This window comes from Thiocystis violacea, from assembly GCF_016583565.1.
Taxonomy (GTDB): domain Bacteria; phylum Pseudomonadota; class Gammaproteobacteria; order Chromatiales; family Chromatiaceae; genus Thiorhodococcus; species Thiorhodococcus violaceus_A.
This window is the reverse complement of sequence record NZ_NRRF01000002.1, coordinates 115343-173013: the sequence shown is the minus strand read 5'-3', so window position 1 is coordinate 173013 and position 57671 is coordinate 115343. Positions and strand designations below refer to the sequence as shown.

54 protein-coding genes and 1 other RNA gene (1 of these 55 cut by a window edge) are annotated in these 57671 nt (G+C 64.4%); 17 read left to right on the top strand and 38 right to left on the bottom strand.

What is annotated here, in order from left to right; all coding sequences use genetic code 11:
* The 3 genes from ppc to egtB form a co-directional block, all read right to left on the bottom strand.
* Positions 1–1512, bottom strand: the 5' portion of a protein-coding gene (gene ppc / locus CKO23_RS01600) for a phosphoenolpyruvate carboxylase (protein ID WP_200327988.1). The gene continues 1281 nt to the left of window position 1, outside the view; only the first 1512 of its 2793 coding nucleotides appear in the window; it begins with the start codon at positions 1510–1512; its stop codon lies beyond the left edge, outside the window.
* Between the two features lie 210 nt (positions 1513–1722).
* Complete coding sequence (egtD, locus tag CKO23_RS01595) at positions 1723–2748, bottom strand: L-histidine N(alpha)-methyltransferase (protein ID WP_200327987.1); 1026 nt, start codon at positions 2746–2748, stop codon at positions 1723–1725.
* Positions 2745–4046 carry an ergothioneine biosynthesis protein EgtB gene (egtB, locus tag CKO23_RS01590; RefSeq protein WP_200327986.1) on the bottom strand — a complete coding sequence of 434 codons (1302 nt, stop codon included), beginning with the start codon at positions 4044–4046 and terminating at the stop codon, positions 2745–2747. The genes egtD and egtB overlap by 4 nt, the downstream gene beginning before the upstream one ends.
* Positions 4047–4453: 407 nt before the next feature.
* Here egtB and CKO23_RS01585 point away from each other — a divergent pair, with 407 nt between their 5' ends.
* Positions 4454–5116, top strand: coding sequence for an LON peptidase substrate-binding domain-containing protein (locus tag CKO23_RS01585; protein WP_200328006.1), 663 nt, complete (start codon positions 4454–4456; stop codon positions 5114–5116).
* A gap of 46 nt (positions 5117–5162) precedes the next feature.
* On the opposite strand, the gene CKO23_RS01580 is transcribed toward CKO23_RS01585, so the two are convergent.
* Entirely contained in the window at positions 5163–7832 is a 2670-nt protein-coding gene (locus CKO23_RS01580) for a PAS domain-containing hybrid sensor histidine kinase/response regulator (protein WP_200327985.1), read from the bottom strand.
* A gap of 135 nt (positions 7833–7967) precedes the next feature.
* Between CKO23_RS01580 and CKO23_RS01575 the strand changes: the two genes are divergently transcribed.
* Complete coding sequence (locus CKO23_RS01575; RefSeq protein WP_200327984.1) at positions 7968–8294, top strand: HesB/IscA family protein; 327 nt, start codon at positions 7968–7970, stop codon at positions 8292–8294.
* 47 nt (positions 8295–8341) lie between these two features.
* Positions 8342–8761, top strand: a complete 420-nt coding sequence (locus CKO23_RS01570; protein WP_200328005.1) for a SufE family protein — start codon at positions 8342–8344, stop codon at positions 8759–8761.
* 139 nt (positions 8762–8900) lie between these two features.
* Here CKO23_RS01570 and CKO23_RS01565 read toward each other — a convergent pair whose 3' ends face one another.
* The gene (locus CKO23_RS01565; protein WP_200327983.1) at positions 8901–11075 is read right to left on the bottom strand and encodes a xanthine dehydrogenase family protein molybdopterin-binding subunit; all 2175 of its coding nucleotides are present in this window, start codon (positions 11073–11075) and stop codon (positions 8901–8903) included.
* Positions 11068–11532, bottom strand: coding sequence for a (2Fe-2S)-binding protein (locus CKO23_RS01560; RefSeq protein ID WP_200327982.1), 465 nt, complete (start codon positions 11530–11532; stop codon positions 11068–11070). Before CKO23_RS01560 ends, CKO23_RS01565 begins: the two co-directional genes overlap by 8 nt.
* 341 nt (positions 11533–11873) lie before the next feature.
* Between CKO23_RS01560 and CKO23_RS01555 the strand changes: the two genes are divergently transcribed.
* The 3 genes from CKO23_RS01555 to CKO23_RS01545 are packed head-to-tail and all read left to right on the top strand — an operon-like array spanning position 11874 to position 16522.
* Positions 11874–12992 (top strand): efflux RND transporter periplasmic adaptor subunit, encoded by a 1119-nt coding sequence (locus tag CKO23_RS01555; RefSeq protein WP_200327981.1) that lies wholly within the window; start codon positions 11874–11876, stop codon positions 12990–12992.
* Positions 12989–16102 (top strand): efflux RND transporter permease subunit, encoded by a 3114-nt coding sequence (locus CKO23_RS01550; protein ID WP_200327980.1) that lies wholly within the window; start codon positions 12989–12991, stop codon positions 16100–16102. Before CKO23_RS01555 ends, CKO23_RS01550 begins: the two co-directional genes overlap by 4 nt.
* A gap of 48 nt (positions 16103–16150) precedes the next feature.
* Positions 16151–16522, top strand: a complete 372-nt coding sequence (locus tag CKO23_RS01545; protein ID WP_200327979.1) for a PF20097 family protein — start codon at positions 16151–16153, stop codon at positions 16520–16522.
* Between the two features lie 216 nt (positions 16523–16738).
* Here CKO23_RS01545 and CKO23_RS01540 read toward each other — a convergent pair whose 3' ends face one another.
* The 16 genes from CKO23_RS01540 to rpsB form a co-directional block, all read right to left on the bottom strand.
* On the bottom strand, positions 16739–17119 hold the full coding sequence (locus tag CKO23_RS01540) for a c-type cytochrome domain-containing protein (RefSeq protein ID WP_200327978.1): 381 nt from the start codon (positions 17117–17119) through the stop codon (positions 16739–16741).
* A gap of 214 nt (positions 17120–17333) precedes the next feature.
* Complete coding sequence (rnhB, locus tag CKO23_RS01535) at positions 17334–17909, bottom strand: ribonuclease HII (protein WP_200327977.1); 576 nt, start codon at positions 17907–17909, stop codon at positions 17334–17336.
* Positions 17903–19090, bottom strand: coding sequence for a lipid-A-disaccharide synthase (lpxB, locus tag CKO23_RS01530; RefSeq protein ID WP_200327976.1), 1188 nt, complete (start codon positions 19088–19090; stop codon positions 17903–17905). The genes rnhB and lpxB overlap by 7 nt, the downstream gene beginning before the upstream one ends.
* A 114-nt stretch (positions 19091–19204) precedes the next feature.
* Positions 19205–19975, bottom strand: coding sequence for an acyl-ACP--UDP-N-acetylglucosamine O-acyltransferase (gene lpxA, locus CKO23_RS01525; protein WP_200327975.1), 771 nt, complete (start codon positions 19973–19975; stop codon positions 19205–19207).
* Positions 19972–20484, bottom strand: coding sequence for a 3-hydroxyacyl-ACP dehydratase FabZ (gene fabZ / locus CKO23_RS01520; protein WP_200327974.1), 513 nt, complete (start codon positions 20482–20484; stop codon positions 19972–19974). Before fabZ ends, lpxA begins: the two co-directional genes overlap by 4 nt.
* Entirely contained in the window at positions 20484–21530 is a 1047-nt protein-coding gene (gene lpxD, locus CKO23_RS01515) for a UDP-3-O-(3-hydroxymyristoyl)glucosamine N-acyltransferase (RefSeq protein WP_200327973.1), read from the bottom strand. The genes fabZ and lpxD overlap by 1 nt, the downstream gene beginning before the upstream one ends.
* A gap of 112 nt (positions 21531–21642) precedes the next feature.
* Positions 21643–22125, bottom strand: a complete 483-nt coding sequence (locus tag CKO23_RS01510; protein WP_200328004.1) for an OmpH family outer membrane protein — start codon at positions 22123–22125, stop codon at positions 21643–21645.
* A 47-nt stretch (positions 22126–22172) separates the two neighbouring features.
* On the bottom strand, positions 22173–24503 hold the full coding sequence (gene bamA, locus CKO23_RS01505; protein ID WP_200327972.1) for an outer membrane protein assembly factor BamA: 2331 nt from the start codon (positions 24501–24503) through the stop codon (positions 22173–22175).
* Positions 24504–24674: 171 nt separating this feature from the next.
* Complete coding sequence (gene rseP, locus CKO23_RS01500; protein WP_200327971.1) at positions 24675–26039, bottom strand: RIP metalloprotease RseP; 1365 nt, start codon at positions 26037–26039, stop codon at positions 24675–24677.
* 5 nt (positions 26040–26044) lie between these two features.
* Complete coding sequence (gene ispC / locus CKO23_RS01495; RefSeq protein WP_200327970.1) at positions 26045–27232, bottom strand: 1-deoxy-D-xylulose-5-phosphate reductoisomerase; 1188 nt, start codon at positions 27230–27232, stop codon at positions 26045–26047.
* A 13-nt stretch (positions 27233–27245) separates the two neighbouring features.
* Positions 27246–28088 carry a phosphatidate cytidylyltransferase gene (locus CKO23_RS01490; protein ID WP_200327969.1) on the bottom strand — a complete coding sequence of 281 codons (843 nt, stop codon included), beginning with the start codon at positions 28086–28088 and terminating at the stop codon, positions 27246–27248.
* On the bottom strand, positions 28075–28839 hold the full coding sequence (locus tag CKO23_RS01485) for an isoprenyl transferase (RefSeq protein ID WP_200327968.1): 765 nt from the start codon (positions 28837–28839) through the stop codon (positions 28075–28077). Before CKO23_RS01485 ends, CKO23_RS01490 begins: the two co-directional genes overlap by 14 nt.
* 56 nt (positions 28840–28895) lie before the next feature.
* Entirely contained in the window at positions 28896–29453 is a 558-nt protein-coding gene (gene frr / locus CKO23_RS01480) for a ribosome recycling factor (protein WP_200327967.1), read from the bottom strand.
* A 1-nt stretch (position 29454) separates the two neighbouring features.
* Positions 29455–30177, bottom strand: coding sequence for a UMP kinase (gene pyrH / locus CKO23_RS01475; protein ID WP_200327966.1), 723 nt, complete (start codon positions 30175–30177; stop codon positions 29455–29457).
* 54 nt (positions 30178–30231) lie between these two features.
* Positions 30232–31119 carry a translation elongation factor Ts gene (tsf, locus tag CKO23_RS01470; protein WP_200327965.1) on the bottom strand — a complete coding sequence of 296 codons (888 nt, stop codon included), beginning with the start codon at positions 31117–31119 and terminating at the stop codon, positions 30232–30234.
* A 132-nt stretch (positions 31120–31251) separates the two neighbouring features.
* Positions 31252–31986 (bottom strand): 30S ribosomal protein S2, encoded by a 735-nt coding sequence (rpsB, locus tag CKO23_RS01465; protein ID WP_200328003.1) that lies wholly within the window; start codon positions 31984–31986, stop codon positions 31252–31254.
* 448 nt (positions 31987–32434) lie between these two features.
* On the opposite strand from rpsB, the gene map reads away from it, so the two are divergent.
* The 3 genes from map (at position 32435) to CKO23_RS01450 (ending at position 36424) form a co-directional block, all read left to right on the top strand.
* The gene (map, locus tag CKO23_RS01460) at positions 32435–33217 is read left to right on the top strand and encodes a type I methionyl aminopeptidase (RefSeq protein WP_200327964.1); all 783 of its coding nucleotides are present in this window, start codon (positions 32435–32437) and stop codon (positions 33215–33217) included.
* Entirely contained in the window at positions 33214–35898 is a 2685-nt protein-coding gene (gene glnD / locus CKO23_RS01455) for a [protein-PII] uridylyltransferase (RefSeq protein ID WP_200327963.1), read from the top strand. Before map ends, glnD begins: the two co-directional genes overlap by 4 nt.
* Before the next feature lie 139 nt (positions 35899–36037).
* Positions 36038–36424 (top strand): hypothetical protein, encoded by a 387-nt coding sequence (locus tag CKO23_RS01450; protein WP_200327962.1) that lies wholly within the window; start codon positions 36038–36040, stop codon positions 36422–36424.
* 43 nt (positions 36425–36467) lie between these two features.
* Here the strand turns inward: CKO23_RS01450 and CKO23_RS01445 are convergent, their stop codons facing one another.
* Complete coding sequence (locus tag CKO23_RS01445; RefSeq protein WP_200327961.1) at positions 36468–36842, bottom strand: VOC family protein; 375 nt, start codon at positions 36840–36842, stop codon at positions 36468–36470.
* Between the two features lie 111 nt (positions 36843–36953).
* Between CKO23_RS01445 and dapC the strand changes: the two genes are divergently transcribed.
* The 4 genes from dapC to dapE all read left to right on the top strand — a co-directional run bounded on the left by dapC (position 36954) and on the right by dapE (position 40640).
* Positions 36954–38165, top strand: coding sequence for a succinyldiaminopimelate transaminase (gene dapC / locus CKO23_RS01440; RefSeq protein ID WP_200327960.1), 1212 nt, complete (start codon positions 36954–36956; stop codon positions 38163–38165).
* 179 nt (positions 38166–38344) lie between these two features.
* On the top strand, positions 38345–39166 hold the full coding sequence (gene dapD, locus CKO23_RS01435) for a 2,3,4,5-tetrahydropyridine-2,6-dicarboxylate N-succinyltransferase (protein ID WP_200327959.1): 822 nt from the start codon (positions 38345–38347) through the stop codon (positions 39164–39166).
* On the top strand, positions 39166–39510 hold the full coding sequence (locus tag CKO23_RS01430; RefSeq protein ID WP_200327958.1) for an ArsC family reductase: 345 nt from the start codon (positions 39166–39168) through the stop codon (positions 39508–39510). Before dapD ends, CKO23_RS01430 begins: the two co-directional genes overlap by 1 nt.
* Positions 39510–40640, top strand: a complete 1131-nt coding sequence (gene dapE, locus CKO23_RS01425; RefSeq protein ID WP_200328002.1) for a succinyl-diaminopimelate desuccinylase — start codon at positions 39510–39512, stop codon at positions 40638–40640. Before CKO23_RS01430 ends, dapE begins: the two co-directional genes overlap by 1 nt.
* A gap of 123 nt (positions 40641–40763) precedes the next feature.
* On the opposite strand, the gene minE is transcribed toward dapE, so the two are convergent.
* The 8 genes from minE to ffs form a co-directional block, all read right to left on the bottom strand.
* On the bottom strand, positions 40764–41033 hold the full coding sequence (gene minE, locus CKO23_RS01420) for a cell division topological specificity factor MinE (RefSeq protein WP_200327957.1): 270 nt from the start codon (positions 41031–41033) through the stop codon (positions 40764–40766).
* A 3-nt stretch (positions 41034–41036) separates the two neighbouring features.
* Complete coding sequence (gene minD / locus CKO23_RS01415; protein WP_200327956.1) at positions 41037–41846, bottom strand: septum site-determining protein MinD; 810 nt, start codon at positions 41844–41846, stop codon at positions 41037–41039.
* Between the two features lie 51 nt (positions 41847–41897).
* A complete protein-coding gene (gene minC, locus CKO23_RS01410; RefSeq protein ID WP_200327955.1) occupies positions 41898–42698 on the bottom strand; it encodes a septum site-determining protein MinC in 801 nt (266 codons plus the stop codon).
* 184 nt (positions 42699–42882) lie between these two features.
* Positions 42883–43227, bottom strand: coding sequence for a histidine triad nucleotide-binding protein (locus CKO23_RS01405; protein WP_200327954.1), 345 nt, complete (start codon positions 43225–43227; stop codon positions 42883–42885).
* A gap of 117 nt (positions 43228–43344) precedes the next feature.
* Positions 43345–43941, bottom strand: coding sequence for a recombination mediator RecR (gene recR, locus CKO23_RS01400; RefSeq protein WP_200327953.1), 597 nt, complete (start codon positions 43939–43941; stop codon positions 43345–43347).
* Between the two features lie 19 nt (positions 43942–43960).
* Entirely contained in the window at positions 43961–44284 is a 324-nt protein-coding gene (locus CKO23_RS01395; RefSeq protein ID WP_200327952.1) for a YbaB/EbfC family nucleoid-associated protein, read from the bottom strand.
* Between the two features lie 251 nt (positions 44285–44535).
* Positions 44536–46233, bottom strand: a complete 1698-nt coding sequence (gene dnaX / locus CKO23_RS01390) for a DNA polymerase III subunit gamma/tau (RefSeq protein WP_200327951.1) — start codon at positions 46231–46233, stop codon at positions 44536–44538.
* 211 nt (positions 46234–46444) lie between these two features.
* Positions 46445–46541, bottom strand: an RNA gene (ffs, locus tag CKO23_RS01385) — signal recognition particle sRNA small type.
* A gap of 226 nt (positions 46542–46767) precedes the next feature.
* Here ffs and CKO23_RS01380 point away from each other — a divergent pair.
* The gene (locus CKO23_RS01380) at positions 46768–48033 is read left to right on the top strand and encodes a hypothetical protein (protein ID WP_200327950.1); all 1266 of its coding nucleotides are present in this window, start codon (positions 46768–46770) and stop codon (positions 48031–48033) included.
* A 71-nt stretch (positions 48034–48104) separates the two neighbouring features.
* Here the strand turns inward: CKO23_RS01380 and CKO23_RS01375 are convergent, their stop codons facing one another.
* Positions 48105–48650 carry a hypothetical protein gene (locus tag CKO23_RS01375; RefSeq protein ID WP_200327949.1) on the bottom strand — a complete coding sequence of 182 codons (546 nt, stop codon included), beginning with the start codon at positions 48648–48650 and terminating at the stop codon, positions 48105–48107.
* A 206-nt stretch (positions 48651–48856) separates the two neighbouring features.
* Here CKO23_RS01375 and CKO23_RS01370 point away from each other — a divergent pair, with 206 nt between their 5' ends.
* A complete protein-coding gene (locus CKO23_RS01370; RefSeq protein WP_200327948.1) occupies positions 48857–49255 on the top strand; it encodes a hypothetical protein in 399 nt (132 codons plus the stop codon).
* 88 nt (positions 49256–49343) lie between these two features.
* On the opposite strand, the gene CKO23_RS01365 is transcribed toward CKO23_RS01370, so the two are convergent.
* From CKO23_RS01365 to CKO23_RS01355, 3 genes are read right to left on the bottom strand one after another with little or no spacing between them, the layout of a single operon-like run.
* Positions 49344–50840 carry a nickel-dependent hydrogenase large subunit gene (locus CKO23_RS01365; RefSeq protein ID WP_346014540.1) on the bottom strand — a complete coding sequence of 499 codons (1497 nt, stop codon included), beginning with the start codon at positions 50838–50840 and terminating at the stop codon, positions 49344–49346.
* Positions 50841–50861: 21 nt separating this feature from the next.
* Positions 50862–51869, bottom strand: coding sequence for a HupU protein (locus CKO23_RS01360; RefSeq protein ID WP_200327947.1), 1008 nt, complete (start codon positions 51867–51869; stop codon positions 50862–50864).
* Positions 51866–53245, bottom strand: coding sequence for a sensor histidine kinase (locus tag CKO23_RS01355; RefSeq protein WP_200327946.1), 1380 nt, complete (start codon positions 53243–53245; stop codon positions 51866–51868). The genes CKO23_RS01360 and CKO23_RS01355 overlap by 4 nt, the downstream gene beginning before the upstream one ends.
* Before the next feature lie 247 nt (positions 53246–53492).
* On the opposite strand from CKO23_RS01355, the gene CKO23_RS01350 reads away from it, so the two are divergent.
* Positions 53493–53666 carry a hypothetical protein gene (locus CKO23_RS01350; protein WP_200327945.1) on the top strand — a complete coding sequence of 58 codons (174 nt, stop codon included), beginning with the start codon at positions 53493–53495 and terminating at the stop codon, positions 53664–53666.
* A 107-nt stretch (positions 53667–53773) separates the two neighbouring features.
* On the top strand, positions 53774–54196 hold the full coding sequence (gene nikR, locus CKO23_RS01345; protein WP_200327944.1) for a nickel-responsive transcriptional regulator NikR: 423 nt from the start codon (positions 53774–53776) through the stop codon (positions 54194–54196).
* A gap of 117 nt (positions 54197–54313) precedes the next feature.
* Here the strand turns inward: nikR and CKO23_RS01340 are convergent, their stop codons facing one another.
* Genes CKO23_RS01340 through CKO23_RS01330 form a run of 3 tightly spaced genes read right to left on the bottom strand, consistent with a single transcriptional unit; the run spans position 54314 to position 57638 of the window.
* Positions 54314–55207 (bottom strand): transglutaminase domain-containing protein, encoded by an 894-nt coding sequence (locus tag CKO23_RS01340; protein ID WP_200327943.1) that lies wholly within the window; start codon positions 55205–55207, stop codon positions 54314–54316.
* Positions 55204–56166, bottom strand: coding sequence for an alpha-E domain-containing protein (locus CKO23_RS01335; RefSeq protein ID WP_200327942.1), 963 nt, complete (start codon positions 56164–56166; stop codon positions 55204–55206). Before CKO23_RS01335 ends, CKO23_RS01340 begins: the two co-directional genes overlap by 4 nt.
* The gene (locus CKO23_RS01330; RefSeq protein WP_200327941.1) at positions 56166–57638 is read right to left on the bottom strand and encodes a circularly permuted type 2 ATP-grasp protein; all 1473 of its coding nucleotides are present in this window, start codon (positions 57636–57638) and stop codon (positions 56166–56168) included. The genes CKO23_RS01335 and CKO23_RS01330 overlap by 1 nt, the downstream gene beginning before the upstream one ends.
* Positions 57639–57671 lie beyond the last annotated feature (33 nt).

Below are 57671 nucleotides of genomic sequence, written 5' to 3'. Positions count from 1 at the left end.
GACGTACTGGCCAAAGACCTTGTCGCCGATCTCCGCGCGCATGCGCGCAATCACCTCGAAGACCTCGAGCGTCTCGCGGGTCTCGGGCGTGAGGGTCGCCTTGTCGATGACGAAGGGATGCGGATGGGCGATGGCCTCGGCCAGCGCCATCAGCCGCTGCTCCTCGGTGAAGGCCTGATAGTAGGGCGCGCCGGCCTGGCGGGCGAAGAGTTCGGTGACCGCCTGGGTATGGCGCGTGGACTCCTGGCGGATGTCCAGATACACGAGGTGGAAGCCAAAGGTCTCGGCGAGCCGGATCAGGTCCTGCAGCGGACCGGCCGCCGCGCTGGCATCCCCATGGTGCATCAGCGAATCGCGGATCAGATAGAGGTCACTGAGGAAATCGCGCGCATCCGCATAGCCCTCGGGCATCCCATCGTAATCACGACCCTCGATGCGCGTGCGCACGCGCTCGAGGTTCGCTTGCAGCCGATGCCCCATCACGGCGAGCTTGCGTCGGTAGGGCTCGTAGAGGAAGCGACGCTGGCGCTGGCCCATGGTGCCGACCCAGTACACCTCGTCCGTATCCAGGCTGTCGAGCAGCTCAGGCGACGGCTGACAGAGGGCGCTCGAATGGCTGAGCATCCGCCTCAGGCCTTCGATGCGCTCGACATAGAGTTCCAAGACCAGCTCGGCATGCATCCGCACCGCCATCTCCGTGGTCTCGGGCTTGACGAAGGGATTGCCATCGCGGTCGCCCCCGACCCAGGAGCCGAAGCGGATGAAGCTGGGCACCCGAATGCCGCTGGCGGCCCCATAGTTGCGCCGCACCGCCTTTTCGAGGAAGCGGTAGACCAGAGGGACGGCCTCGAAGAGCGACTCGCGGAAGAAGTAGAGTCCGCGGCGCACCTCGTCGGTCACCTGAGGTTTGTGCACACGCACCTCGTCCGTCTTCCAGAGGATCTGGATGTGAGTCAGGATCTCCTGCAGCTTCTCCTCCAGCTCCTCCTCGTTGAGCTTGCGTCGGTGCAGATCCTGGCCGACGAGAAAGATGCGGCGGAAGGTCTCCGAGATCGTGCGGCGCCTGGCCTCGGTGGGATGGGCCGTGAACACCGGCAGGTACAGCAGGTGCTCCAGCAGGCTCTGAAAGTTCTCGGGGGCCACGCCGTCCTCGGCGAAACCGCGCACCGTGTCGTCGAAGGAACCGAGCCAGAGGCGCTCGCCGGCCGAGATGAGGTCCATGCGCGCGAGGTGCGCATTGAGCTCCTCGGCCACGTTGACCAAGCCGAAATAGATGGTGAAGGCGCGAATGACCTCCGAAAGGGTCTGAGGGTCCAGGGTCTCGATGCGCTTCATCAGCTTGTCGCGCAGCTCCGCGTCTTCCTCCTGGCGCAGCTGCATGAAGCCGTCGCGCAGACGCTCCACGACCACCAGCACGCGCTTGCGGCTGTGCTCGCGCAGGACCTCGCCGAGGAGCGCGGTGAAGAGCTGGACGTCGCGCTCCAGCGTCTGATCTTGAGACAAATCGTTCATGGGGACAGTACTCGATACCAAAGGCCCGCGGGACTGGGGCGAAGATGGCCCGGATACTACCCTGCGCGGACGCCGCGAACAAAAATCATCGCGTCCGCAGCTCAATCGCGTCCGCACCTGAAGGGAATGATCAGGGAGACCAGGAGTGGACTGGGCGCGGGCAGCGCGCTGCCCCCCAAGCCCAAGTCCCAGCGACGGTCCGGGGCGAGGTCAGGCGTTCACCCGCAGACAGTGCACGCTGAAGAGTTCTCCGGGGTCGGTCCAGACCTGCTCTGAGGTGTAACCCGCGTCCCGCGCCAGCCCCTGGAAGTCCGCAATCGCGTATTTGTAGGAACTCTCGGTGTGGATGGTCTCGCCGCGTCCAAACCGAATGGTCTGCCCGGCGACCCGCACGACCTGATCCGCCAGGCTGACGAGGTGCATCTCGATCCGGCCCTTGCGATCGTCGAAGAAGGCCTTGTGCGCATAGGCGTCCAGGTCGAAATCCGCGCCGAGCTCGCGATTGATGCGGGTCAGGAGGTTCAGATTGAAGTCCGCGGTCACCCCCTGGGCATCGTTGTAGGCCGCGTTCAGGATCTGCGTATCCTTGCGCAAGTCCACACCGATGAGGAGCTTGCCGCCCGGCCCGAGCACAGCGGCCACGCGCTCCAGCAGCCTTCTGGCATCGGGCGGATCGAAGTTGCCGATGCTCGACCCCGGGAAGAAGGCCGCCAGACGGCTCCAGCCCGGCTCCAGCGGCAGCCTGAACGGCCCGGAGTAATCCGCGCAGGCCGCGCGGATCGAGAGCTTGGGAAAGCGGGCGGCCAGCGCATGGGCGGACTCCAGAAGGTGCTCCTTGGAGATATCCACGGGGACATAGACCGCCGGCTCGAGCACGGCGAGCAAGGTCTGGATCTTGAGGCTGCTCCCGCTACCCAGCTCGATGAGCACGTTCTCGCGCCCGAGACGGTCGGCCATCTCCGGCCCATGCTCACGCAGGATCGCGATCTCGGTGCGCGTGGGGTAGTACTCCGGCAGCTCGGTGATGGCGTCGAACAGCCGAGAGCCGTGCTGGTCGTAGAAGAGCTTGGGCGGAAGCCGCTTGGGACACTGCTCGAGCCCTTGCAGAACCTCCTCGCGGACGTCGGCCTGAGTCGGGTGATAGTCGAAGAAGCGGACGCGGCGCGCGGCATCGTCCTCGAGCGCCACTGGTGGCTCCTGAAACGCGGAGCGACGTGCGACCGAAGACTGGCTCATGACAGCGTCTCCGCCAGCCGGAAGCCCTTGACCTGCCAGCGCTCCAGCGGATAGAAGAAGTTGCGGTAGGTCGCGCGGACGTGGTCCCGAGAGGTCGCGCAAGACCCGCCACGCAGCACCATCTGGTTGCACATGAACTTCCCGTTGTATTCGCCCAGCGCCCCGGCGGGTGCGCGATAGCCCGGATAGGGTAGATAGGCCGAGCCGGTCCACTCCCAGACATCCCCGAACAGCTGCTTGAGACCGGGTTCGTCGCCAGCCGGACGCGGATGCAGCCAGCCGTCATCGACGAAATTGCCGGCGACCGTCACCTCGGCCGCCGCATGCTCCCATTCCGCCTCCGTCGGCAGTCGCTTGCCGGCCCAGGTCGCGAAGGCCTCGGCCTCGTAGTAGCTGACATGGCACACGGGCTCGGCCGGATTCAGGGGCCGCATCCCGGCCAGGGTCATGAGCTGCCATGCGTCGTCCACCTGCTCCCAGTAGAGCGGGCAGCGCCAGCCGCGCTGCCGCACCTCCGCCCAGCCATCGGAGAGCCAGAGGGCCGTGTTCTCATAGCCGCCATCCTGGATGAAGGCGAGGAATTCCCCATTGGTGACGGGACGATCGGCGAGCGCGAAGGGCTCAAGGAAGACGCGATGACGCGGACGCTCGTTGTCGTAGCCAAAGCCAGCCGCGACACCCGCGTCCAGACCGAGCGGGCTTACGCCACCCTCGAACGTCTGCCAGGCCAAGGGCCGTGGCTCGGCGAGGCGCGCTTGCGGCAGATCCGCGCGATAGACCGGCCGCAGGGGGTTGTGCGCGAAGTGTCGCTTGATGTCCGTGATCAGCAACTCCTGATGCTGCTGCTCGTGGTTGAGCCCGATCTGCAGCCGCAGCTCCACCTGTGGCCAGTCGTCCGCTGCGCAGCCATCGATCAGCCTGAGCATGGCGGCGTCCACGTGATGACGGTAGTCGTAGATCTCGGCCACCGTCGGGCGCGACAGCAGGCCACGTTCGGGGCGCGGCCAGAAACCGCTCCCGGTCTGCTCGTAGTAGCTGTTGAAGAGGTACTCGAAGCGCGGATGGAAGACCTGATACCCGGCCAGGAAAGGTCTGAGCAGGAAGGTCTCATAGAACCATGAGACGTGCGCCAAGTGCCATTTCGGCGGGCTCGCCTCGACCACGGTCTGCAAGCCGTAGTCTTCGATCGCGAGCGGCTCGCAGAGCTGCTCGGAGAAGTGCCGGATACGGCTGAAGTGCTCGGACAGGGCGGAGCGCGGCGCGTCCGTTCGGTCCCTTACGGAATGTAGTTCCTGCATGACGTCCCCTCGGTCATCTATGACGCTGCGCGCCCGATCAAGGCTGTTGCGGGTCGACCGCTCGACGAGGCCCGGCCGACTCGCGTGAAAGATAGCGATCGCGTATTGCGAATTCATGGCTTCATACGCGAATCGGATCGACAGGGACACTATAGGGCGTCCCACGATCCCGACCGCGCTCGGTTGGTGACTGTGCGGCCAGGTTCGGCGATTTCCAGCCACGCCCGAAGGCTGTCACAGGTATGTGAGCGGTCGGCGCAAAGCCGTCATCGAAAATCACGCACCACCGGGAGAGCGGACTGTAGAACGGCGATTCCTACCCCATCTAAGGCTGGGATCGGCGCCAAGCTCGAGTCAGCGCACCTCGGCGAAGCCGGATCGCCTCATTGGAGCCCCTGGAGCACATGATGACCCGCAATCCCTTCTTTCCCAAGTTTTCCGATCTTCCACGCGAGATCCCGATCTTTCCACTCGCCGGAGCCGTCGTCATGCCTGGCGTACAGCTGCCGCTCAACATCTTCGAGCCGCGCTATATCAACATGGTCTTCGATGCCTGCGCGTCGACTCACCTGCTCGGGATGATCCAACCGACCAGCGAGACCATGACGCAGGATCGCCCGGAGATCCATCGCGTTGGCTGCGCGGGACGCATCACGTCCTATAGCGAGACGAACGACGGACGCATCATCCTGGTTCTGACCGGGGTCTGCCGATTCCAGGTGTCGCGCGAGCTGGAGGAACGCAAGGGCTACCGTTGCGCCAGTATCGACTGGGAGCGGTTCGCGGCGGATTACCACATGGAAGGCGAAGGGATGGCCGACCGAGAGGGCTTTCTCGGCTCGCTCAAGACCTACTGCAACCTGCGCGGCGTCGAGATTCCCTGGGATGACATCGAGAAGATGGGCGACAACGAGCTGACCAACCTGCTCTGCGCCCACTTGCCGCTCAGCCCAGAGGACAAGCAGGCGCTGATCGAGACACTCCAGACCGTCGAGCGGGCCGCACTCATGCGTGGTCTATTGGACATGGCATCCGCCTCCAGCATGCGTGTCGCCGAGCATCGGCACTAGCCGACCAGGCCGGAGCACCGCGACTCAGGCGCCGCCAGGCGCGCGTTCAGGACAACCGCCTCAAGAGCGACAGCAGGGTCTTCTGCTCCAGCGGCTTGACCAAGTGCTCGTCGAATCCGGCGGCGAGCGACTGCTCGCGCGCCTGCTCGTGACCGAGCCCCGTCAGGGCGACGAGCATCAGCGACTCCGAATCCGGATGTCGCTGCCGCAGACGGCGCGCCAGCTCCAGCCCATCCATGCCCGGAATGCCAATATCCAGGAAGGCGACGCGCGGCTGGAAGTGCCGGACACGTTCGATGGCCTCGGGGCCGGAGGATGCCGTCTCGACCTGATAGCCGTGAATCTCGAGCAGCATCGCAAGCGCGCCAGCCACATCCGGATTGTCATCCACGATGAGAATTCGCAGGGGCTCAAGGGAATCGACCGCGAGACTCTCCGCGTCAGGCTTGAGCGCGACGGATTGCGGCGCCTGGACAAGCAAGGGCAGCCGCAGCCGAAGCTCGGCCCCTCGCCCGACCCCCTCGCTCGCAGCCTCCAGGATCCCACCGTGCAGCTCGGCCAGACGCCGGGCGATGGTCAAGCCAAGCCCCAGTCCCGCGTTCGGTGCGACGCCTTGGGACAGGATGTCTTGGCTCGCCCTGCCTTGCGGGCGGAGCCCTAAGATCGATTCGATCTGCGCGGCGGACATCCCCTGACCATTGTCGCGCACCCGGATGAGAACCTCGCCCGCACCGACCTCGGAGTCGACGCGAATTTCACCGTGATCCGGGGTGTATTTGGCGGCGTTCACCAGGAGGTTGAGCAGGATCTGGGACAGGCGCACGGGGTCGCCCTGCACTCTCACCTCAGGCGACGGCAGCTCGAAGACGAAGTGGTGGTGACGCTCGCGCATCATGGCGAAGACGCCGTCCACCGACTGCCGCACCACGTCACGCAGCTCAACCTCGTGCGAGTCGAGCTCGATGCGGTCACGCACGATGCGTGAGACATCGAGCAAGTCGTCCAGCAAACGCCCCATGTGAGCCGTCTGTCGATCCAGCACATCGACCGCCCAGGCGATGCGCCGATCCTCGCCGATGCCGATGGAGCGGATGATCTCGACCGCATTGCGGATCGGCGCCATGGGATTGCGCAGCTCATGACCGAGCATGGCCAGGAATTCGTCCTTGCGACGATCGGCCTCCAGCAGCGCCTCCTCGGCGGCCTTTTCCTTGCGGATGTCGCGGGTCACGGTGGCGTATTGCAATGGACGGCCAGTCTCCGGGTCGTCGATGCGCAGGGCATCGTAGAAGACGTCGATCGGCTCCTGCGTCTGGAAGTGGCGAAAGCGGAATTCTCCAGTCCAGCGCCCGCTTCGGTCGAGCGCGGGCATGATGGTCTCGGCGAGGAAGGGACGGTCCTCGGGCAAGAAGAAGTCCTCGATCCTGATACCGGGCAACGCATCATCGGGGGCGAGCCCAACCAGCTTCCTGCCGGCCCTGTTGAGATAGAGGCATCGACGATCCAGGCCGGCGATTCCGATGAAATCAGAGGAGCACTCGACCACGGTCGCCAGCTCGCGCGCGCGCGCCTCCGCCCTGCGCCTACCCGTGATGTCGATGATGGCGGCCAAGGCACGCAAAGGCTGCCCCTCTGGATCGCGGATGAAGGTCGCGTTGACCAGGGTCCAGACCACCTGACCGTCCTTGCGCAGGTAACGCTTCTCGACGAAGTAGTCGGCATCCTCCTGCCGCACCGCCCGTTGGTAGCGAATACCGTCGTAGTCGCGGTCATCCGGATGAGTCAGCTCGTTGAAGTCCATCTGCAGCAGCTCGGCCTCGTCATAGCCCAGGATGCGACAGAGGCTCTCGTTGACCCGCAACGGTCGACGGCTCGCCGGCTCGATGACCACCATGCCGACGGTGGCGAGTTCGAACATGAGCCGAAACTGGTTCTCGCTCTCACGCAGCGCCTGCTCGATCTGCATCGTCTCCGTGACATCGCGATTCGCGGAGCGGCGGCCAGCGAAGACGCCGTCAGGCCAGTAGAGCGCCTTGCAGACGTGCTCGATCCAACGGACTTCCCCGCTCGGACGCAGCAGGCGCACCCTCATCTGCGTCGCCGGCGACGTGCAGGGGGCGCCGTGCAGATGCGCCGAGAAGCGCTCGCGATCGTCCGGATGAATCACCGACTCGAGCAGCCGAGGATCCGCCAAGAAGGCCGCGACGCTGTAGCCGGAGACCTGCTGACAGGCGGGCGACATCCAGCGCAGCTGTCCGTCCGGCCCGATCCAGTATTCCCAGTCGAGGCTATAATCCGCCAGCATCTGACAGGTCTCGGCCGCATCGGCCAGCGCCGCGACGGCCCGCTCATGCTGGCTGAGATCCAGGGCACAGAGCATGATGCCGGTCAGATGCCCATCGGAATCACGAACGGGCGCCAGCGTAAGATCGAGCTCACGCCCACCATCCGGTCCCGGCAGGACGAACATGCCCTCGTAGCTCGAACCGGATGCGCGCACCTGCTCGGCGAGCCGCCGCAGCTCGCGGCTTTGCGTCAAAGCCTCGCGCCAATCATCGCCGGGCACCTCGGCACACCCCACCTGTGAAGGCCGCGGAGGCCGGATCCATTGGGGGCAGAGCTGAGGGTCGAGGAAACAGAGACTGACGTCGAGCCGCGCCACCAGCTCGGGAGCGCTGTGCTCGTGGTGAAGGGGAGAGGGCGAATGGGTGGGCAAGGGCGAGTCGGCATGGCGTCAGCGGATTCTACGGATGACGATACTCGCCGGTTTTGGTGCGTTCAAGCTTGAAATCAGGGGCTTTCAGTTCTAATTCCTGACAGACATCACGTTTTCAACCAAGAGGTAAGAGAGATGGCAGTCACACTGACAGAGGCCGCCGCGCGGCACGTCGCGCGCATGCTCGAGAAGCGGGGACAGGGCCTCGGCCTCAGGGTCGGCACCAAGAAGAGCGGCTGCAGCGGATTCGCCTATGAGGTGGATTACGCCGATGCGCTCGACGGCGGAGACCAGGTCTTCGAGAGCCATGGCGTCAAAGTGGTCGTCGACGCGCAGAGCATGGAGCGCATCGACGGCATGGAGATCGACTTCGTGACATCGAACCTCCTGAACCAGGGCTTCGAGTTCAACAACCCGCGCGCCAAGGACCAATGCGGCTGCGGCGAATCCTTCAGCGTCTGACCCACCCGGAACCCGAGCGACGAGCGCGCCCTATGTTAGACGACGAGATGCTAGACGACGAGATCGGCGAAATCATCGAGAACTTCGAGCTGCTGGGGGACTGGGACCAGCGTTACCAATACCTGGTCGAGATCGGCGAGCGACTGCCGGCCATGCCCGCCGAGCAGAAGACGGATGCGAATCGCGTCATGGAGTGCATGAGCCTGGTCCATGTCGCCGCGGAGCCGGACCCCGAGCGAGATGGGCGGCTGCGCTTTCGTGGCGACTGCGACACGGCCATCATCAAGGGCGTGGTCGGCTTACTCGTCGGGCTCTTCTCCGGGAAGACCCCGGCGGACATCGAGGCGCTCGACGTCGATGCACTCTTCAGCGGCCTGCAACTGGAGGAGCATCTGAGCCCCAATCGGCATGTCGGCGTCTATGCCATCGTGAACAAGATGAAGCGGCTGGCCGAAGCCGCGGCCTGATGGGTGATTCAGGGAGCCGATCACGTCAAGCTGCGCGGGTCCACGCGGCGGACGCAACGGCGACGGAGAGGTTGGGCAGGATCGCGCTGCAGCGGACCCGAGCGGCGTCGCCGGCGCTGAGGCCCGGAGACGACGCCGCTCATGAGGCAAGCCGGATCGGCAACGAACGCACGCGCTCCCCGGTGAGGGCGAAGACGGCGTTGGCGACGGCTGGAGCGATCGGCGGGACACCCAGGCCGCTGACGCCGCCCGGATCCGCATCGCTCGGCAGGATATCGATCACCACCTCTGGCATCTCGCCGAAACGCAGGAGCGGATACTGCTCGAAATCGAGCTGATCGACCTGCCCGTCCGTGAAGCTGATCTCACCCTTGAGCGCCGCCGTCAGCCCGTAGGCGACGCCGCCCTGGATCTGCCCGCGCACCAGATCCGGATTGACGACACGCCCGCAATCCACGACGCAGAAGACGCGATGGACACGCACACGCCCGCCCTCCAGGGCGACCTCCGCGACCATGGCAATCAGACTCTCGAAGGCCGCGACCAGCGCGAGACCACGCCCCAGCCCCTGCGTGGCGGCCGCGCCCCAGCCAGCACGCTCGCCGATGCGATCGAGCAGACGCAGATGGCGCGGACTGCCGGCCAACAAGTGGCGGCGCATCATGAGCGGATCTTGACCGGCGGCAGCCGCAAGCTCGTCGAGGAAGCACTCGGCGGCAAAACTCGTGTGGGCATAACCGCCGCCGCGCCAAAGACCGACAGCGGCCGGCGTATCGGCGCGCCGGTACTCGATGCGCAGATCGGGGATCTCGTAGGCAATGTCTGCGGCACCCTCGACCATGAAGGGATCGATGCCATCGCGGATACTGTCCGGCCGCAGCCTGGCGAGGACGGAGGGACCCACGACGCGATGGAACCAGGCGGTCACCCGGCCCTCGGCATCCAGTCCCCCGCGTAAACGATGTAGGGTCATGGGCCGGAAGAAATCGTGCCGGAAGTCGTCTTCCCGCGTCCAGACCACTTGAACGGGTCGGTGGACACGCAGCGAGAGCTCGAGCGCATCCACGACGAAGTCCTGCTCCAACCGCCGGCCGTCGCCTCCGCCGAGCAAGCTGGTGTGGACCGAGATCCGTCCCGGCGCCAAGCCCGTGATCGCACTCGCGATCGCCCTCGCCCCTTCCTGGGCCTGAGTGGGGACATAGAGGGCGCAGCGGTCGGGTTGCACGTCGGCGGTGCAGTTCATCGGCTCCATGCAGGCGTGCGGTTGGAAGCCGACCTCATAGACCGCCTCGATCTCATGCGCGGCGGCCGCCAGTGCAAGACTCACGTCACCCGACTTGCGCGCGACGGCCGAGCGCCCCTTGAGCCCGATGCGCAGCCGCGACCGGATGCGCTGGGAATCCAGATTGGCATTGACCGTGGGCCTGCAGCTCACATCCAGTCGCGCGCGCCCCTGGAGGGCGGCCCAGGTCGACTCAGCAACCACGCCGATGCCGTTGCGCACCGCCAGGACGTCGACCACGCCCGCAACCTTCAGGGTCTCCGCCGCTCGCCAGCTCAGCACCCGACTGCCAGGCACGGGGCAGCGGTAGAGCGTCGCAAAGAGGAGACCCGGCAAGCGAATGTCCAGTCCGAAGTGGGCGCCGCCAGAGACCTTCTCCGGCGTATCCAGGCGCTGCTGCGAGGTACCGATCAAGGTCCAGGCAGCGGGGGACTTGAGCGCCACCCGATCCGGAGGCGCCAGCCCCGAGGCGGTCGCGACCAGCTCGCCATAGGACAGACTGCGCACGCCGTCGCTGTGGTGAACCCGGCCGCGACGCGCCTGACAGTCAGACGGCAGGGCCTCCCAGACGGATGCCGCCGCCGCGATCATCAGCGCGCGCGCCGCGGCACCGGCCTCGCGCAAGGGCGTCCAGGCATCGCGCACCGAGGTGCTCTCCCCAGTCGCCTGAACACCGAGCAGACGATTCGCGTAGACCCGTGCGACGGGCGCGATCACCAGCTGCACCTGATCGAGCCCGACCTCCAGCTCTTCGGCCAGCAGCATCGGCAGGGCCGTCATCACGCCCTGGCCCATCTCGGAGCGCGCCAGCACCAGCTCGATTCGCCCGTCACCATGGATCCGAACCCAGGCGTTGGGAGCGAGTTCGACGGGGGCTTCCGGCGCCGTCTTGGCGTCGGCAGAGCGAGGCTCGGGGTCAAGCTCGGCACGGACCGGAAGATGAATGCCAAGCGCGAGGCCACCGCCAGCGAGGGCACCGATCTTGAGCAGGGAACGTCTGGACAGTCGCCGCCCGACCCCGGCATCAGCCATTCTGGACCTCTGGGCTCGCCGCGCGATGCACCGCGCGACGGATGCGTTCGTAGGTGCCGCAGCGGCACAGCACGCGAGACATCGCCTCTTCGATCTGGGCGTCGGTGGGACGCGGATGCTTGTTTAGGAGCGCCGCCGCCATCATGATCTGACCGGGCTGGCAGTAGCCGCACTGCGGCACCTGCTCGATGATCCAAGCCAATTGCAGCGGATGCCGTCCGTCCGACGACAATCCCTCGATCGTCGTCACCGATCGGCCTTCGACCTGAGAGAGGGGCGTCATGCAGGCATTAACCGGCTCACCGTCCAAATGAACGATGCAGGCGCCACACTCCGCCTTGCCGCAGCCGTATTTGGTGCCCATCAGCCCCAGGTGGTCGCGGAGCACCCAGAGCAACGGCATTTCCGGATCCAGATCGAGCGCGCGGGGCTCGCCATTCAACGTCAAGGAGATCATCGCATCTCGAGTCAGGGTCAAGCAGACGGCAGGCCCGCTAGCATTGCAGATTTTAGGCAATGGTGAAAGTGAGCCCGTTAAAAGATCAATAACTCCTGGCCGGAACCGCGAAGCATCGAGGCCCGCCGCGACCCCAACGGTGGCCGCTGGCCCGGCGGAAACCGGCGGCAAAGACACCGCCTTCGACGCTCGCGCGGGCACGAGAGTCCGCGCCCCGCAGTCGCCGACCGCATCCAAGGCCCCATGCCGTTCGCGAATTCTAAGCCCCTTCCGGAACAAAGTGGCACCCTCGCCCCTCCATGTCAAAAGTCAGCCGCAGCCCCCAACGAGTCCTGGAACAGATGCCGCACATCAGCTTGCCCGACCTGCCCTGTCCGCGCCGCCGCGCCTGTCTGCTCGGCCTTTCTTGCCTGCTCCTACTCGGGGTCGAAGCCAGGGCGCAGCCGGGCGGACCCTCCGCATCCAAGCCTGCAGCCGTCATCGTTGCGCAGACGCGCGCCCAAGCCATCACCGACGATGTCGAGGCCCTGGGCACGCTCAAGGCCAACGAGTCGGTCTCCATCACCTCCAATGTCACCGAAACCATCTCGGTCGTTCACTTCGACGACGGCCAACGGGTGAAGGCCGGCGCCCTCCTGGTCGAGATGACCAGCGCGGAGGAGCATGCCTTGCTGGAAGAGGCGCGGGTGCGGGTGGACGAAGCCGAGCGCCAATACCAGCGCGTCAAATCATTGGTCGCTCAGCGCTCGGCCTCCGAGTCCTTGCTCGACGAGCGCAAGCGGGATCTGGACACGACACGCGCTGTCCTGGTAGCGCTGGAGTCGCGCCTCGCGGATCGCATCATCAAGGCCCCCTTCGGTGGCGTCCTTGGTCTGCGCAACATCAGCCGCGGGGCGCTGGTGGAGCCCGGCGACCTCATCACGACGCTGGACGAAGACCGTGTCATGAAGCTCGACTTCTCGGTGCCGAGCATCTATCTGGCCGACGTCGCGCCTGGTCTGAAGATCCTGGCGACGACGGCGGCCTTCGGCGATGAGGTGTTCGCTGGCGTGGTGCGCGGCGTCGACAGCCGGATCGATCCGGTAACGCGCTCCGTGCTCGTGCGCGCACTCATCCCCAACCCGGACGCCAAGCTGAGACCCGGCCTGCTGATGCAGGTCGAGCTGCTGACGAAGCCACGTAACGGCATCGTGATCCCGGAGGCGGCACTGCTCCACGAGGGCATGGGCCATTTCGTCATGGTCCTCGCCGAGGGCAATGCCGGTCTCACCGCGGAGCGTCGAGAGATCGAGATCGGCACCCGTCTTCCCGGACTGGTCGAGGTGCGCAAGGGCCTGGAGTTGGGGGATCGCGTGGTCACGGACGGCAACGACAAGCTCAGACCGGGGCAGCCGCTGGAGATCCTGGCCGTGGATGACGGCTCGCGCGATCTGCGCGCCATGACGGAGCGCGGCCAATGATCCTCTCCGATCTCTCCATCACCCGGCCGGTGCTCGCGAGCGTCCTCTCGCTGCTCTTGGTCGCCTTCGGCCTGGTCTCCTTCGACCGCCTGCCGCTGCGCCAATACCCGGACACGGACCCGCCGGTGGTCTCCATCGAGACGCTCTATCCCGGCGCGGCGGCCATCGTGGTGGAGAACCGTATCACCCAGCTGGTCGAGGACCGCATCGCCGGCATCGAGGGTATTCGCACCATCGAGTCGACCAGCGAGGACGGCCGCTCCCAGGTGACGGTCGAATTCAACATCGACCGCGACATCGACGGCGCGGCCAACGACATCCGCGACCGCGTCTCCGCGATCCTGGACCAGCTGCCGTCGGAGGCCGAGCCGCCGGAGATCCAGAAGGTCGACAGCAACGAAGACGTCATCATGTGGCTCAATCTGGCGAGCGACCGCATGAGCGTGCCCGAGCTGACCGACTATGCCCGCCGCTATCTGGTGGACCGCTTCTCGGTGCTCGACGGCGTCGCGCGCGTGCGCGTCGGCGGCAACCAGGTCTTCGCGATGCGCATCTGGCTCGACCGCAGCGCCCTCGCGGCCCGTGGCATCACGGTCGCCGACGTGGAGGACGCCCTGCGCGCGGAAAATCTGGAGCTGCCGGCCGGCGATGTGGAGTCCATCGATCGGCAGTTCAGCGTCCGCGTCACCCGCACCTTCAACACGGCCCAGGACTTCTCCCAACTGGTCCTGGCGCGCGGCGAGGACGGCTATCTGGTGCGTCTGGGCGACGTCGCCCGCGTCGAGCGCGGCACCGAGGAGGATCGCACCTTCTTTCGCGGCAATGGCGTGCCCATGGTCGGCATCGGCATCATCAAGCAGTCGACGGCCAACACCATCGCCGTGGCCGATGCCGCCAAGGCCGAGATGGAGCGCATCAACCCCAGCCTGCCCAAGGGCATGGCCATCAAGCAGAGCTACGACACCTCGGTCTTCATCAAGGACGCCATCCGCGAGGTCTACAAGACCTTGGGCATCGCCATCGTCCTGGTCATCCTGGTCATCTTTCTCTTTCTCGGCAGCCTGCGCACCACACTGGTGCCGGCCGTTACCGTGCCCGTGTCCATCGTCGCCAGCTTCACAGTGCTCCTGGCACTCGGCTTCTCCATCAACATCCTGACCCTGCTCGCCCTGGTGCTCGCCATCGGGCTGGTGGTCGACGACGCCATCGTGGTGCTGGAGAACATTCACCGCCGGATGGAGGAGTATGGCGAGTCCCGTCTGGTGGCGGCCTATCGCGGCACGCGCCAGGTCGGTTTCGCCGTGGTGGCAACCACCATCGTGCTGGTCGCCGTCTTCGTGCCCATCGCCTTCCTGCAGGGCGATCTCGGACGCCTCTTCGCCGAGTTCGCCCTGACCATGGTGGCTGCGGTGGTCTTCTCCTCTATCGTGGCGCTCTCGCTGTCCGCGATGCTGGCCTCCAAGGTGCTGCCGGAAGCTCATCCGGAGCGCTCCGACGCCTTCAGCCTGCTCCATCTGGTGGACCGAGGCTTCAACTGGGTTCGACGTGCCTATGCGCGCCTGCTCGGCCTGCTGCTGCGCCAACCCTGGATCGTGGTCGTCTGCCTGGTCGCAACCCTGGGTGCCGCCGTCTGGCTGTTCCAGCAGATCCCACAGGAATACACGCCCAAGGAGGATCGCGGGGCCTTCTTCATCATGGTGAACGGGCCGGAGGGCGCCTCCCATGCCTACATGAAGGAGTACATGGACGAGATCGAGCGGCGCCTGCTGCCGTACTCGGACAACGGCGAGGCCATGCGGGTCCTGGTGCGAACACCGAGGTCGTTCTCGAATACGGCGACCTTCAACACGGGCATCGTCATTCTGGTGCTCGACGACTATGCCAAGCGGCGCTCCGCCTGGGTCATCATGGACGAGATCCGCGCAAAGCTCGCCGACCTGCCAGGCGTCAAGGCCTTTCCGGTCATGCGTCAGGGGTTCGGTGGACGGACGCAGAAACCCGTCCAGTTCGTGCTCGGCGGGGGCACCTATGCGGAGCTGGCGCAGTGGCGCGACATCCTGCTCGCCGAGATCGAGAAGGACAATCCAGGTCTCACGGGCATCGACTGGGACTACAAAGAGACCAAGCCGCAGCTGCAGGTGGAGATCGACTACGATCGCGCGGCGGATCTCGGCGTGACCGTCGGGACCATCGGTCGCACCCTTGAGACCATGCTCGGCTCACGCAAGGTCACCACCTATCTCGAGGGCGGCGAGGAGTACGACGTCATCCTGGAAGGCGAGCGCGACGCGCAGCGGACCCCGGCAAGCCTCGACAACCTCTTCGTCAGCTCATCCCGCAGCAACGCGCTCATCCCGCTCGCCAACCTGGTCAAGGTGGTCGAGTCCGCGGACTCGCAGAGTCTGAACCGCTTCAATCGCATCCGAGCCATCACCATCGAGGCGAGCCTGGCCGATGGGCTCGCGCTCGGCGACGCTCTCACCGACTTGGAGAGCAAGGTCAGGAAGCACCTCCCGGAGCGCGCCCAGATCGACTATAAGGGTGAGAGTCGCGACTTCCGATCGAGCAGCCAGGGCGTGCTTTTCGTCTTCGTGCTCGGCGTCCTGGTCGTCTATCTGGTGCTCGCCGCCCAGTTCGAGAGCTGGATCCACCCCTTCATCATCATGCTGACCGTCCCGCTCGCCATGGCGGGCGCGCTGGCCGGACTCTGGGCGACGGGTCAAACGCTCAACATCTACAGCCAGATCGGACTCATCATGCTGGTGGGGCTTGCGGCCAAGAACGGCATCCTCATCGTGGAGTTCGCCAACCAACTGCGCGACCAGGGACAGGAATTTCGCGCCGCGCTGCTGGAGGCGTCGAGTGTGCGGCTACGCCCCATCCTCATGACGGGGATCACGACGGCGGCGGGCTCGGTGCCGCTCTTGCTGTCGAGCGGCGCCGGCGCGGAGACGCGCACGGTCATCGGCACCGTGATCCTGGCAGGCGTCCTGGCCGCGACCTTCTTCACGCTCTTCGTGGTGCCAGTCGCCTATGATCTGCTAGCGCGCCGAACCGGCTCGCCTGGAGACGTCAAGCGGCGTCTGGAGCAGGAGCTGGCGGGCGACTGAGGCGGCGGATTCAAACCGGAACCCTGTGGCGGGACGGAGGCGGCAGCCATGCAGGCGCAGATTCCCATCTACCTCGCCGGGGCCTTGAGCATCTCGATGCTGGTGCTGCTCTGGGTGCTCATCCGTCACATGCAGCGGAGAAACCGCGCCATCCCCTTCGCGCCCACTCTTCTCGAGGGGCGCGCCTACAGGTGTCCCGCCTGCGGCCGCGACATGCAGAGCGGCTGGGTCATGTTGGGGAAAGGTGCGATTTGGTCGCCGCTGCGAGCCGGACCACCGGGCGCTCTAGCGCACATCGGATCGGCACTGCCGAATACCATCAGTCTCTCGCTGAGGCCAGCGAGCAACCTGAGCTGGCACTGCCCGGACTGCCAGATGCTGCTGGTGGATCATTCGACGCTGGTCACACCAGCCAAGTGATACAGGCTACGAAGCCCGTCGAATCTTCAAGCGGATGCCGCCTTCGAACGCTTGCGGGGACGCAGCTCAGCACGTCCCCGTGCTGTGGAGGGGGCCATCGGCACCGGTCTTCCGACCGGGCAACTGGCCCCCAGCGCTTCCCTGATCGAGCCGAAGCTGTTGACCGCCGAACATGGCTCCGCGCGGCGATCGGCCGCGCGACGGAGCCCCTACTCATCAGTTGTTCTTTGCCCCTTGTGCGATCCAAGTCTCGATGGTCGCGATTTCCTGCTTGCTGATGGGATCCTTCCCATGCGGCATGCGGATGGATGGATCGACCTCGCCGGCAACCAAGCGGTAGAGGCTGCTGGAGATGGAGTCGCCCGGAACGATCACGGGGCCAAACTTGGTGCCTTTCATCAGGCTGTCGTAAGACTCGATCAGGAATCCGCTCGCCTCGAAGCCCGCGCCGCCATTCAGATGGCACTCGACGCAGTGTTTCTGCAGGATTGGCTTTACGTCCTGGGAAAAACTCACACTCGATTGCTGACCGCAGCCGGCAAGCAAGATGACGGCCGGCAGACCCAGGACGCTGGACCACTTCATGATTCGTGTCATCGATTGTTCTCCTTCTTCTGATGGAACAGGCTGCTCTCACAGCCAGCTATGCGACCGCTTGACCGACCACCGATCCGCTTTCAGCCGCCAGTGACTGGGCTGGTTGAAAACAGATCGTCTGACGGTTTGAACATAGCCCGTCTTTTCCACGAAAAACTATGAACCAGGCATCAATTTCAAGAAGGGAGCAATAGACTTTTTTTATCGACCTCGATCAAGGCCGAGTCGAGACATCAAGTATTCGGCGCACCGGACCGAAACTCCGACGATGATGCGGCGTCACGCCCAGCCTAGTCAGCGCATCGAGATGCAGACGCGTGGGGTAGCCTTTGTGTCGCGCGAAACCATAGCCAGGGTATTCCCGATCCAATTCCTCCATCCGACGATCGCGCGCAACCTTCGCCAGGATCGAGGCAGCACCGATCTCGGGAACGCTCGCATCGCCGCCGACGATCGCCTCGACGCTGAAGGCGAGTATCGGACACTGGTTGCCATCCACCAGGACATGCCCCGGAATCAGATCCAGACCGGCGACGGCGCGCTGCATGGCCAGCAGTGAGGCCTGGAGGATATTGATGCGGTCGATCTCCTCGACACTGGCCCAGCCAATCGACCAGGCGAGCGCCTGAGCCCTGATCGCCAGGTCCAGTGACGATCGCCGCTCCGGCGAGAGCTTCTTGGAATCTGTGATGCCCGGAATCGGGCGCGCGACATCGAGGATGACGGCCGCCGCGCAAACCGGTCCGGCCAATGGGCCACGACCAGCTTCATCGACCCCCGCGATCAGCATCGCGCAACACCTTCCAGGAGTCTCTGGCCAAGGAGTTCGAGTACCGCGCGTGCGGCGGTCTCAGCCGCATCGCGCCTCAGCGCTCGGTGGATTCGGCCATATTCCTGCTGAATACGCAGGACGCGATCGGCGTCGGCGAGCAAACCCAGCAGCGCGGGAGCCAGCAGATTCGCGCGACACTTGTCTTGAATCAGCTCCGGGGCCAGTTCACGCCCGACCAGCAGGTTCGCCATGGCGACATGAGGCACCTTGACCAATCTCAGCCCCTTGACCAGATGATAGGAAATGGGGTGGACACGGTATCCAACCACCATGGGCCGCTTGAGCAGCAGGGTCTCCAGGGTCGCGGTACCCGAGGCCGTCAGGACAGCGTCCGCGGCGGCGATGACCTCACGGCTGCGTCCAGCCACCAGACTGATCGGCAGATCCGGCGCCAGGGCTTGCAACTCGGCGTCGAAGAGGTCGCGCAACTTCGCATTGACCATGGGGGCGACGAATGTCAACTCTGGTCTCGCGGCAAGGCACTGGACGGCCGTCTCGATGAAGGGCCGGGCCAGACGTGCCACCTCCCCGACCCGACTGCCGGGCAGGATGGCGATGAGCCTCCCCTTCAGCGGCAGACCCAAGGCACGGCGGGCAGCACCGCGGTCGACCTCCAGGGGGATTTCATCGGCCAAGGGATGACCGACATAGGTCGCCGGCACTCCATGCTGACGCAAGAAGGCCTCTTCAAAGGGAAAGATGCTCAACATCAGGTCGACGGCGCGGCGGATTCCTTTCACCCGTCCCGGACGCCAGGCCCACACGGTTGGGCTGACCAGGTGGACCGTCTTGATGCCATGCGCTCGCAGACGCCGCTCGAGCCCAAGATTGAAGTCCGGCGCATCCACGCCGATGAAGACATCCGGTCGATTGGACAGAAAATACCGCTCCAACTGCGCACGCAGACCCAGCAGCTCGCGCAGGTGCGCGAGCACCTCCATCAGCCCCATCACCGAAAGCCGCTCAAGATCGAAGAGCGTCTCGCATCCTGCTTCGAGCATTCTGGGGCCGGCGACACCGACGAAACGCGCATCGGGCACGCATCGACGGATCGCCTGCACGAGCGAGGCACCCAGCAGATCGCCCGATGCCTCGTTGGCCACGATACCCACGGTGAGCACTGGTTGCTGACCGCTCATGCGCCGCTCACCCAGATGACGATCGGATGCCGCTGTAATAGAGGGTCAGGAGACACCCAAGGCGCCAGACGCGGGCCGAAGGATTCACAGGGCATGCGGCTCAACTGAACCCGATCAGCGAACGATGCTACGGTTGGTGTCGGCGAGGAATTCGAGCAAGATCTGGAGTTCCGGCGTCGCATCGGCCATCTCGCGGATGCGCGCAAGCGCTTCGTCACGCTTGAGATTCGCCATGTACAGGGACCGGTAGGCCCGTTTGATGCTCTGGATCGATTCAGTGGAGAAGCCACGGCGGCGCAAGCCCTCGGTGTTGATACCATGCGGCTCCGCGGGGTGCCCGCCGACCATGACGTAAGGCGGGACGTTCTTGTTCAACACCGAGCCCATGGCGCAAAAGCTATGTGCCCCGATGCGGCAGAACTGGTGCACGATGGTAAAACCGCCCAGGATCGCCCAGTCCTGAACCTCGACATGACCGCCGAGCGAAGCGGCATTCGCCATGATGACCTGATTCCCGATCCGGCAGTCGTGCGCCACATGGGTATAGGCCATGAAGAGGTTATCGCTGCCGATGCGGGTCACGCCCTGGTCCTGCAGCGTCCCTCGGTGCAGTGTCGCAAACTCGCGGACCTGGTTGCGATCGCCCAGCTCGAGCCAGGTTGGCTCGCCACCATACTTCTTGTCTTGAGGGTCTTCGCCGACCGAAGCGAACTGAAAGATGCGGTTGTCGCGCCCGATCCGCATAGGCCCCTTGAGCACGGCGTGCGGTCCGACGCGCGTTCCTGAATCGATCTGAACACCGGCGCCAATGACCGAGAAGGGACCGACCTCGACGCTGGAGTCGAGCTCCGCGCCGGCATCGACGACCGCTGTGGGATGGATCAAGCGGTGAAGTCCCGCGCCGTGCACATGATCTCAGCCGTCGCGACCACGCGGTCGTCCACGCGCGCCTCGCCATCGAACTTCCAGATCCCCCGGCGCACGGGGCCGAGCTTGACTTCCATGATCAATTGATCGCCTGGCTCGACAGGACGTTTGAACCTCGCCTTGTCGATCCCGACGAAGTAGTAGAGCGACCTCTCCCCCACCTCTTCCGGGCGCGATGCCATGGCCAGCAAACCCGTCGCCTGCGCCATGGCCTCCACGATGAGGACACCCGGCATGACCGGACGCACCGGAAAGTGCCCGGTGAAGAAAGGCTCATTGAAGCTCACGTTCTTGAGCGCGACCAGATAGTCGTTGACCTTGTAGTCGATGACTTTATCGACCAACAAGAATGGATAGCGGTGCGGCAAGAGGCTCATCACCTTGTGAATATCCATGGTGCTCACGGCTGTCTCCGCGCCACTCGCTTGCTGTTCGGAATCCGCTGGCACCGGATGTGACCCATCCATCAGGATTCCCCCTGCCCTTTTGCTTCGTTCATTGTTTCAACAGCTACTTCAAGTTGTTTCACTCGGCGCGTCAGCTCGTCGAGATGCCTGAAACGCGCCACGTTTCGCCTCCACTCCGCAGTCGGCATCGCTGGGATGCCGCTGCTATAGGAGCCAGGCTCCGTAAACGACCGCGTTACCATCGCCATGCCGGTAAAATGCACGTCGTCACCGATTTCGAGGTGTCCGGCCATGCCGACGGCACCCGAGATGGTGCAGTTGCGTCCGATCCGCGTCGAGCCGGAGATCCCCGTGTTGGCGGCCATTGCCGTGTTGTCACCGACCACGACGTTGTGGCCGATCTGAATATGGTTGTCCAGCTTCACCCCGTTTCCGATCAGCGTATCCTCGACCGCACCACGATCGACGCAGGTGTTGGCACCGATCTCCACATCGTCACCGAGCACGGCCCGCCCCACCTGAGGGATGCGCACCCAGCGCTCACCATCCCGCGCAAAACCGAAGCCTTCGCGACCGATCACCGCCCCCGGGTGCAGGAGCGCCCGCCGACCGACCTGGGTTCCCGCGCAGAGCGTCACCCGCGCGACCAGGCGGCTATCCTCACCGACAGTGACCCCCTCCCCGAGAATGCAGCCTGGCCCGACGAAGACCCGCGCCGCGACCACGGTCTGCGCCTCCAACACCGACGTCGGTCCGATCCAAGCCGACGGATGAACCTGGGCGGTCGAATCGACGACCGCGCTGGGATGAATCCCGCTCGGCCTCGCCGGCTGCGGATACAGAATACCCGCCGCCCGCGCAAAGGTCAGATAGGGGTTGTCACTGACAAGGACAGGCACCCTGGACGCATCGGCATCCGCCTGCGTGAGAATGACGGCCGCCGCGCGGGTATCGGCGAGTTGGCTTCGGTATTTGGAGTCGCCGAGAAACGTCAGGCTGCAGGCGTCCGCCTTGCTCAGCTGCGCCACGCGCGAGACCATCACCCGCCCGTCACCCAGCAATGGCACGGCAAGCCGTTGGGCGAGTTCTTCGAGACAGATCTCCAACAGACGGGTCTCCTGGTCAGCCCCTAGGGTTCGGCGTGGTCAGCGCGGCAAGATCAGGTGGTCCTGGAGCGCGGCGCTCGCTGCTTCGCGAAACGCTCACTTCTTGAAGCGCTCACTTCTTGTTGAATTCGTCCTTCAGACGCTCGATCACGAGGTCCGAGATATCGATACGAGGGTTCGAGTAGACCAAACCGTCGCTGATGATGAGATCGATCTTCTGCTCCTTGGCCAACTCGACCACTACCTCCTGCACCTGCCGCCCCAGCTTTGTCCTGAGCTCGTTCTGACGCAGGGCGAAATCCTCCTGGAACTCGTCCCTGGCATACTTCAGCTTGCGCGTGCGGCTACGAATGTCGTTCTGCAGACGCTGGATCTCGCTCTCGCTCATGAGCGCACCATCCTTCTCCAGCTTATGCTGCAGCGAGGCAATCTGATCCTGCTGCTCGCGCAGATTACGCTCGCGCTCCTCGACCTCGCCCTGCAGGGCATCGCGCGCCGCCTCATATTGCGGCGACTGCTCGACGACCCGGTTGGGATCCACGACAGCGATCCGGTAATCCGCCGCATGCAGCGGATTGACCACGAGCGCCGTCACGAGCGTGGCGAGGGAGAGGACTGGAGTCTTCAAGAACACCCCCGGAATCAAAACGTCTGCCCGAACCCAAACTGGAACACCTGAGTGTCATCCCCTTCTTTTTCATTGAGGGGAAAGGCCAGGCTGATCGAGAGCGCGCCGACCGGCGAGAGCCAGGTCACGGACATGCCGGTCGAGTACCTCAGATCGCCCATATCGAACCCGGTCGATGTCAGCAGATCCGAATCATAGGTCGACCAGACGTTGCCGAAATCGAGAAAGGCGCCGAGCCGCAATGTCTTCTCGAACTGACCGCCGATCGGCGCGGGGGCGAAGAGCTCCAGGCTGCCGACGAGCTTCAGGTTGCCGCCGACCGGATCATCGCTGGCGATTTCGCGCGGCCCCAAGGAGTTCGCGACCCAGCCACGCACGGAGCGGGGACCGCCGGCATAGTAGTTCTCGAAAAAGGGCAGATAGCTGATATCGCCATAGCCGTCGCCATAGGCCACGTCTCCCGTGAGCGAGAAGACGAAGCGCGACGTCAGCGGGACATACCGCTGCTCCTGGTAGCTGACCTTGTAATACTGCAGGTCGCTTCCAGGCACGGACAGCTCTGCGGCGGTCGTCCGCAAACCACCGCGGGTGGGGAAGACGGCGGTATCCCGTGTGTCGTTGGTATAGCTCGCGGACAGGATGAAGTCGTTAAAGGTATTCCCATTCTCGTAGACGAACTCTTGGGCGATACCCGACTCACCCGCGGTGAAATCCGTGTATTGATACCTGAATCCCAGTCCGGCCCGGCTGGTATCGGTAATCGGCAACCCGAAATTCACCCCGGCGATCCCCACATCCGTGGAGTAGTCGGCGCCGATCAGCTCATCGAAATCCGTCTCCCGGTAGGAGAGGTTGAAGCCTCGGCTGATCCCATCGACGGTGTAGTAGGGATTGTTGTAGCCGAGCTGATAGAGCCTGGTCGCGGTGCTCGTATTGAAGGCGAGCGCAATCCGCTTGCCTGTTCCGAGAAAATTGTTCTGGGTCACACTGGCGTTCAGCAGGATGCCCTGGGATTGGGAGAAACCAATACCCGCGGCAATGTTGCCGGCCGGCTTCTCCTTCACGGTGACGTCCACGTCCACCTGGTCAGCCGATCCCGGCACCGCGGGCGTCTCGATGGAGACATCGTCGAAGTAGCCCAGACGCTGCAGACGCTCGCGCGACTTGCGCACCAGATCGGCGGAGAACCAGGCGGTCTCGAGCTGACGCATCTCTCGCCGCAGGACCTCGTCGCGCGTGCGCGTGTTGCCCTTCATGTTCACCCGGCGCACGTAGACGCGCTTGCCCGCGTCGACGAAGAAGGTCACGGCGACCTCTTTCGCCTCTTCGTTGATCTCGGGGACGGTGTTGACGTTGGCGAAGGCATAGCCCTCGTCACCCAGAAGGCTGGAGATGCGCTCCGCGCTTTCCGTAGTCGCCTTGCGCGAGAAATACTCCCCACGCTTTAGCTGAATCAGCGGGAAGAGCCGCTCGGCCGGCACGGAAGGATCGCCAGCCAGCTTGATGTCGCTGACCCGGAAAGGCTCGCCCTCTTCGATGGCAACCGTGACGTAGATTTCCTTCTTGTCGGCGCTGATCGAGACCTGCGTCGATTTGATGTCGAACTTGATGTAGCCGCGATCGAGGTAGAAGGAGCGCAACGACTCCAGATCCCCCGCCAGCTTCTGCTTGGAGTACTGATCGTTCTTAGAATAGAAGGAATTCCAACGGGTCGGGCCCAGCTCGAACTGCTTGCGCAGCTCTTCCTCGGCGAAAGCCTGATTCCCGATGATGTTGATCTGCTTGATCCGAGCCGTCAGCCCCTCGATCACCTCGATATTGACCGCGACGCGGTTGCGCTCCAGGGGCGAGACCGTGGACTGGATGATGACGCCGTACTTGCCGCGCGCGAAGTATTGCCGTTCGAGCTCTTGCTCGATTCGGTCTAGCACGGAGCGGTTGAAGACCCGTCCTTCTTTCAAACCGATATCTGCAAGCGCCGCATTGAGCGCCTCGGTGTCGATATCCTTATTGCCCGAGATCTTGATCTCAGCGATCGCCGGTCGCTCGCGCACCCAAATGACCAGGACGCTCCCGTCGCGCTCGACGCGCACGTCGTCGAAGAAGCCGGTCTGATAGAGGGAGCGGATGATGCCGCCCGTGACGTCCTCGCTGACCGTGTCGCCAACCTGCACGGGCAGATAGTTGAAGACGGTCCCTGGCGCAATGCGCTGCAGCCCTTCGACACGGATATCGGAGACCTGGAAGACCTCGCCGAAGGCTGGGAGATGAACGAAGGCCAGCAGGAGGCACAGCAAGACGGATTGCCGGACATTCGAGCCGAGAGTCTGAGTTATCGCGCGCAAGACGAGGTCCCCTACATCAAGCCGAGATCTGCGACGCAGCCGGCATCCAAAGGAGACGCTGATACGTCGCGCCTCCCATGCGGGGCAGAACCGCCCCGTGCTGACCGAAGGCCAGCACGGCGTTCGACCAGCGTCACCCCAAGGCGCGCTAGTATAAGGGAACAGTCGTAATTAACCCAAGAGGCGTGAAAGATCCACGTAGAAGGCGAGCGTCATGAGCGCCGCGAGCAGGATGAATCCAACCTTCTGGCCCTGGAGCTGGACCTGATCGGAGAGCGGACTACCCTTGATCCATTCGACGAGGAAAAAGAGGAGGTGGCCGCCATCGAGCACGGGAATGGGCAGGAGGTTGAGGACACCCAGACTGATACTCACGATCGCCAGGAACTTGACGAAGGAATCGAGCCCGTAGCTCGCGGTCCGCCCAGCGGCCTCGGCGATGGTGATGGGCCCGCTCAGGTTGCGCACCGAGGCTTCGCCGATCAGCATCCGCCCCATGACACGCAGCATCACGGTACTCATCTCGACCGTCTTTCCGACGGCCTGACTCATGGCCTCGACGGGGCCATAGCGAACGTCGACGAGGTAGCCATCCATCAGCCCATCAGGCACCTCGGGACCGGCCCCGATCCGCCCAGCTTCCTTGCCGTCGATCTCGATCGCGCTCGGCGTGATGTCGATCCGGCGAACCTCGCTGCCTTGGCGCTCGACCTCGAGCACGATCTCCCGACCGGGCCGATCACGCACCAAAGCGACCCAGTCTTGCCAAGAGGCGAGCGCTTGCCCGTCAGCCTTCAAGACGCGGTCTCCGACCGCGAGTCCGGCGCGCTCGGCCGGCTCACCTGGGACGATCTCGCCGATGACGGGCGGAAGTGCTGGCCTGTCGGGCTCGATTCCGATGCGACTGACGAGATCCGGCGCCTCGGAGAGTTTCGCCAACGCCTCGCCCGGGATGATGCGTGAACGCTCCAGCCCACCGGAATCGCGCACCTGGACCTCAAGGTCCTTGCCGTCCAATGCCTCGACAGTGAAGGCAAAGACGGCGGTCTCCCAGCTGCGCGCGGGCCGACCATCGATACTGAGCAGCTCGTCGCCCGCCTGGAAACCGGCCTCCGCCGCGATGGACGCCGGCTCGACGGCCCCCACGACGGGCCTGAGACCGGTGTCGCCGGCCATGAAGATGATCCAATAGGCCAGGATCGCAAAGATCAGATTGAAGAGCGGACCGGCGAAGACGACCGCGGAGCGTTTCCAGATGGGCTGGCGATTGAACGCCTGATCGAGCAGCGCCTCCGGAACCTCCTCCTCGCGTTCGTCGAGCATCTTGACGTAGCCGCCCAGCGGGATCATCGCGACCACGTACTCGGTCGCCTCGGGGCGGCGTTGCCAGCGCAGCAGGGGCCTGCCGAAACCGATCGAGAACTTCAACACCCTGATCCCGAGACGACGAGCCACCCAGAAGTGTCCGAATTCGTGAACGGCAATGAGAATCGCCAGAGCGACGATGAAGGAGCCGAGCGTGAAGAGGATGTCCATCGTGGCTAAATGGCCCGCTCGCGCGCCAAGCGTTCAGCGCAGTCGCGCGCGCGCTGGTCGACGTCGAGGAGAAACTCCAGCCCCTGACCCTGCACGGACTCGTTCGGAAGCGTCTGCAAGGTTTCACTGACGACGGCCGCAATGCCGGGCAGATCGATCTGGCGCTCCAGGAAGGCGGCGACCGCGATCTCATTGGCGGCGTTGAGGACGGCCGGCGCGGTCCCGCCGAGGCGCGCCGCTTCGAACGCCAGCGCGAGACAGGGGAAGCGCATCAGGTCAGGCTCCTGGAAATCCAGGCGCGCCACGGCGAAGAGGTCGAGCGGAGCGACCCCGGAATCGAGCCGCTCGGGCCAGGCCATCGCATGTGTGATCGGCGTACGCATATCTGGGTTTCCAAGCTGGGCGAGCACGGATCCATCCTCGTATTGGACGAGAGAATGGATGACGCTCTGCGGGTGTACCACGACTTGAATATGGTCGGTGTCCGTCCCGAACAACCAGCAGGCCTCGATGACTTCGAGCCCCTTGTTCATCATGGTCGCGGAATCGACCGAGATCTTGCGCCCCATCGCCCAGGTCGGGTGCGCACAGGCCTGCTCGGGCGTCACGGCGGACAGGCGCTCGATGGGCCAGTCGCGCAGCGGACCGCCGGAGGCCGTGAGCAGGATCCGCTTGACGCCCACCTTGGGCAGTCCATCGGTGAAGTTCGGAGGCAGACACTGGAAGATCGCGTTGTGCTCGCTGTCGATCGGCAGGAGTTCGGCGCCGCTTTCGGCAACCGCCTCCATGAGCAGGGCGCCAGCCACGACCAAGGACTCCTTGTTGGCGAGCAGCACGCGCTTACCGGCGCGCGCCGCGGCCAGCGTCGGGCGCAGCCCAGCCGCGCCCACGATGGCCGCCATCACGTAGTCCACCTCGGGCAAGGCCGCGACCTGCTCCAGCCCCTCGACGCCCGAGAGGATCTCCGGGCGCTGCGGCATGTCCGCAAGGAGGTCGCGCAGCCGCATGGCGGCATCCGCATCGGCCATCACCGCGAACTTTGGGCGATGCTGACGGCATTGCTCGGCAAGGCGCTCCGCATCTCGATTGGCGGTCAAGGCGACCGCCTGAAAACGATCCGCATGCCGAGCCAGCACGTCCAGGGTGCTGACGCCGATAGAGCCGGTGGCTCCGAGTAGGGTCACGCCTATCACTGTCGAACTCCGCTCAAGTTAGGGCCCAGGCCATGCCAAGGGCGAATACGGGGGCGGCCGCAGTCAGGCTGTCGATGCGATCGAGCAGGCCACCATGACCGGGCAAGAGCTGACTCGAGTCCTTGAGGTTGCGCTGACGCTTCAGCAGGCTCTCATAGAGATCGCCGACGACCGAGATCAGCGCGGCGACACCGCAGACCATCAACGCCAAGAGGGTGTGGGGCAGATCCAGCGACAGCACCCAGGAAAAGAGCAAGCCGCACAGACCGGCGCCAGCCAGGGCGCCATAGACGCCGACGCGCGTCTTACCTGGACTCACGGCGGGCGCAAGCTTCGCCCTGCCCCAGCGCTTGCCGACGAAATAGGCCAGCGAGTCCGCCGTCCAGATCAGCACGAGCAGGAATAGCACCAGTCCTGGACCGATGGCGGGCATGCGATGCAGGCTCATGAGCGCAGCCCAGGGCGCCAGCAACACCAGCAATCCGACCAGAAGCTGCCAGGGCCTGGGCTCGACGACCACGCTGACTTCACGCGTGCGCATGAGCCTGACCGCCTGCGCAAACCACCAGATCGCGCTGACGGCCATGAGCGCTAGCTGCCAATCGGGCGCCAGCCAGAGTATCGCCAAACAGACGGCGACGACCCCAGAGTAGGCGATGCGATGCACGACGCGCGTGATACCTGAGAGTCCGCACCATTCCCAGGCCGCGATCAGGAGCACCACCGAGAGGAAGAGCGCGAACCCAGGCGTGGGCAGCAGCAGCACGGCCGCGATGACCAGCGGGCCGAGCGAGAACGCCGTGATCGCCCGGCGTCGCAGACTGCTCGACGCCAGCACCAGGCTAGCCTCGCGCATAGGCACTCACCGCCGCCAGGGTCTCGACCTGTTCACCGGTGCGTCCGAAACGGCGCTGGCGACGGGCATAGTCATCCAAGGCGAGGCCATAGGCCGACTCGTTGAACGCCGGCCAGAGGGTGTCGGTGAAATAGAGTTCGGCATAGGCGGACTGCCAGAGCACGAAGTTGCTCAGGCGTTGCTCGCCACCCGTCCTGATGAAGAGATCCGGCTCGGGGAGGTCGGGAAAGGACAGATGCTCGGCGAAAACCTGCTCGTCAATGGCCTCGGGCTGAAGGCGCCCGGCTTGGACGTCGGCGAGCATGCGTCGCGCCGCCTGGACGATGTCCCAGCGCCCGCCATAATTGGCCGCGACCTGGAGATTCAAACGGTTGTTGTCGGCCGTGAGCGCCTCTGCCTCCGCGATGCGGTGCTGCAGCTTTTCGGGAAAGGCGCTCCGCTCCCCGATGATGCGCAGACGCACCTGATTCTCATGCAGGCGCTTCACCTCATTGCGCAGGGCGCTCACAAAAAGCTCCATGAGGATGTTCACCTCGGTCCTTGGACGCTGCCAATTCTCGCTACTGAAGGCGAACAGGGTCAGCGTCTCCACACCCCGCCGCACGCTCTCCTCGACAACGGCACGAACGCTCTTGACGCCCTCGCGATGGCCAGCCGTGCGCGGTAGCCCGCGCTGCTTGGCCCAGCGACCGTTCCCATCCATGATGATGGCGACATGACTCGGCATCCGGCGCTCGGCGGCCGAAGCCATGACTGCGGGTGATGTGGTTTCCACGGTGACGTTGGATCAGGCGAGACCATCAGGCCTCAAATCGACATCAAGTCTTGTTCTTTGTCTGCCAGCACGGCGTCCAGGTCCTTGATGTACTGATCCGTGAGTTTCTGGACGATCTCCTGGCCGCGGCGCTCATCATCCTCGGAGATCATCTTCTCCTTCACGAGATCCTTGAGTTCCTGGTTGGCATCACGACGGATGTTGCGGACAGCCACGCGCGCTTGCTCGGCCTCGTGCCGCGCGACCTTGATGAGGTCACGGCGACGCTCCTCGGTCAGGGGGGGCATGGGCACCCGGATGACCGTGCCCGCGGTGTTTGGATTCAGACCGAGATCCGATTGCATGATCGCCTTTTCGATCGCCTGGACCATATTCTTTTCCCAGGGCGTCACCGCCAGCGTGCGCGCATCTTCGGCGTTGATATTGGCGATCTGTCGGATCGGCACGTCCGAACCGTAATAGGACACCATGATGTGGTCGAGTAGCGCTGGATGCGCGCGGCCCGTGCGAATCTTGGCAAGCTCATGGGACAGCGCCTCGACGCTCTTGGCCATGCGGTCTGCTGCATCTTTCTTGATATCGTCGATCATCTTAGTTCCCGCTTACGACCAGCGACCCGATGTCTTCGCCGCGGACCAATCGCAGCAGAGCCCCGGCCTCGTTGATGTTCATGACACGCAATGGCATACCGTGGTCACGACACAGCACGATCGCCGTCGTGTCCATGACCTGGAGCGACTCGCGAAGCGCCTGATCATAGCTGATGCGTGGGTAAAAGGTTGCGTTCGGGTTGACCATGGGGTCGGCCGAATAGATCCCATCGACCTTGGTCGCCTTGATCAGAAGGTCCGCGCCGACCTCGATCGCTCTCAGACTGGCAGCCGAATCCGTGGTGAAAAAGGGGTTACCGGTGCCCGCGGCGAAGATGACCACGCGCCCTTTATCGAGATGGCGCATGGCACGGCGGCGGATGTAGTCCTCGCAGATCTGATTGATCTTGATCGCGGACATCACCCGCACCGAGACACCGAGGCGCTCCAACGCATCCTGCATCGCGAGCGCATTCATCACGGTCGCCAGCATCCCCATCTGATCGCCGGTCACCCTGTCCATGCCCCGCAACGAGAGAGCGGCCCCGCGGAAGATATTCCCGCCGCCGATGACGAGCGCCACCTGAACGCCTGCCTCGATCAATGCCCGAACGTCCTGCGCCGAGCGCTCGAGCACGTCCGGATCGATCCCGTGCGAGCCGGCGCCCATCAGCGCCTCGCCACTGAGCTTGAGCAGGATGCGTCTAAACACGGGGGCCGTCATGCCCACTACCTCATTGCGTCTGGATCGGATAACCCGACAGGATACAGCAAGGACTCAGCTACCGCGAACCTGAGCCATGACCTCTTCGGCGAAGTTCTCGACTTTCTTCTCGATACCTTCGCCGACTTCGACGCGCGCGAAACGCTTCACCTGCGCCCCGGCCTGTTTGAGCAGTTTCTCGACGCTTTGATCCGGATCCTTGACGAAGGCCTGACCAAGTAACGTGACCTCCTCCAGGTACTTGCGCACCCGCCCCTCCACGATCTTGTCCATGATCGCCTCGGGCTTGCCGCTCTCGAGCGCCTGGGCCTTGAAGATCTCGCGCTCCTTGACGAGGGTGTCGGCCGGCACCTGATCCGCGCTCACGCAGATCGGATTGCTGGCGGCAACGTGCATGGCGATGTCGCGACCCAGTGCCTCGTCACCCCCAGCCAGTTCGACGACGACGCCGATCTTGACACCGTGACGATAGCTGTAGAGGTTGCCTTCGGCCCCGTCGAAGCGCATCAGGCGACGCACCTGGACATTCTCGCCGATCTTGGCGACCAATGCCTCGCGTGCAGTCTCGACGGTCATGGACGGATCGCTTGCGAGCGCCGACGAGGACAGCGCCTCGACGTCCTGCACACCAGCCGACAAGGCCGTGTCGGCCACGGACTCCGCGAACGCCTCGAAATTGGCATCCTTGGCGACGAAGTCGGTTTCACAGTTGATCTCCACCATGACGCCGTGCTTGGCGTCATCCGAGATCTTGATCATGACCACGCCCTCGGCCGCCGTCCGCCCGGACTTCTTGGCAGCCTTCGCTTGACCAGACTTGCGCATGGCCTCGATCGCGGCTTCGATGTCCCCGTTGGCCTCGACGAGCGCCTTCTTGCACTCCATCATGCCGGCGCCGGTGCGCTCGCGCAGATCCTTCACCAATGCGGCTGAAATCGCCATTGTTCGCTCACCTCTGGCCCGCTTGCGGGCTTGCTGGAATTCATCATACAGAACCGCCGCTGAACGCGGCGGTAGGACAGCAGGATTGCCGGAAGGACCCGAGCGCCCCATCGGCACCCGGGTCCGCACACCTTAGTCGGCGGCGGTGTCGACAGCAGCGACCTCTTCGACAGGCTCGCGGCGGCCAACCATGGCAGCCGCGGTGCTGCGCCCGTCCAGGACGGAGTCCGCCGCGCCGGAGATGTAGAGACGGACCGCGCGGATGGCGTCGTCGTTGCCAGGAATGACGTAGTCGACGTTGCTGGGGTCGTTATTGGTGTCGACCACACCGATCACCGGGATACCCAGCTTGTTCGCCTCGGTCACGGCGATCTTCTCGTGACCGACATCGATGACGAACATGGCGTCGGGCAGCCCATCCATGTTCTTGATACCGCCCATGCTCTGCTCGAGCTTGTCGCGCTCGCGCGAGAGACCCAGGGCCTCCTTCTTATTGAACCGCTCGATCGTGCCGCTCTCGAACATAGCCTCGAGTTCCTTGAGGCGCTTGACGGACTGGCGGATCGTCTTGAAGTTGGTCAACATGCCACCAAGCCAACGGTGATTGACGTAGGGCATGCCACAGCGGATTGCCTCCTCCTTGATGGCATCGCGCGCGGCGCGCTTGGTGCCGACGAACAGCACCTTGCCACCGTTGGACGTCAACTTACCCATGAAATTGACTGCGTCCTGGTAGAGCGGCAGGGTTTTCTCGAGGTTGACGATGTGGATCTTGTTACGGTGCCCGAAGATGAAGGCCCCCATCTTGGGGTTCCAGTAACGGGTCTGGTGGCCGAAGTGAACTCCAGCCTCCAGCATCTGACGCATTGTGACTTCGCTCAAGGTATGCTTCCTAGAATTGAATCGGGTTGGACCTCCACGCGCCCCAAGCGACAACCCGCTCTCACGGGCACCCAGCCACCTGTGCCGACGCGTGTGTGGACATTCGCAACCCTTCGCCGGCCGCCAATAGCCCGCTGGTCGCCGCGATGAGCGCGACGCTCGGCAGTCCGAGACGAGGCTTCAAATTAGCGCGACATGCGCACGTCGACGACGAGCACAGGGATGGCGAAGGGTGCGAGCGACGCCGCTCTCGATCGGACGGAGCACGCAGGCCCCGCTTGGCGCAACGGCAGGCCGCTTAATGAGACCCGAGAGCAGACGTCGTTTGCCGCAGCGCGCCGCGTTTTATACCATAGATGGTCTTTCGCGGGCAATTGACCCGAATCTCGGCCAACGAGCGAACCGACAACATATGGATGCCTCGAGAAGCAAGATGAGTGTGCAGATCAAAACCCCCGAGGCAATCGAGAGAATGCGCATCGCCGGCCGACTCGCGGCCGACGTGCTCGATATGATCGAGCCGCACATCCAGCCCGGCGTCACCACCGAGGAGCTGAATCGGCTGTGCCACGAGTACATGACCGAGGTCCAGGACGCCATCCCGGCCCCGCTCGACTATCGCGGCTTCCCCAAATCCATCTGCACCTCCGTGAACCATCAGGTGTGTCACGGGATCCCGAGCAACAAGCGGCTCAAGCGGGGCGACATCGTCAATGTCGACATCACCGTCATCAAAGACGGCTATCACGGCGACACCAGCAAGATGTTCTTCGTCGGCGAGCCCTCGGTGCTCGCCCGGCGGTTGGTGACCGTGACTCGACAAGCGATGCTGCTGGGCATTGCGACGGTGCGTCCGGGCGCGACGCTTGGAGACATCGGCTACGCCATCCAGAAGTTCGTCGAGGCGCAGGGCTACTCGGTCGTCCGCGAATACTGCGGCCATGGGATCGGTCGGGAATTCCATGAAGAGCCGCAGATCCTGCACTATGGCAAGCCGGGCGAGGGGCTCAGCCTGCAGGCCGGCATGTGCTTCACCATCGAGCCCATGGTCAATGCCGGCAAACGCTTCATCAAGATGCTTCCGGACGGCTGGACCGTGGTCACCAAGGACCGCAGCCTCTCTGCGCAATGGGAGCACACGGTGCTGGTCACGCCGGACGGCCATGAGATCCTGACATTGCGCGCCGAGGAGCGAGACGAGCCCCCCTTGCCATGAGCAGCCTGCTCCAACAAGCCGACCGCGCCGCGGGCATGGCTGCGCCGGAGGCGGCGAGCGGGAACGCCCTCCACGACCCGCTCAGCGCGATCCCGCATTTCAAGGAACGCCTGCGCAGCGGCAAGGAGCAGCTCTACCGCGAATTCACTCAAGGCGTCCCGATCGCAACCCTGGTGCAGGCGCGCAGCCGGCTCGTCGATGCCGTCCTGCGGGACGTCTGGACGCACCACCTCGGCGCCAATCGCGATGCCGCACTCATCGCCGTCGGCGGCTACGGACGCGAAGAGCTTCAGCCGGCCTCGGACGTCGACATCCTCATCCTTATCGCACCGCACGCGGAGAGCCACCTCGCAGAGCCGCTGGAGCATCTGATCGTCTTCCTCTGGGACATCGGCCTGGAAGTCGGCCATAGCGTGCGCACGGTCGAGGACTGCGTGCGCGAGGCAAGCGGCGACGTCACCGTCATGACCAACCTCATGGAGGCGCGCCTACTCTGCGGGAGCGAACCGCTCTTCCAGCAGATGCGGGAGGCGACCGGACCCGAGCACATCTGGAGCAGCGAGAATTTCTTCGCCGCCAAGACCCAGGAGCAGCGGGCACGCTGGCAGAAATACGGCGATACCGCCTACAACCTCGAACCGAATATCAAGGAGAATCCGGGCGGGCTCAGGGACATCCAGATGATCGGATGGGTCGCCAAGCGACACTTCGCGGCGGAGACCCTCCACGAACTGGTGGACCATGGCTTCCTCACGGAGTCCGAGCATGAGGCATTGATCGCCGGGCAAACGCTGCTCTGGCGCATCCGCTTCGCGCTCCACCGCCTGAGCGGACGGCGCGAGGACCGCCTGCTGTTCGACTACCAGCGCACCCTGGCGACGGAATTCGGCTTCTGCGACGGCGCGAACAACCTCGCGGTCGAGCAGCTCATGCAGCAGTACTACCGGACCGTGCAGGAGCTGAACCGCCTCAACGAGATGCTCCTCCAGCTCTTTCGCGAGGCCATCCTGCTGCACGACGAGATCGGCCCACCGATCCCGATCAACAAACGCTTCCAGTCCCGCAGCGGCTACCTGGAAGTCACCTCGCCAAGCGTCTTTCGCCGCTATCCGATCGCACTCCTGGAAGTCTTCCACATCCTCCAGACCCATCCGCAGCTCGATGGCGTGCGCGCCAGCACCATTCGCCTGATCCGCGAGAACCGCCACCGCATCGACGACAGCTTCCGCGCCGATCTGCGCGCACGCAGCCTCTTCATGGAGATCCTGCGCGAGTCCACCGGCATCACCCACGCGATTCGCCGCATGAACCGCTACGGCGTGCTGGCCGCCTATATCCCGGCCTTCGCCAACATCGTCGGCCGGATGCAGTACGACCTGCTGCACGTCTACACGGTCGACGAGCACACCCTGATGCTGGTGCGCAATCTCCGCCGCTTCACCGTTCCCAAGCACGACGAGGAGTTTCCGCTCTGCAGCGCCGTGGGCCGGCGCATCCCCAAGTTAGAGCTGCTCTATCTCGCCGGGCTCTTCCACGATATCGCCAAGGGCCGCGGCGGCGACCACTCCACGCTGGGCGCGCACGACGCCTGGGACTTCTGCCGCCTGCATGGCCTGGGTGAGTTCGATAGTCGCCTGGTGGCCTGGCTGGTCGAGCAGCACCTGGTGATGTCGATGACGGCGCAGCGCAAGGACATCAGCGACCCGGAGGTGATCCAGGCGTTCGCCGAGCTCATCGGCGACCCGACCCGGCTCGACTACCTCTACCTCCTGACCGTCGCGGACGCACGCGCGACCAACCCGGCGCGCTGGAACAGCTGGCTGGACGCCCTCATGCGTGAACTCTACTACGGCACGCGGCGAGCCCTGCTGCGCGGCCTGGACAATCCGCAAGCGCAGGACGAGCTCATCGCCCAAAAGCAGGCCGAGAGCACCCGGCTCCTGGCACGTTACGGCGTCGAGCCCGACGCCTGCGAAGCGCTTTGGCTCAAGCTCAGCCTGGATTTCTTCCTGCACAACTCACCCGACGAGATCGCCTGGCAGACGCGTCAGATCCTACAGGCCGACCCGAGCCAGCACCCCCTGATCGTCATTCGCCCTCTGACGGCGCGCGGCGGTACCGAGGTGTTCATCTACTCCCGCGAGCGCCCCAACCTCTTCGCACGAACCACGGCTACCCTGGACCAGATGGGCCTCAACGTCATGGACGCGCGCGTCATGACCACCAACGACGGCATGGTGGTCAACAGCTATCAGGTTCTGGACCAAGACGGCTTGCCGATCGACGACCCCTTGAACATGGACGAGATCCGTTCGATGCTGCAAGCGAACATCAGTGAACCGGCCCACGCCTCCATCAAGGTCGCACGCTCGGTTCCCCGCCGACACCGTCATTTCCCGACCGAGACGCGCATCAGCTTCGCTGCCGACGAGTCCAATCACCGCACCATCATGCGCCTCACCACCCTGGACCGGCCCGGGCTGCTCGCCGAGGTCGGCGCCGTCTTCCAGGGTTGCGGTATTCGGCTCCAGAACGCCAAGATCGCCACCGTCGGTGCCGAGGTGGACGACGTCTTCTTCATCACCAGCGAAGAAGCGACCCCGATCACCTGCGAGAAGGCATTGGCCTGCTTGAGACGAGAGATCTATGAACGACTCGAAGGACAAGGAGCCCCGAGCTGACACTCAGGCAGCAAGACCGAGGCAGCGCCCCGTCTGGGCGCCGCCGATCTTCACACGACCACGCACAGCCCTGATTCTTTTGCTCAGTCTCGCAACCACGCCAACCCTGGCGCAACAGGCCGCGGAGACGCCGTACGCGATGCCACCCGAGACCTGGATGCCCGCACCGGAGATCCCCTCGCCCTGGCTGGACGAGGTCCGCGCGCAACGTCACGCCTGGGAGGCAAGGCGCAAGGCTGCACGCGAGGAGTACACAGCACGCCGCCGCCTCAACAATCCACGCGGTTCCGCTCACCAGGAGATATGGGAAGAGGACCTGCGGCGCAGACGCGCCGAGCGTCAGGAGCGCATCGACCAGCAACGCGAGCACTTTCTGAGTCTCCCGCCCGGTCAGCCAGCAGCCGATCGGCCAGACGACGGCGGCGCCACCAGTGCCGACCCGCAGAGCACGGAGTATCCAGGGGCCAGCGACCCCATGTTCACTCCGCCCGGCTGGAACAATCTCTGGTACTTCCGGGGCTTTTGATCCGCGAGGCTCAGACGTCGCTCCCGCGCGCGCATCTCGGGCTTCAGCCCGCCTCCATGAATTCCAGTCCGTTCCCGTCTGGATCGCGGCAAAAGAGCGCGCGCCGACCGGAGCGACTGAGCGTGAAGGGCAGCCCGGCGGCATCGAGCCGTTCGGCCAGCGCGTCCAATGACGCGACCAGCATCGCAAGGTGCCGATCCCGTCCGCCGTGAATGGGGCGGCCATCGACCGGGTCCGGATTCGGCAACTCCAACAGATGGATCTGCCGATCACCAACGGCGAGCCACGCGCCCGGAAAGGGCAGATCCGGCCGGTCGTCGCGCACCTCAAGACCCAGAATCCCCTCGTAGAAGCGCAAGGATTCGATCGTGTCTGCGACGATCAGGCTGGCGTGATGTAGATCCTGGACAAGGCGCATCGCGACCCTCCGCAACGTGGAGCCAAGTAACCCCTTGCCCTATACTAGCCGACTTTGTTCGAGTGACCGGCCCAGCAGGCTCGCGACACCCCCAGACAGGCCCACCACGCAATGAATTCCGACCTCGGTCGCCTTCAACCCTACCCGTTCGAGAAGCTGACTCTCCTCAAGCAAGGCGTCGACCCACCACGCCACCTCGACCACATCGCCCTCTACATCGGCGAACCCAAGCACCCGACGCCGCGGCTGATCTCGGACGCACTCATCGCACACCTGCATCAGCTCGCGGTCTACCCGACCACGCGCGGAACGGTGGAGCTGCGCGAGGCCATCGCGAGCTGGCTGAGTCAGCGCTTCGGTCTCGGCGCAGCAGGGACCGCCCGTCTCGGCATCGACCCCGCACGGCAGATCCTGCCGGTCAATGGGACCCGCGAGGCGCTCTTCGCCTTTGCCCAAGCCGTGGTCGACCGAGCGGCCAGCCCGCTGGTGATGATGCCGAACCCCTGCTATCAGATCTACGAGGGCGCCGCCCTGCTCGCGGGCGCCGAACCCCGCTATCTGGCCTGCGAGAAGCACAACGGCTTCCTGCCGGATTTCGACGCGGTCGCTCCGCGCGATTGGGACCGCTGCCAACTGCTCTACATCTGCTCGCCGGGGAATCCGACCGGCGCCGTCTTCGACCAGGCGGCCTACGCCCGCCTCATCGAGCTTGCGCACAGGCACGACTTCGTCATTGCCTCGGATGAATGCTATTCCGAGATCTACCAGGACGAATCCGACCTGCCGGCTGGCCTCCTGCAAGCGGCGGCCGCCACGGGCAACCTGGATTTCAGCCGCTGCATCGTCTTCCACAGCCTCTCGAAGCGCTCCAATGCACCGGGATTGCGCTCCGGCTTCGTCGCCGGTGACGCCGCCTTGATCGAGGGATTCCTGAGCTACAGGACCTACCACGGCTGCGCCATGTCGCTCGCCGTCCAGAGCGCAAGCGCCGCAGCCTGGCGCGACGAGGAGCATGTGCGCGCGAATCGGCAGCTCTACCGCGAGAAGCGCCTGGCCGTACAGGAGATCCTGGGCGATGTCATGGATCTCGGCCCACAGCAGGCGGGTTTCTATCTCTGGCCGGAGACGCCGATCCCGGACCAGGATTTCGCGCGTCGCCTCTTCGCCGAGGAGCATGTCACCGTGCTGCCGGGCAGCTTTCTCTCCCGCCCGTTGAATAGCGGCGATCCGGGCGCCAACCGAATCCGGATCGCCCTGGTGCCGCCGCTGGACGAATGCGTGGCCGCCGCCCAGCGGATACGCCGTCTGATCGGGGGCTTGTGACCCCGCCGAGCGGCATCGGCGCGGCTCGCTCACCATTCGCTCGCTCACCATCAGCTAGGTCACCATGAGAACCCACGCGACCGCGACAGGACAGGGTCCGAAAGGCCCACGGAGCGGTCGGACACGTCCACCCCGAACCACGGCCGGTTGACGCCATTACGCAACAGGTACAGGAAACCATGACCGATCACGAGAGCATCATCACTGAAGCCTTCGAGCGCCGCGCCGAGATCACGCCGCGCTCCGTCGAAACCCATGTGCGCGACGCCGTTCAGGACACCATCGAGCAGCTCGACAAGGGACAGCTGCGGGTCGCCGAGAAGCGCGACGGCGACTGGGTGGTGAACGAATGGATCAAGAAGGCGGTGCTGCTGTCCTTCCGCATCGAGGACAACGCCTTCATCAAGGGCGGCTTCACCAACTACTACGACAAGGTGCAATCCAAGTACGCCGACGCCAGCTCGCGCGATCTGCGGGAGGGCGGCGTGCGCGTCGTGCCCCCGGCGACCGCCCGCAAGGGATCCTACATCGCACCCAGCTGCGTGCTCATGCCGTCCTACGTCAACATCGGCGCCTATGTCGACTCGGGCACCATGGTCGACACCTGGGCCACGGTCGGCTCTTGCGCCCAGATCGGCAAGAACGTCCATCTCTCGGGCGGTGTAGGCATCGGCGGCGTGCTGGAGCCCGTGCAGGCGGCACCGACGATCATCGAAGACAACTGCTTCATCGGCGCACGCTCCGAGATCGTCGAAGGCGTCATCGTCGGCGAGGGGGCGGTCATCTCCATGGGCGTCTACATCGGCCAGAGCACCAAGATCTACAACCGCGAGACCGGCGAAATCCTCTACGGGCGCGTCCCACCCGGCGCCGTGGTCGTCCCGGGCAATCTACCGGCGAAGGACGGCACTCACAGCCTCTACTGCGCCGTCATCATCAAGCAGGTCGACGAGCGCACGCGTGGCAAGGTCGGCATCAACGAGCTGCTGCGGGACATCTGATGCTCGCCCTCTATGGCATCCCGAACTGCGGCACGGTCAAGAAGGCGCGGCTCTGGCTCGACGGGCGGGGCATCCAGTACGTCTTTCACGACTTCAAGAAAGAGGGCCTGGATGAGCAGCAGCTGCGCGCCTGGATCGACGAGCTAGGCTGGGAGAACCTGCTCAACCGTCGCGGCACGACTTGGCGCAAGCTGCCCGAATCGGTGCGGGAGACCATGGACGAGGCAGCGGCGGTCCATGTCATGCTGGAGTCACCGTCCATCATCCGGCGCCCCCTGCTCGACACTGGGAGCGCGCGTCATCTCGGCTTCTCCGAGGATGCCTATCGGGAGGTCTTCGCGTGATGTCGCCAACCCTGCAACTCGCTTGCGATCTGGTCGCCCGGCGCTCGGTGACACCCGAGGATGCCGGCTGCCAGGCGCTCATGGCCGAGCGTTTGGCGGCAGTGGGCTTCCGCATCGAGCCCATGCCGTTCGGCGAGGTCACCAACCTCTGGGCGAGACGCGGCGACAGCGGTCCCGTCTTCTGCTTCGCCGGCCATACCGACGTGGTGCCGACCGGACCGCTCGACCAATGGACCTCCGACCCCTTCGCCGCGACGATCCGCGATGGCAAGCTCTTCGGCCGCGGCGCTGCCGACATGAAGGGCTCGCTCGCCGCCATGGTGACGGCGGTCGAAGCCTTTCTGGCCGAGCACAGCAATCATCAAGGCTCCATCGCCTTTCTGATCACGAGCGACGAGGAAGGCCCCTCGGTCGAGGGCACCGTCAAAGTCGTGGAGCGGCTACAGCAGCGCGGCGAGCGCATCGACTATGCCTTGGTCGGCGAGCCGTCCAGCCGGGAGCGGCTCGGAGACTCCATCAAGAACGGCCGACGCGGCAGCCTCTCTGGGTTTCTGAGCGTCTACGGGAAACAGGGGCATGTCGCCTATCCGCAACTAGCGAAGAACCCCTTTCATGCCAGCGCCCAGTCCCTGGCCGCACTTTGCGCCGAGGTCTGGGATCAGGGGAACGAGCACTTCCCGCCGACCAGCTTCCAGATCGCCAACCTCAACATGGGCACGGGCGCGGAAAACGTCATTCCTGGACGGCTGGAGGCACAGTTCAATCTGCGTTTCTCGACCGAACTCGACCCGGAGCGGATCAAGGCTCGGGTCGGAGAGATCCTGGACGCCGGCGGGTTCGACTACGACATCCGCTGGCGTCTGTCCGGCAACCCCTTCCTCACGCCCGCGGGCGAGCTCGTCGAAACCGCACGCGCCGCGATCCTCGAGGTCACAGGCGTCGAGACCCAGCTATCGACGGCGGGCGGCACCTCGGACGGTCGCTTTATCGCCCCCATGGGCGCCCAAGTCGTCGAGCTAGGACCGCTCAACGCCACCATTCATCAGGTCGACGAATGTGTCGGCATCGAGGAGCTCGAACAGCTCTCTCGGATCTACCACCTCATGCTCGAACGGCTGTTGCTCGCCTGAACAATTGGCTGATTCCATGACCGGTTGACGTGCGGCGCAGACAACAGGCGTAAAGACACCTGCCCGAGCGCCCCGTCAGCCGGCCGCAAGAGACGCGGGGGCAACCCGGACGGAAGCAGTGGGTCAGGCCTGATTCTGAAGCGTATCGGGCAGGATGATGTTCAGCTCGAGGACCTCGTGCGAGTCCTCCTGTTCGTAGTTCACCGACACAGAGCTTAGATCCACATCCACATATTTGCGGATGACCGCGAGGATCTCCTCCTGGAGTTGCGGAAGATACGAAGGACGATCGCGCGCGGCGCGGTCGTGAGCGACCAGGATCTGTAGCCGCTCCTTCGCCACATTGGCCGTCCCCTTCGAGCGCGAGGAGATGAAGTAATCGAGCAGGCCCATAGGTCAACCTCTGAATAAGCGGCTCAGAAAGCCTTTCTTCTCAGGGTTGAGGAAGCGGTGCGGCACATCCTCACCCAGATAGCGGGACACCATGTCATTGTAGGCCCGTCCGGCATCGCTCTCACGATCGAGAATGACTGGCACACCCGCGTTGGAGGCACTGAGGACCGCCTTGGACTCAGGGATCACGCCCAGTAGATTCAGAGACAGGATCTCCTGGACGTCGTCGACGCTCAACATCTCCCCAGAGAGGACGCGGTAGGGGTCGTAACGGGTGAGGAGCAGATATTCGCGGATGGGCTCTTCGCTGTTCTCGGCGCGCCTCGACCGGCTCGAGAGGATGCCCAGCATCCGGTCGGAGTCACGCACCGATGACACCTCAGGGTTGGTCACCACGATAGCATCGTCGGCAAAGTACATGGCCATGGTCGCGCCATGCTCGATACCGGCCGGGGAGTCGCAGATGATGAAGTCGTGGTTTTGCGTCAGCTCGTTGAGAACACGCTCGACACCCTCCTTGGTCAGCGCGTCCTTGTCCCGTGTCTGCGACGCAGGCAGCACATAGAGGTGATCGCAGCGCTTGTCGCGAATCAGTGCCTGGTTGAGATTGGCTTCCTTGTTGATCACGTTGACGAAATCGTAAACGACACGGCGCTCACAGCCCATGATCAAATCCAGGTTGCGCAGCCCCACGTCGAAGTCGATGACCACCGTGCGCTTGCCCCGCTGAGCCAACCCCATGGACAGAGCGGCCGACGTCGTCGTCTTGCCGACGCCACCCTTGCCTGAGGTGATTACGATAATTCTCGCCAAAGTCACACCCTCCTTAAAGGGATCTATTCCGTTGCTCGGCTCAGGAGACCGTCAAAGTTTTTCGATGCGAAGAATCTTCTGATCCAAGAAAATCTGGACAGGCACGCCACGCAGCTCAACGGGGATGTTCTCGCTGACGCGGTAGTGACCGGCGATCGAGACCAACTCCGCCTGCAGATCCTGGCAAAAGATCCGCGCCTCGAGGTTGCCGCTCATTCCCGCCAGCGCCCGTCCGCGCAGCGGACCATAGACGTGGATATTGCCGTCGGCCATCAGCTCGGCGCCCGAGCTGACGGCGGCCGTGATGGAGAGGTCGCCACCCGAGGCGTAGACACGCTGGCCAGAGCGCACTGGCTTGGTGATCAGCATGAAACCGGGATTGGACCGACGCGGGCTCGCCGCCTGTTTGGAGGCGCGCGCCTGCGGCGCGGGTGCCTCATCGACGGCAACCTCAGACTCGGGCGGCGGCTCTTCGGCCTTGCTCGCGCCCTTGCCACGCCGCACGTAGGAGTCGCGGAGCACCGCAAGCTCGAGCGCCTCGGCGGCGGCATTCTGCTCCTTACCGCCACCACGGACCCCAAAGGGAATCATGCCGTAACCGCGCAGGAGACCGACGAGCAGCGGTAGCTCCCCCGCGCCAACCCCTTCAGGCAACGAGCTGAGATCGATGACGACGGGCGTATTGCGAAAGAAGTCGGGCGCCTTCTCGACCTTCGCCCCGAGGCGGGCCGCGACGGCTTCGATATTGTTGTCGATCAGCCGAATGATGGGCAATGTGAAGCTCGCGGCCTTGAGCTCGAAAGACCGTGGTCCGTCCGTGTCGTTGTTTCGAGGGTTCGGGTTCACTGCCATGTTGCCTTGACGTGGGCGTCAACCGCCCCTCCACTCCTGTCGTATTCGTTTCGCATCCGCCCCTCGATGTGTCGAGCGGCGGTCGTAAAGGCCAATTCTGCAATGCTAACGGCTGTTTGCGCCTCATCATAGCCTGCGACTCGCACAGCCAGATCCGCGGCAGGATCACCGCATGCCGGATGCCTCATCCCGGGGGCCACTGCAAGGGGCGCCCGCCCAGCACGTGCAGATGAAGGTGAAAGACGGTCTGCCCGGCGCCGGCGTTGCAGTTGATGACGGTTCGGTAACCGCTTTCGGCAATTCCAGCGGCCGCCGCCACCTTGGCCGCGGCAAGAAGGAGCTTACCGAGCAGCTCGGCATCGTCCGGCGTGGCGTCATTCAGCGTCGGAATAGGCTTGCGCGGAATCAAGAGGAGATGCGTCGGCGCCTGGGGACTGATATCCCGAAAAGCGACGAGATCCTCGTCCTCGTAGACGATGTCCGCAGACATCTCACCCGCAGCGATCTTACCGAATATGGTGTCTGACATCCTGGCCCCGCTCCAATCTGTGAAGACAGCGTTTCTGTAAAGACAGCGTTCAGTCAAAAGGCGATCCAAGCGACATCCCAACCTGAGCGCGCAAGCAGCGCACAGGATCGGGCGGACTCAGATGTCACGCCGGCCCGCGAAGGCCAGCGCGAGGGTTCCACCGTCCACGTACTCGAGCTCCCCGCCCAGAGGCACACCGTGAGCGATACGGGAGATCTTCACCTGGTGCCGCGCCGCGCAATCAGCGATGAACTGAGCCGTCGCGCTCCCCTCGACCGTCGGACTGATGGCGAGGATCACCTCGGCGATCGCTTCCTCGCCAAGGCGTGCCTCCAAATCGCCGAGACCCAGCTCGTCCGGACCGATGCCATCCAGCGGCGAGAGACGCCCGCCGAGCACGAAGTAGAGCCCCCGGTAGTCCGTCGCTTGCTCGATCGCAAGCACCTCCGACGGCTGCTCGACGATGCAGAGCAACGCCGGATCCCGATTGGCGCTCGCGCAGATGGCGCAGAGTGCATGCTCGGTCAGGGTTCGGCAGCGCCCGCAGCGGTTGATCCGGGTCATGGCCTCGGCCATGACCCGAGCCAGCCTGACACCGCCTTCGCGGTTGCGCTCCAGCAAGTGGAAGGCGATGCGCTGCGCCGACTTCGGCCCGACGCCCGGCAGACAACGCAGGGCATCGATCAGCTGGTTCAGCAGCGGGCGCTCAGTCACGGCTGGCCCTTGGCCTGCGTCAGAAAGGCAGCTTCATTCCCGGCGGCAGGGGGATCCCGGAGGTCAGCTCGGACATATTCTCCTTGACCTTCTCGGCGATTCGCTGGGTCGCCGCATTCACAGCCGCCGTCACCAGATCCTCGAGCATCTCCTTGTCGTCGCCCATCAGCGAGGGGTCGATCTCGACGCGCTTGACCTGATGCTGACCGGTCATGGTCACTTTGACCATGCCGCCGCCAGCCTCGCCGACCACCTCTTCCTGGGCGAGGCGCGCCTGCGCCTGCTGCATCTCTTCCTGCATCTTCTGAGCCTGCTTCAACAGGCCGCCGAGTCCAGCTTTCATATCACACTACCTCTTGATGTCACAGATGAGTGCCCCGAATCCCAGGGCACTCGCGTCATTCAGGCTGGAGCAGCTCCAGCTCGCCCCCATCCGTCTGTCGTGAGACGGGCGCTCGTGGGGTCGCGGAACAAGCAATGTCGACAACAGCGTACCGACACCTCTCATCCGTTCTCATGGCCCCAGCAGGTCAGTAGCGCCTCTCTCTAGCCGCGCGCCGGCCCCCTCGCCGAGCCGGCATGGAAAGGCTCCGTTCAATCGGCCGGGCGAATGCTCCCCGGGACCCACTCCGCATCGAGCTCGTCGCGCAACGCCTGCGCGACAGGGTCGGATGCCATGGTGTCGACCGCGGCCTGCTGCCGCTCGCCCGCCTCGCGCGCACGCCGTTGCGCCAGGGTCTCCTGCTCCGGCCGGGCGACGCGAATCTCCAGCTGAATCGGCTCGCCGAGCGCCTCCCGGAGCACCGCATGCAGCCTGGACTCCGCGCTCGGCACGCGCAGATGCTCCGCCGCGGGGTCCAGCGTGAGGATCAGTTTACCGCCCGCCTTGTCGACGAATCCGCAATTGTGCGCAAGCTGACTTGCGATGCCCCCGAGCGACAGACGCCCCACCAGTCGCTGCCAATCGCCCGCGGAGGCGAGGACGGCAGGCGGCGACGAAGCCGCCTTGAGAGGGATCGGGGCGGACTTCGCCTGCTCGGATGCGCCATCCGCATCGCGGCCCAGCGAGCCACCAGGCGTAATCGGCATGGACGATCCCGCCGAGGCCGCCGTTGACGCACGGCCTCCAGCGCGCTGTGCGCCAGTGGGCGTCCCGGCAGGCGGGGCGTCACCCCTGACCGCAGACACCGATGAGCCGGCACCGAGATGACTCGGCCGGAAGGCGAGCGCGCGCAGCATCACCATCTCGAACCCGGCGCGCGGATCCGGAGCCAGTGGCACGTCGCGCTGCCCTGTGAGCGCGATCTGATAGTAGAGCTGCAGATCCTCCGGGGCGATCTTGGCCGCGAGCGCCACCAGTCGCGACTGGTCAGGATCGTCGGGCGCCAGCATGGACGGCACCTGCTGAATCAGGGCGAGGCGATGCATCAGCGCGATCAGCTCGCGCAACAGCTCGGCGAAGTCCGGCGTCAGGGATGCGATTCGCTCGACCTGCGCCAGCACCTGCGCGCCATCGGCGGCGGCCAATGCGTCGAGCAGATCGAGGGCCAGATCGCCGCTGACGCTCCCGAGCATCACCCGGACCTCCTCCTCGACGACACGCCCCCCGCCGAAGGCAATCGACTGATCCAGCAGACTCAGCGCATCGCGCATGCTGCCATCGGCCGCGCGCGCGAGCAGCGGAAGCGCCGCTGACTCGTGCTCGAGCCCTTCGCTCTCAAGCACATACTGAAGCCGATCACGGATCTCCCCCGGCAACAGGCGGCGCAGATTGAGCTGAAGGCAGCGCGACAAGACGGTCACCGGGATCTTCTGCGGATCCGTCGTCGCAAGCAGGAACTTCACATGCGGCGGTGGCTCCTCCAAGGTCTTCAAGAGGGCGTTGAAACTATGCGAGGAGAACATGTGCACCTCGTCGATGAGGTACACCTTGAAGCGCGCGCGAGCCGGCGCGTAGGGGACGTTATCCAGCAGTTCGCGCGTCTGGTCGACCTTGGTGCGGGAAGCGGCATCGACCTCCATGAGGTCGACGAAACGGCCACTGTCGATCTCCTGGCAGGCCGAACAGACCCCGCAAGGTTTCGAGCTGACGCCCTCCTCGCAGTTGAGCGCCTTGGAGAGGATCCGCGCCAGCGTGGTCTTGCCGACCCCACGGGTTCCGGTAAACAGGTAGGCGTGGTGGAGCTGATCGCGGTCGAGCGCATTCGACAGGGCGCGCACGACGTGCTGCTGCCCCACGATGTCATCGAAGGCTTTGGGGCGCCATTTGCGGGCAAGCACCTGATAAGACATGCGCGACTGGATTCGACCCAAGGATCTGGAAGTCAATGAGAGACTTGAAGGTTCAAGAGACCTGGAGTCTCAAAGGCGTTGATTGCGCGCGAGTGTATCAGATGACGACAGGCAACTCACCGACAACAAGTGCGCGCCGCACCCTGGCAGATGATGAATACGGATGAAGCAGAACTAGCTGCACCCCGAATGGAGCGAAGGGGGCGGCGGCCTACGCCAGCCACACCCCGGCACACGATTCCACCGCTGCGGCTGCTCCCTTCCGGGCCTGACCGGGTTCACGGCTTCACGTTGCGAGGGGACCGGCGCGAGCCACCATCGTGCATGCCCCCAGGCGACGCCCGAGGACAGCGCGAGAGAATAACAAAGAGGCCCGAGGAAGACAAACCGGATTCGACCCGGACTCGGGCGATGCAGCGCGGAGCCAACGCCGCCCAGCGAATCGCGCCCGGATTGACACCTGGCCCGGGGGCGTCAAGCTATGCGCATTGATGATCTCAGCAGATCGACGCTCGAGCCGAACCCACGAACACCATGCCTTCCTCGACCTACCGCACCCACGTCCTCTGTGCCTCACTCCTGCTGCTCATGCCGGCATCACTCAGCGTCAAGGCGGAGGACACCGCCGGGAACAGCCCCGATATCTGGGGCCAGACCCGCGACACAGCGGCCGATTGGTGGCGTGAATCGCGTGATTTCGCGGGACAGGCGCTCCAGGATGCCAAGACGCTCTTCACCGAGCAGGAGGACTTCAACCGTGTCTGGAAGTCCGTCGTCCCCACGCTGGATGAGGCGCTCATCCTTGAGGAGCGCCAGGCCGATCTGCCCGAGAAGAGCTGGTTCGGCGCCGACCAGCGCTCCAATCGCGGTGAGATCGATGCGCTGCTGGACGAGGCCGTGGACATCCTCACCATCTCGCCAGCGCTCAACAATCGGGACCGTATTCAAGCCCTTCAGGACGAGATCCTCACCGCCCGCACCGACATCGCCGATTATCGGCAGAAACGCGTCTCGGCACCCACGGAGTCGACGATCAAGAAGACGGTTGCGGACTACGACGATCTGATCGCGGCCCGTGAAGCCGACATCGCGCGCGCCGCCGAGCAGATCACACAGCTCAAGCACGAATTCGGCCAGGAACTGCGGGGCATGGGCCTGGAGCTGAGCGACGAGCAGCTCGAATTCCTGCTCTCCACGGTGGTGGGCGACACCATGGTGGATCTCGGCATCCTGTTCGACAACGTCAAGTCCATCACTCTGCAGCTCGAAGAACTGGTCGAGCAGAGCGGCGAAGACCTCCAGAACGCTCGCCGCTACTACGGCCTCTATGTCGTCCTGCTGAAATCCCTGAACCGCATGCACCTAAAGATCGAGGAGGCGATCGGAGAACGCTACCTACCACAGATCGACGGCATTATCGCGCAGGCGCAGTCGCTCGCCGGCGAGACCCAGCGCCTGCTGCGAGAGTCCCCCGACAAGCAGGATCTCCTGAACGCCAACCTCGAGGCCCAGCAGCTCACCATCCAGGCAGCCGGCGTCTACCGCCAGTACCTGCAGGATCAGGCGAAACAGGTCGAGAAGGCGCGCCTGGAACTCGACAAGGACATCGCGGCCGCCTGGAACACCTATGAGACCGTGCGCGTGTCCGGGGAGCTCGTCGGCTTGGTGCGATCCAGCCAACAGCTGCTGGAAGGACTCATGAACCGCCAGATCCCCACGCTACGGCCCTTCGAGAATCTCGAAATGCAGCGGGAGATCCAGCAGCTCACGCAGCGACTGAGGAGCGGCGAGCAGCGCTGAGAGACAGTCGAGACGCGCGGCTGGCTGGCACAGGCACCATGAGGACAGCCCCCTGCCGCCAGTCACGCGCCTTAGGGGCGGTAGGGATAGGGCTCGGCCTGTCCGAGCGGCAGGTAGCCAAAGACGACGTCACCCTGCGAGCCATCGTCGAGCGCCAGCCGACCGATGCCATTGCGCCCGTCCATCGCCAGAATGAGATCGGCCCAGCCGCTGCGGCCGTCATTGCAATAGACGTCGAACAAGGCATCTTGCGAACCCGCCCCCGCGTTATAGCTCGCGCTGCAGGAATTCACCCCGTTGGAGACCCGAAAGCTTGCCGAGAAGGGAGGCATGGAGTCGTAGTGGCCGCGATAGACCTCGTCCTCTAGCATCACGGCAATCGGGCCAGACGTGGAGTGACCGGGCGGGATCCGATCCGGATGCGGTGTTTCGAAATACTCGAGGACTTCGCTCAGACAGCCGGCATAGTCATCCAAGTCCAGATGCCTGCAGAGCCGCTGGCCGTATTCCTCGGGGGAGACCGTGGTCGCGATGCCGCCTTGATGGTTTGGAGGCAGCAAGACGCAGCCACCGAGCAGCGAGGACAGGCCGGCAACAATGGCGACGAATCGAAACATGGGCGCTCTAAACATCAGCTCTCTAAACATAGGCTCTCTCCGCTTAGCCATAGAGATCGAACGGATAAGAAGTTTACCCTGATCCAGACGCCTGGTGTGGCCGTTGGTCATTAAAGGTGCACAGTACGCCTATTTCCGGCTAAAGTTCAGGGCCATGCGTCAAGGAGACGCATCCTGCATTCGCTGACCGATCTGGAGTGACCGAGATGAAGCCCAAGACCTGCTTCCCTTCCTTCCGCACCCTGCGCGTCGATCGCACTGCCGTTGGCGTCGGGATCGCTCTGCTTTCGCTTCTCTGGCTCGCCGGGTGTGCGAAACCCCTGGTGCTGGATGCGACACTGCCCCAGCAGTTCGCCGAGATCAGCTGCGTCGAGCAGTGCCGAACCGCCAAGGAGAGCTGCAACGCGGACGCCCGATATGACTATCGTCAGTGCCAAGCCGGCTATGACCAGTCGTTCCGCGACTACCGCTGGTGTCTCGCCTCGGCGTGGAATTCAAGCGACTGCGGCTACCCCTGGTGGCCATGCGCCGAGAACCTCTATGGCTATTGCGCCAATCGCTACAACGATTGCAAGCACGCCTGCGAGGGCCAAGGTCACCGATAGCGCGCCCGGATATCGGCGTCATACGAGTCTCCGCGCGAAGCCGGGACTCAACCCCATCCTGCAGACGCTGAACGCAGGCAGCACGCCATCAATGCACCGTGCAGACCATGCAGGGGTCGAACGAGCGAACGATGTGCTGAACGGCAACCGGTGTGCGCTCGCCGGGACGCACCGGCGCCCCGACGAGGGCCTGCTCGAGAGGTCCAGGCAAACCCTGGTGGTCGCGCGGAGAGAAGTTCCAGGTCGTGGGCGCGATGATCTGATAGTTCAGGATCCGGCCGTTGCGAATCCGCAGCCAATGACCGAGGCTACCGCGCGCAGCCTCCACCAGCCCCACCCCCTGAGCCTCATCCGGAATCACGGCGTGGTCGCAGAAGGGCTCACCGGGCCGCAGCGCGCGGACCCAGGACTCCATCTCGACCAGGATGCGCGCCGCCTCGATGAGACGCGCGATCACCCGGTTGGCGACATTACCACCTGACGCCGCCACCAGCGCACGCATCAGCGGCTGCCCATCCACGAGCTGTCGTGCCAACGCACCCACTTCGACCGCCTCACCCCGCAACCGCGGCGCCTTGCACCAGGTATAGGCACCGGGCTTTTCCGCGACCGGCACGGTGTTTCCCGCACTCGGATGCTGGGGCTCCACGCCCCCGAACATCCAACTGTGCGAGAGATCCTCGGTGATGCCCGCCAAATCGAGCGGCTGGAGTCCGTTCCACCAGAGCCCCCGCGCGAAGCAGCGACGCCCATCGAGCGGGTAGCTGCCGACGCTCATGAAGCGATCCACACCCCGACCGAGGGTCGTCAGATCCAATGCGTCGGCAAGGTGCAGAAAGCGGCGAAAATCACTCGAATCCGGCGGCGCCGCGTCACGCCAGACCGCGAGTGCCGCGGCCGAATCGAGCCCCGCGATGGTCTCCAGCCTGTCACCGAAGGTCGTCCGCTCGAGCAGCTGCCGAACGCCGGCCAGAATCATGCCCAGGCGGATCCGCTCCTGCGGCTGCACGGCACGGGTCGATCCACCGGGCTGGAGACTCAGGCTATGCGGCCACTTGCCCGCCATCAGCCCCATCAGATGCAGGAGCTGCGCCCGTCCCGGCAAGACCTCTCGCAACGCGCTGCCAGTCCCGGCACGGAAGCGCTCGACGACCCCGGCATACCAAGATTGATCCGCATAGACCGGCCGCGCGAAATCGGGCATGAAGAAGAGGTAGAAATGGGTCAAGTGGTCAGCCAAGTTCTCGCAAGCGAGAATGAGGTTGGTGGCCCGTTGCCCGTTGCGCGGCATCTGCAGCCCCTGAGCCTGCGCCAAGGCGTATGCGGCCGCCATGGACTGGGAGACGGAGCAGATCCCGCAGATTCGCGGCGCGATGACCAAGGCGTCCAAGGGCGCCTTACCGAGCAGCATCTGCTCGAAGCCGCGATAGAGCGGCGAGACGACCCAGGCCTCGCGCACGCGATCGCCATCGACGTCGAGGCGCACCTCGAGGTCGCCCTCGACGCGATTGAAGGGGCCGACAACGATGCGGGTCACTGCCGGAACGACGCCTGAGTTGGCATTGAGCAGAAGAGTCCGAGGCACATGGACGCGCGTCTCCGCAGGCTATCGACGGTGGGGATTGCGCACCCCGGGCGGCACGACGAGGTGGTCCGCGACCGCATTGCGCCTCAGACGTTCGGGCGTCGCGGCCTTGGAGAGCGAGGCCAGGGCAACGAACCAGGCCTTGGGCATGTCCGTCGGCAAACCGATGGGGATGCCGGCGATGTTCGGGGTCTGCTGAAAGGCGTGACCCGGATCCTCGAACTCGGGGGCCGTGCAGTTGATACAGGCATAACCGCCCCGGGTACAAGAACCCTCGCCGTTCCAGAGGCGCGTGTTGCAGTCCGCATGCGCCTGAGTGCCCAGGCAACCCAGGTGCTCCATCAAACACCCCAGATCAGAGGGTTTGACCGCACTGGCCTTGTACTCATAGAACTCGTTGCGCGGGCAACCGTGATGAACGAGATGGTCGTAGAACATGCGCGGGCGTTGGCAAGGATCCAGGTCCGCCGCCGTGAGCGCCCTGGCCGCCAAGGCTGCCAACGTCTCGATCACCCAGTTGGGATGGGTCGGACAGCCGGCGATATTCACCACCGGCAGCCCAGCGGTTGCACGGAAGTGCGCACCGAGCAATCCACCGGCGTGGACACCGTCGAACTGGAGTCCGCAGGCATCGGCGGGATTCTGACCGCCCGCACTGATGCCCCCAAAGGCGGCGCAACTGCCCACCGCAACGACGCAGCCGGCCCTGGCCGCCAGCGCCTTGACCCAGTCGGTCATCGGTCGATCAGTCCCCGCGAAGAGATGGAAACGCCCGGTGCCATTGGGTCCGCGCAGCAAGGCGCCCTCGACACAGAGGATATCCAGGGCGACATCCCCCCGCTCCATGGCGCCCAGGAGATCCACCACTTCATCCCCGCTCGCCTCGCTCAACGCCGGGTGCCAGACCAGCTCGACGCTGGCGGCCTCGAGCGCGTCCGGGAGGGACGGCGACTGCGCACAGAGCAGCGACATGGTGCAGCCGCCGCAACCGCCCGATTGCAGCCAGAGGACGCGCGCGCGCCCTGTCATGCAGGAAGCTCCATGATCAGTCTGGCGCCCCCATCGGCGCGATTCTCGGCACGCAAGCGCCCGCCATGGTCGGTCACGATGCCGTAGCTGATGGACAGGCCCAACCCAGTTCCCTGCCCGACAGGCTTGGTGGTGAAGAAGGGATCGAAGACACGCAGCAGATCAGCCTCCGCGATGCCCGGGCCATTATCGTCCACCGTCAGCCGCACGACGGGCGGGCCGGATCGCGCCGCCTGCAGCACATCGAGGCGGATACGGATCTCAGGCTGCGCCACCTCTTCGAGGGCATCCAGCGCGTTCTGCACCAGATTCATCACCACCTGGTGGATCTGTCCGGCATGACCGAGGATTTCGAGCCGCTCGGGCAGCTCAAGCTCCACGCGCACCGCCGGATGCTTGCCCTTGGTCACCCAGTGAATCGCCGTCTCGACCACATGGACGAGATCGAAGCGTGAGCGCTCACCTTGCTGACCGCTGGAGAAACGGCGCAAGTCCTGAACCACGTCGCGGACGCGCTCGGCCCCTTCGAGGGTGCCGCGGATCAGGGGGTCGAGATCGTCGAGCAAGCGCTCGATACGCAGCTCCGCCTTCAGCGCCTTGAGCGACTCTGGAGGATCGGACGCATCCACTGCGTCGCAATAGGTGCGCAGCCGTTTGCGGTAGCGCCCCATGGCGTGCACGTTGCCATAGACGAAGCTGATGGGGTTGTTGAGTTCATGCGCGACGCCGGCGACCAGACGTCCGAGCGAAGCCATCTTCTCGGCGCTGATCAGCTGGCGCTGCGCCTGCTTCAACTCGTAATGCGCCTGATTCAACGCCTCGTAGGCACGTCGCAGCTCACCCACCGGCCGGCCGATCAGGACCATACCGACCAGGCGCCCACGCGCGTCGTAACGGGAGGTGCAATTGACCGCAAGCGGCACCTCCTCCCGCGCCGCGCGCAGCGTCAGCTCGCAGTCATGCACCGCATCGTTGCGGATCTTCTCGGCGAAGCCGCTGGCCAGTTCCAGACACTCCCTGGTCAGGAGCGCCTGAAAGGGTCGGCCGATCAGGGATTCCTCGGGCAGCCCAGTCAGGGTCTCTAGTGCCGGATTGACCTCCTCGATACGACCCTTGATATCACAGACGATGAGCACGTCCGTCATGGAGGCGAGGACGCTCGAGATGAACTGATGCGCGGCCTCCAAGGCGCTATTCTTCTCCTCCAACTCGACCTGATAGCGCACCAGATCCGCGTAGGTCTCATCCATCTTGCGGATGACCTCGATCCAGAGCGCATCCTGCCGACCGTCCGCGTCGATTCCAGGCCGCGCGCGATCTCGCCCGGCGCTAGGCGCAATCGGGCTTGGATGCGAGTCGAGCTCAGGCTTGTCCATCGATTCCGTCAGAAAGGGACCTCGTGCTTCAGGCCTGGTTGCAGGCCGTTATGACAGCGAACAATAGCACTTCGCAAAGCCGGCCACTCAGCGACGTCAGGTCCAATGCACTACGCGTCCGACCCCCTGAAGCGAACAGCACGCGGGCCAAGAAGGAGACCTAGCGCACAAGATAGGGCTTGATAAATTAGAACATGCTTATATAATAACAAACCATAGAGTCAACACAGCAGTACGGAGAAGTCACATGGGAGTCCTTGGAATCCTCGCAGCAGTCGCCGTCCTCGTCGGCGGTGTACAAACGACCATGGTCATGTCCCAAGAGGATCGCCTGGCCGCAGAGGCAAGCAAAGAGCCAATCGTTGAAGTTCAGGCCATTCAGCAGGATAGCGGCAAGGCGCACGATGCCTCCGTACGCTGAGCAGGATCTCAGGCCTTTCTAGAAAGCCTCGCCGCCCATTGCGTCGAGGCTTTCCTTGTTTGAGGATCGCGCCCACGCGAGCGTTCATCTCCTGGTGAGATCCCCTCATGCCAAGCTCAGACGAAACCATCCGCTTCAGCGTCTCCTTACCCAAGCCACTGCTGGACGAACTCGATGACCGGGTCGTCAACAAAGGCTACGCCTCGCGCTCAGAACTGGTCCGTGATCTGATCCGCGAGCGCATCGTCGAAGACATCTGGGAGCGTGGCGACGAGGAAGTCGCTGGCGTGCTCACCATCGTCTACGACCACCACCAGCGTGAGCTGACGCAGCACATCCTCGACATCCAGCACCGTCAGTACGTCCACGTCGTCGCGACCACCCACGTGCACATGGACCACCACAACTGTCTCGAGACCATCATCATCCGCGGCATGCCAGCGGAAATCGAACGCCTCAGCCTGGAAATCGGCGGACTGCGTGGCGTCCGCTTCGCCGAACTGACGCGGGCATCCAAAGTCCAAAACTAACCCGCTAACGCCACAGCCCGCGGGAAGTGTTCATGGACCCTGCCCTCCTCGCAGCCTCACGAGCCCACTGGCAGAGACGAGCCAGCGAGCGGCGCATCCACGGCAACGCCGGATGACCTAGGCCGAGATGCGCGAGACGCTCAACGTCTCGTCGAACTCGATGTCCGCCGCCTGGCCCTTGCAGTTCTGTCTGAGCGCTTGGATATCCTTGCCGTCCCGGCCGACGGCAACGCGCATGTAGGTGGCATCGGCCAAGAGGTCGAGCGCCGGATCGAAGCCGACCCAGCCTCCGCCGGGAATCAGAACCTCGGCCCAGTGATGAATGGACTGCGGACACGGCGGATGCTCACCGGTCGGCTCGCCATCGACGTCGAAATAGGCGGCATCGATGTAACCGGAAACGAAACGCGCTGGCACCTGCCACTTACGAACCAGGGCGATCAGTAGGTGGGCCAGATCGCCAGCCGTGCCTTTGCGTGCCTCGAAGAGCGCCGGCAGGGCCGTCACCGAGGTATCGCAGCTGGCGTCGTAATCGGCGATGGTGCGCGTCCAGTGCATGGCGTCCTGCACCTGCCGGAGCAGCGGCGTTCCCTCGTGGAAGACGGGGAGTGAATGGCCGTGGATTTCGGCCGGCAGTGTGGGCGTCAGGTCGCCATGGTGCAGGATGAAGTCCCACAGCCTGGGCGTCTGACGCAGGCGATGCGCGATCCACTCCATCTCACGCGCGGGCTCGACCGGCTCGAACTCGAAGGGGTTGTCACGGCGCGTCTGGACCTCCGCCCGCATCGAGAAGCTCAGCTCCTCATGCGCGCCAAGAACCGCGAAGTGATGAGACAGGTTCCCAAAGCAGTCGAAGGCGGCAACAGGCGTGGTATCGGGCTCGACCCTCAAGGCGACGCGGATGAGTGACTGGCTATCGTCGTGCCAGGGTACCAAGCGAATCTGGAGATGATGCTCACGCGCCGGGACACTGAAACGCATGCGGCAATCACGCTCGATGTGATACTTCACGAAGCATCCCCCAGATAGGCATCGAAGTAGTCGGTCTGCAGCGCGGCGCCGAAATCGGCCAGCCGCTCCAGCAGGTCGTCGAGGTATTCATGCAAGCCACGCTCGATGATCTCGCCCGCCTGGATGTCGCGCAGCTGCTCGCGCAACGCCTGCATGGCGCCCTCTGTTTCTCCGTTCGGGCGATACCCGATGCGCGCGAGCGCCCGCTCCAGGCCGTTTACACAATAGATAAGCGACCGCGGGAAATCTGGGTTGAGCATCACAAACTCAACCACGTCGATCGGACGGATACCATTCTGATAGCGGCGCCGATAGGCATCGAAACCAGAGAGCGACTTGAGCAAGGCTCCCCACTGATAGTAGTCCAGGGGGGAGCCGACGAGGCTCAGATCCGGCAACAGAAGGTGATAGCGCACGTCGAGGATGCGCGCCGTCATGTCCGCGCGCTCGTGCAGACTCCCCAGCACCGCGAAGCCGTGCTCCTGGCCGCGCATCATGGTGCTCTGGGTCAGGCCCTGGAAGGTCGCGACCTCGCGGTGAACGAAGGCATAGAGTTCGGCGGCCTGCCAAGGCGGGAGCTTGACCCGCAGGCTGCGATCCGCGGCCAACCAGAACTCGTTGAGGGTCTCCCACATGGCGTTGGAGATGCGGTCCCGCGCCGCCCGCGCGTTCTCCCGCGCCAGCCGGAGGCTAGTGTGGATGCAGCCTGGATTGTTGGGATCCTGCGTCAGGAGGTGGATGACCCGCTGGACGGTGACGCGGCCATCGGGGTAGATGTCCTCGAAGCCCTCGTCCGCGCCGACGATAGTCAGCAGCGGGCGCCACTGCGCCTCTTCCGTGACGCCCTCGTCGGATTCCAGCATATGGACGACGTTGATATCCAGCACGCGCGCGGTATTGTCCGCGCGCTCCAGGTGGCGCGTCATCCAGTAGAGCGACTCGGCGATTCGACTCAGCATCAGTCGGCCAGGACCCAGGTGTCCTTGCTGCCCCCACCCTGAGAGGAGTTCACCACCAAGGAACCCTTGGTCATGGCGACACGCGTCAGGCCACCGGGCACCACGTCGATCTCGCTCCCATGGATACAGAAGGGCCTGAAATCGAGGTGGCGCGATTCCAGCTCGCCGTCCAGATAGCAGATATGCCGGGAGATCTGGATGACGGGCTGCGCGATGTAGTTGCGGGGATCGGCGTTGATTCGTTGCGCAAAATCGGCGCGCTGGGCCGGGGTCGAAGCCGGCCCCATCAACATGCCATAACCGCCGGACTCGGCAACGGACTTGATGACCATCCGTTCCATGTTGTCGAGCACATAGGCGCGGTCCTGGTGATCCGTCATCTGATAGGTAGGCACGCTCGGCAGGATGGGCGTTTCACCCAGATAGTAACGGATGATCTCGGGGACATAGGCATAGACCGCCTTGTCGTCCGCGATCCCGGTCCCCGGGGCGTTGACCAGGGCGACATTCCCCGCCCGCCAGGCATTGATGAGACCCGCGACGCCCAAGACCGAGTCGGCCCGGAACACCAGCGGATCAAGGTACTCATCATCGACCCGGCGATAGACGACATCGACCTGGCGCAGGCCGAGCGTCGTCTTGAGGTAGACCTTATCGTTCCTGCAGACCAGATCCCGACCCTCGGCCAGCTCGACCCCCATCTCCCTGGCCAGAAAGCTGTGCTCGAAATAGGCGGAGTTGAAGACACCCGGGGTCAGCACCACCACGACCGCATCCGCGGGACCGCGTGGCGAGAGATAGCGCAGGGCCTGCAGGAGGAGGTCCGGATAGTGCTCGACGCGCCTGACCCGATAGCTCGAGAAGAACTCCGGCAGAATCCGACGCTCGATGATGCGATTCTCGATCATATAGGAGACGCCGGACGGGGTCCGCAGGTTGTCCTCCAGGACCAGATAGCGCCCCTCTTCGTCGCGAATCAGATCCACCCCGCTGATGTGGATATAGATGTCGTGCGGCGGGTCGATGTCCATGATCTCGCGACAGAGATCCTTGCCCCGGTAGATGAGCTCCGGCGGCACCACGCCATCCTTGAGGATGCGCTGACCGTGATAGATGTCTTTCAGAAACAGGTTCAGGGCGCGAATGCGCTGCTTGAGTCCGGCCTCGATCTGAGCCCATTCATGGGCCGTGATGATGCGGGGCAGGATATCGAAGGGCCAGACCCGCTCGACGCCCGCCTCTTCGTCCGCGTAGAGGGTAAAGGTCACGCCCTCGTTGTGCAGCGCCAGCTGTGCGTCCCGCGCCTTGGACGCCAGGCTCTGCTGACCGGCGCGCTGGATATGCTCCCACATCGGCAGGTAATGCTCGCGCGGGCGAAAGTCGTCTCGGTAGAACTCATGGAAGGCCATGACTGGGCCCTCTGAACGGTCCAGCAACTGACCGCCGCCACCGGATTGAAACTGTTTCAGCATGGCAAAGCGGCTCCTAAAACCAGGCCAGTCTCT

Coding starts and splice junctions, on each gene's coding strand:
- egtD (WP_200327987.1), bottom strand. CDS start 2,748: ATGAGCCAGTCTTCGGTCGCACGTCGCTCCGCGTTTCAGGAGCCACCA.
- egtB (WP_200327986.1), bottom strand. CDS start 4,046: ATGCAGGAACTACATTCCGTAAGGGACCGAACGGACGCGCCGCGCTCC.
- CKO23_RS01585 (WP_200328006.1), top strand. CDS start 4,454: ATGACCCGCAATCCCTTCTTTCCCAAGTTTTCCGATCTTCCACGCGAG.
- CKO23_RS01575 (WP_200327984.1), top strand. CDS start 7,968: ATGGCAGTCACACTGACAGAGGCCGCCGCGCGGCACGTCGCGCGCATG.
- CKO23_RS01570 (WP_200328005.1), top strand. CDS start 8,342: ATGCTAGACGACGAGATCGGCGAAATCATCGAGAACTTCGAGCTGCTG.
- CKO23_RS01565 (WP_200327983.1), bottom strand. CDS start 11,075: ATGGCTGATGCCGGGGTCGGGCGGCGACTGTCCAGACGTTCCCTGCTC.
- CKO23_RS01560 (WP_200327982.1), bottom strand. CDS start 11,532: ATGATCTCCTTGACGTTGAATGGCGAGCCCCGCGCGCTCGATCTGGAT.
- CKO23_RS01555 (WP_200327981.1), top strand. CDS start 11,874: ATGCCGCACATCAGCTTGCCCGACCTGCCCTGTCCGCGCCGCCGCGCC.
- CKO23_RS01550 (WP_200327980.1), top strand. CDS start 12,989: ATGATCCTCTCCGATCTCTCCATCACCCGGCCGGTGCTCGCGAGCGTC.
- CKO23_RS01545 (WP_200327979.1), top strand. CDS start 16,151: ATGCAGGCGCAGATTCCCATCTACCTCGCCGGGGCCTTGAGCATCTCG.
- CKO23_RS01540 (WP_200327978.1), bottom strand. CDS start 17,119: ATGACACGAATCATGAAGTGGTCCAGCGTCCTGGGTCTGCCGGCCGTC.
- rnhB (WP_200327977.1), bottom strand. CDS start 17,909: ATGCTGATCGCGGGGGTCGATGAAGCTGGTCGTGGCCCATTGGCCGGA.
- lpxB (WP_200327976.1), bottom strand. CDS start 19,090: ATGAGCGGTCAGCAACCAGTGCTCACCGTGGGTATCGTGGCCAACGAG.
- fabZ (WP_200327974.1), bottom strand. CDS start 20,484: ATGGATGGGTCACATCCGGTGCCAGCGGATTCCGAACAGCAAGCGAGT.
- rseP (WP_200327971.1), bottom strand. CDS start 26,039: ATGGACATCCTCTTCACGCTCGGCTCCTTCATCGTCGCTCTGGCGATT.
- CKO23_RS01490 (WP_200327969.1), bottom strand. CDS start 28,088: ATGCGCGAGGCTAGCCTGGTGCTGGCGTCGAGCAGTCTGCGACGCCGG.
- CKO23_RS01485 (WP_200327968.1), bottom strand. CDS start 28,839: ATGGCTTCGGCCGCCGAGCGCCGGATGCCGAGTCATGTCGCCATCATC.
- frr (WP_200327967.1), bottom strand. CDS start 29,453: ATGATCGACGATATCAAGAAAGATGCAGCAGACCGCATGGCCAAGAGC.
- pyrH (WP_200327966.1), bottom strand. CDS start 30,177: ATGACGGCCCCCGTGTTTAGACGCATCCTGCTCAAGCTCAGTGGCGAG.
- tsf (WP_200327965.1), bottom strand. CDS start 31,119: ATGGCGATTTCAGCCGCATTGGTGAAGGATCTGCGCGAGCGCACCGGC.
- rpsB (WP_200328003.1), bottom strand. CDS start 31,986: ATGCGTCAGATGCTGGAGGCTGGAGTTCACTTCGGCCACCAGACCCGT.
- map (WP_200327964.1), top strand. CDS start 32,435: ATGAGTGTGCAGATCAAAACCCCCGAGGCAATCGAGAGAATGCGCATC.
- glnD (WP_200327963.1), top strand. CDS start 33,214: ATGAGCAGCCTGCTCCAACAAGCCGACCGCGCCGCGGGCATGGCTGCG.
- CKO23_RS01450 (WP_200327962.1), top strand. CDS start 36,038: ATGCCACCCGAGACCTGGATGCCCGCACCGGAGATCCCCTCGCCCTGG.
- CKO23_RS01445 (WP_200327961.1), bottom strand. CDS start 36,842: ATGCGCCTTGTCCAGGATCTACATCACGCCAGCCTGATCGTCGCAGAC.
- dapC (WP_200327960.1), top strand. CDS start 36,954: ATGAATTCCGACCTCGGTCGCCTTCAACCCTACCCGTTCGAGAAGCTG.
- dapD (WP_200327959.1), top strand. CDS start 38,345: ATGACCGATCACGAGAGCATCATCACTGAAGCCTTCGAGCGCCGCGCC.
- CKO23_RS01430 (WP_200327958.1), top strand. CDS start 39,166: ATGCTCGCCCTCTATGGCATCCCGAACTGCGGCACGGTCAAGAAGGCG.
- dapE (WP_200328002.1), top strand. CDS start 39,510: ATGTCGCCAACCCTGCAACTCGCTTGCGATCTGGTCGCCCGGCGCTCG.
- minE (WP_200327957.1), bottom strand. CDS start 41,033: ATGGGCCTGCTCGATTACTTCATCTCCTCGCGCTCGAAGGGGACGGCC.
- minC (WP_200327955.1), bottom strand. CDS start 42,698: ATGGCAGTGAACCCGAACCCTCGAAACAACGACACGGACGGACCACGG.
- CKO23_RS01405 (WP_200327954.1), bottom strand. CDS start 43,227: ATGTCAGACACCATATTCGGTAAGATCGCTGCGGGTGAGATGTCTGCG.
- CKO23_RS01395 (WP_200327952.1), bottom strand. CDS start 44,284: ATGAAAGCTGGACTCGGCGGCCTGTTGAAGCAGGCTCAGAAGATGCAG.
- dnaX (WP_200327951.1), bottom strand. CDS start 46,233: ATGTCTTATCAGGTGCTTGCCCGCAAATGGCGCCCCAAAGCCTTCGAT.
- CKO23_RS01380 (WP_200327950.1), top strand. CDS start 46,768: ATGCCTTCCTCGACCTACCGCACCCACGTCCTCTGTGCCTCACTCCTG.
- CKO23_RS01375 (WP_200327949.1), bottom strand. CDS start 48,650: ATGTTTCGATTCGTCGCCATTGTTGCCGGCCTGTCCTCGCTGCTCGGT.
- CKO23_RS01370 (WP_200327948.1), top strand. CDS start 48,857: ATGAAGCCCAAGACCTGCTTCCCTTCCTTCCGCACCCTGCGCGTCGAT.
- CKO23_RS01360 (WP_200327947.1), bottom strand. CDS start 51,869: ATGACAGGGCGCGCGCGCGTCCTCTGGCTGCAATCGGGCGGTTGCGGC.
- CKO23_RS01355 (WP_200327946.1), bottom strand. CDS start 53,245: ATGGACAAGCCTGAGCTCGACTCGCATCCAAGCCCGATTGCGCCTAGC.
- CKO23_RS01350 (WP_200327945.1), top strand. CDS start 53,493: ATGGGAGTCCTTGGAATCCTCGCAGCAGTCGCCGTCCTCGTCGGCGGT.
- nikR (WP_200327944.1), top strand. CDS start 53,774: ATGCCAAGCTCAGACGAAACCATCCGCTTCAGCGTCTCCTTACCCAAG.
- CKO23_RS01335 (WP_200327942.1), bottom strand. CDS start 56,166: ATGCTGAGTCGAATCGCCGAGTCGCTCTACTGGATGACGCGCCACCTG.
- CKO23_RS01330 (WP_200327941.1), bottom strand. CDS start 57,638: ATGCTGAAACAGTTTCAATCCGGTGGCGGCGGTCAGTTGCTGGACCGT.